Annotated in this window: 47 protein-coding genes, 7 tRNA genes and 1 pseudogene (1 of these 55 running past the window's edge); 14 read left to right on the top strand and 41 right to left on the bottom strand. The window is 43.7% G+C overall.

From position 1 onward, the window contains the following. A protein-coding gene (locus G5A70_RS08575; protein WP_173749246.1) for an HAD family hydrolase crosses the window boundary here: on the bottom strand, positions 1-349 show its 5' portion. Its footprint begins 497 nt before the window's first position; the window shows 349 of its 846 coding nt (coding positions 1-349); it begins with the start codon at positions 347-349; its stop codon lies beyond the left edge, outside the window. Between the two features lie 182 nt (positions 350-531). Here G5A70_RS08575 and G5A70_RS08570 point away from each other — a divergent pair, with 182 nt between their 5' ends. Further along, positions 532-1,713, top strand: a complete 1,182-nt coding sequence (locus G5A70_RS08570; protein ID WP_173749245.1) for a MalY/PatB family protein — start codon at positions 532-534, stop codon at positions 1,711-1,713. Between the two features lie 107 nt (positions 1,714-1,820). Here G5A70_RS08570 and G5A70_RS08565 read toward each other — a convergent pair whose 3' ends face one another. From G5A70_RS08565 to G5A70_RS15880, 7 genes are all read right to left on the bottom strand, one after another. Next, positions 1,821-3,143 carry an alpha-glucosidase/alpha-galactosidase gene (locus G5A70_RS08565; protein WP_173749244.1) on the bottom strand — a complete coding sequence of 441 codons (1,323 nt, stop codon included), beginning with the start codon at positions 3,141-3,143 and terminating at the stop codon, positions 1,821-1,823. A gap of 21 nt (positions 3,144-3,164) precedes the next feature. Continuing rightward, a complete protein-coding gene (locus tag G5A70_RS08560) occupies positions 3,165-4,082 on the bottom strand; it encodes an AraC family transcriptional regulator (protein WP_173749243.1) in 918 nt (305 codons plus the stop codon). A 25-nt stretch (positions 4,083-4,107) separates the two neighbouring features. Next, on the bottom strand, positions 4,108-6,330 hold the full coding sequence (locus G5A70_RS08555; protein WP_173749242.1) for an alpha-galactosidase: 2,223 nt from the start codon (positions 6,328-6,330) through the stop codon (positions 4,108-4,110). A gap of 72 nt (positions 6,331-6,402) precedes the next feature. Then, complete coding sequence (locus G5A70_RS08550) at positions 6,403-7,242, bottom strand: carbohydrate ABC transporter permease (RefSeq protein ID WP_173749241.1); 840 nt, start codon at positions 7,240-7,242, stop codon at positions 6,403-6,405. Positions 7,243-7,254: 12 nt separating this feature from the next. Further along, positions 7,255-8,160, bottom strand: coding sequence for an ABC transporter permease subunit (locus G5A70_RS08545; RefSeq protein ID WP_173749286.1), 906 nt, complete (start codon positions 8,158-8,160; stop codon positions 7,255-7,257). Between the two features lie 84 nt (positions 8,161-8,244). After that, entirely contained in the window at positions 8,245-9,555 is a 1,311-nt protein-coding gene (locus tag G5A70_RS08540; protein ID WP_173749240.1) for an ABC transporter substrate-binding protein, read from the bottom strand. A 176-nt stretch (positions 9,556-9,731) separates the two neighbouring features. Then, a complete protein-coding gene (locus tag G5A70_RS15880) occupies positions 9,732-9,854 on the bottom strand; it encodes a hypothetical protein (protein ID WP_264293467.1) in 123 nt (40 codons plus the stop codon). Positions 9,855-9,993: 139 nt separating this feature from the next. Between G5A70_RS15880 and G5A70_RS08535 the strand changes: the two genes are divergently transcribed. Beyond that, positions 9,994-10,635 (top strand): YesL family protein, encoded by a 642-nt coding sequence (locus G5A70_RS08535; protein ID WP_173749239.1) that lies wholly within the window; start codon positions 9,994-9,996, stop codon positions 10,633-10,635. After that, positions 10,625-11,332, top strand: a complete 708-nt coding sequence (locus G5A70_RS08530) for a FadR/GntR family transcriptional regulator (protein WP_173749238.1) — start codon at positions 10,625-10,627, stop codon at positions 11,330-11,332. Before G5A70_RS08535 ends, G5A70_RS08530 begins: the two co-directional genes overlap by 11 nt. A gap of 72 nt (positions 11,333-11,404) precedes the next feature. On the opposite strand, the gene G5A70_RS08525 is transcribed toward G5A70_RS08530, so the two are convergent. The 5 genes from G5A70_RS08525 to G5A70_RS08505 form a co-directional block, all read right to left on the bottom strand. Then, positions 11,405-11,752, bottom strand: coding sequence for a hydrogenase maturation nickel metallochaperone HypA (locus G5A70_RS08525; RefSeq protein WP_173749237.1), 348 nt, complete (start codon positions 11,750-11,752; stop codon positions 11,405-11,407). 16 nt (positions 11,753-11,768) lie between these two features. After that, positions 11,769-14,522, bottom strand: a complete 2,754-nt coding sequence (locus G5A70_RS08520; RefSeq protein ID WP_173749236.1) for an FAD-dependent oxidoreductase — start codon at positions 14,520-14,522, stop codon at positions 11,769-11,771. Between the two features lie 27 nt (positions 14,523-14,549). Beyond that, on the bottom strand, positions 14,550-15,593 hold the full coding sequence (locus G5A70_RS08515; RefSeq protein ID WP_173749235.1) for a DUF5692 family protein: 1,044 nt from the start codon (positions 15,591-15,593) through the stop codon (positions 14,550-14,552). 48 nt (positions 15,594-15,641) lie between these two features. Continuing rightward, the gene (gene hypB, locus G5A70_RS08510; protein WP_173749234.1) at positions 15,642-16,316 is read right to left on the bottom strand and encodes a hydrogenase nickel incorporation protein HypB; all 675 of its coding nucleotides are present in this window, start codon (positions 16,314-16,316) and stop codon (positions 15,642-15,644) included. A gap of 281 nt (positions 16,317-16,597) precedes the next feature. After that, a complete protein-coding gene (locus G5A70_RS08505; protein ID WP_173749233.1) occupies positions 16,598-18,127 on the bottom strand; it encodes a beta-glucuronidase in 1,530 nt (509 codons plus the stop codon). A gap of 184 nt (positions 18,128-18,311) precedes the next feature. Here G5A70_RS08505 and G5A70_RS08500 point away from each other — a divergent pair, with 184 nt between their 5' ends. Both G5A70_RS08500 and G5A70_RS08495 read left to right on the top strand, forming a co-directional pair. Continuing rightward, positions 18,312-19,574, top strand: coding sequence for an AraC family transcriptional regulator (locus G5A70_RS08500; RefSeq protein ID WP_173749232.1), 1,263 nt, complete (start codon positions 18,312-18,314; stop codon positions 19,572-19,574). Between the two features lie 265 nt (positions 19,575-19,839). Then, positions 19,840-21,387 carry an ASKHA domain-containing protein gene (locus G5A70_RS08495; protein WP_173749231.1) on the top strand — a complete coding sequence of 516 codons (1,548 nt, stop codon included), beginning with the start codon at positions 19,840-19,842 and terminating at the stop codon, positions 21,385-21,387. 80 nt (positions 21,388-21,467) lie between these two features. On the opposite strand, the gene G5A70_RS08490 is transcribed toward G5A70_RS08495, so the two are convergent. The 4 genes from G5A70_RS08490 to G5A70_RS08475 form a co-directional block, all read right to left on the bottom strand. Continuing rightward, positions 21,468-25,532: a family 16 glycosylhydrolase gene (locus G5A70_RS08490; RefSeq protein WP_173749230.1), complete on the bottom strand. Its 4,065-nt coding sequence runs from the start codon at positions 25,530-25,532 to the stop codon at positions 21,468-21,470. Between the two features lie 242 nt (positions 25,533-25,774). Further along, positions 25,775-27,292: a glycoside hydrolase family 31 protein gene (locus G5A70_RS08485; protein ID WP_173749229.1), complete on the bottom strand. Its 1,518-nt coding sequence runs from the start codon at positions 27,290-27,292 to the stop codon at positions 25,775-25,777. 10 nt (positions 27,293-27,302) lie between these two features. After that, entirely contained in the window at positions 27,303-29,486 is a 2,184-nt protein-coding gene (locus G5A70_RS08480) for an alpha-galactosidase (RefSeq protein ID WP_173749228.1), read from the bottom strand. A 14-nt stretch (positions 29,487-29,500) separates the two neighbouring features. Next, a complete protein-coding gene (locus G5A70_RS08475; RefSeq protein ID WP_173749227.1) occupies positions 29,501-30,295 on the bottom strand; it encodes a Cof-type HAD-IIB family hydrolase in 795 nt (264 codons plus the stop codon). Between the two features lie 181 nt (positions 30,296-30,476). Here G5A70_RS08475 and G5A70_RS08470 point away from each other — a divergent pair, with 181 nt between their 5' ends. Further along, the gene (locus G5A70_RS08470) at positions 30,477-31,286 is read left to right on the top strand and encodes an AraC family transcriptional regulator (RefSeq protein ID WP_173749226.1); all 810 of its coding nucleotides are present in this window, start codon (positions 30,477-30,479) and stop codon (positions 31,284-31,286) included. Between the two features lie 72 nt (positions 31,287-31,358). On the opposite strand, the gene trhA is transcribed toward G5A70_RS08470, so the two are convergent. After that, a complete protein-coding gene (gene trhA, locus G5A70_RS08465; RefSeq protein WP_173749225.1) occupies positions 31,359-32,045 on the bottom strand; it encodes a PAQR family membrane homeostasis protein TrhA in 687 nt (228 codons plus the stop codon). A gap of 305 nt (positions 32,046-32,350) precedes the next feature. Here trhA and G5A70_RS08460 point away from each other — a divergent pair, with 305 nt between their 5' ends. Together G5A70_RS08460 and G5A70_RS08455 are read left to right on the top strand one after the other, a co-directional pair. Then, entirely contained in the window at positions 32,351-32,758 is a 408-nt protein-coding gene (locus G5A70_RS08460) for a Fur family transcriptional regulator (RefSeq protein WP_173749224.1), read from the top strand. Between the two features lie 118 nt (positions 32,759-32,876). Next, entirely contained in the window at positions 32,877-33,419 is a 543-nt protein-coding gene (locus G5A70_RS08455) for an NADH peroxidase (protein ID WP_173749223.1), read from the top strand. A gap of 176 nt (positions 33,420-33,595) precedes the next feature. On the opposite strand, the gene G5A70_RS08450 is transcribed toward G5A70_RS08455, so the two are convergent. The 5 genes from G5A70_RS08450 to G5A70_RS08430 are packed head-to-tail and all read right to left on the bottom strand — an operon-like array spanning position 33,596 to position 39,933. Further along, positions 33,596-35,437 carry an alpha-amylase family glycosyl hydrolase gene (locus G5A70_RS08450; protein WP_173749285.1) on the bottom strand — a complete coding sequence of 614 codons (1,842 nt, stop codon included), beginning with the start codon at positions 35,435-35,437 and terminating at the stop codon, positions 33,596-33,598. After that, positions 35,418-36,764 (bottom strand): glycoside hydrolase family 32 protein, encoded by a 1,347-nt coding sequence (locus G5A70_RS08445; RefSeq protein WP_173749222.1) that lies wholly within the window; start codon positions 36,762-36,764, stop codon positions 35,418-35,420. The genes G5A70_RS08450 and G5A70_RS08445 overlap by 20 nt, the downstream gene beginning before the upstream one ends. Positions 36,765-36,800: 36 nt before the next feature. Further along, a complete protein-coding gene (locus G5A70_RS08440; protein ID WP_173749221.1) occupies positions 36,801-37,661 on the bottom strand; it encodes a carbohydrate ABC transporter permease in 861 nt (286 codons plus the stop codon). Beyond that, complete coding sequence (locus G5A70_RS08435; RefSeq protein ID WP_173749220.1) at positions 37,661-38,533, bottom strand: carbohydrate ABC transporter permease; 873 nt, start codon at positions 38,531-38,533, stop codon at positions 37,661-37,663. Before G5A70_RS08435 ends, G5A70_RS08440 begins: the two co-directional genes overlap by 1 nt. 23 nt (positions 38,534-38,556) lie before the next feature. Beyond that, the gene (locus G5A70_RS08430; RefSeq protein ID WP_173749219.1) at positions 38,557-39,933 is read right to left on the bottom strand and encodes an ABC transporter substrate-binding protein; all 1,377 of its coding nucleotides are present in this window, start codon (positions 39,931-39,933) and stop codon (positions 38,557-38,559) included. Positions 39,934-40,239: 306 nt separating this feature from the next. Here G5A70_RS08430 and G5A70_RS08425 point away from each other — a divergent pair, with 306 nt between their 5' ends. Then, on the top strand, positions 40,240-41,277 hold the full coding sequence (locus tag G5A70_RS08425) for a LacI family DNA-binding transcriptional regulator (protein ID WP_173749218.1): 1,038 nt from the start codon (positions 40,240-40,242) through the stop codon (positions 41,275-41,277). Here the strand turns inward: G5A70_RS08425 and G5A70_RS08420 are convergent. Continuing rightward, a complete protein-coding gene (locus G5A70_RS08420; protein ID WP_173749217.1) occupies positions 41,274-42,095 on the bottom strand; it encodes a MurR/RpiR family transcriptional regulator in 822 nt (273 codons plus the stop codon). The two genes, G5A70_RS08425 and G5A70_RS08420, sit on opposite strands and share 4 nt — an antisense overlap. A gap of 35 nt (positions 42,096-42,130) precedes the next feature. Further along, positions 42,131-42,757 (bottom strand): annotated as a pseudogene (locus G5A70_RS08415) (ROK family protein); the annotation flags it as partial. Positions 42,758-43,019: 262 nt separating this feature from the next. Here G5A70_RS08415 and nagA point away from each other — a divergent pair. Then, positions 43,020-44,123 carry an N-acetylglucosamine-6-phosphate deacetylase gene (gene nagA / locus G5A70_RS08410; RefSeq protein WP_173749216.1) on the top strand — a complete coding sequence of 368 codons (1,104 nt, stop codon included), beginning with the start codon at positions 43,020-43,022 and terminating at the stop codon, positions 44,121-44,123. Positions 44,124-44,216: 93 nt separating this feature from the next. Here nagA and G5A70_RS08405 read toward each other — a convergent pair whose 3' ends face one another. From G5A70_RS08405 to G5A70_RS08395, 3 genes are all read right to left on the bottom strand, one after another. After that, entirely contained in the window at positions 44,217-44,942 is a 726-nt protein-coding gene (locus G5A70_RS08405; protein WP_173749215.1) for a hypothetical protein, read from the bottom strand. Positions 44,943-45,216: 274 nt separating this feature from the next. Next, complete coding sequence (locus tag G5A70_RS08400; RefSeq protein WP_180211120.1) at positions 45,217-45,492, bottom strand: GIY-YIG nuclease family protein; 276 nt, start codon at positions 45,490-45,492, stop codon at positions 45,217-45,219. A gap of 268 nt (positions 45,493-45,760) precedes the next feature. After that, positions 45,761-46,519, bottom strand: a complete 759-nt coding sequence (locus G5A70_RS08395; RefSeq protein WP_173749214.1) for a M23 family metallopeptidase — start codon at positions 46,517-46,519, stop codon at positions 45,761-45,763. 165 nt (positions 46,520-46,684) lie between these two features. On the opposite strand from G5A70_RS08395, the gene G5A70_RS08390 reads away from it, so the two are divergent. Continuing rightward, positions 46,685-48,964 carry a sensor domain-containing diguanylate cyclase gene (locus G5A70_RS08390; RefSeq protein WP_173749213.1) on the top strand — a complete coding sequence of 760 codons (2,280 nt, stop codon included), beginning with the start codon at positions 46,685-46,687 and terminating at the stop codon, positions 48,962-48,964. Positions 48,965-48,987: 23 nt separating this feature from the next. Continuing rightward, positions 48,988-49,866 (top strand): hypothetical protein, encoded by an 879-nt coding sequence (locus G5A70_RS08385; RefSeq protein WP_173749212.1) that lies wholly within the window; start codon positions 48,988-48,990, stop codon positions 49,864-49,866. 29 nt (positions 49,867-49,895) lie between these two features. Here the strand turns inward: G5A70_RS08385 and G5A70_RS08380 are convergent, their stop codons facing one another. The 6 genes from G5A70_RS08380 to G5A70_RS08355 are packed head-to-tail and all read right to left on the bottom strand — an operon-like array spanning position 49,896 to position 54,773. Then, a complete protein-coding gene (locus tag G5A70_RS08380) occupies positions 49,896-50,771 on the bottom strand; it encodes a SpoIID/LytB domain-containing protein (protein ID WP_173749211.1) in 876 nt (291 codons plus the stop codon). A 57-nt stretch (positions 50,772-50,828) separates the two neighbouring features. Next, positions 50,829-51,395, bottom strand: coding sequence for a class I SAM-dependent methyltransferase (locus tag G5A70_RS08375; RefSeq protein ID WP_173749210.1), 567 nt, complete (start codon positions 51,393-51,395; stop codon positions 50,829-50,831). Between the two features lie 2 nt (positions 51,396-51,397). Next, the gene (locus G5A70_RS08370; protein ID WP_173749209.1) at positions 51,398-52,687 is read right to left on the bottom strand and encodes an O-acetylhomoserine aminocarboxypropyltransferase/cysteine synthase family protein; all 1,290 of its coding nucleotides are present in this window, start codon (positions 52,685-52,687) and stop codon (positions 51,398-51,400) included. 24 nt (positions 52,688-52,711) lie between these two features. Beyond that, entirely contained in the window at positions 52,712-53,080 is a 369-nt protein-coding gene (gene crcB / locus G5A70_RS08365) for a fluoride efflux transporter CrcB (RefSeq protein WP_173749208.1), read from the bottom strand. A gap of 12 nt (positions 53,081-53,092) precedes the next feature. After that, positions 53,093-53,404: a hypothetical protein gene (locus G5A70_RS08360; protein ID WP_173749207.1), complete on the bottom strand. Its 312-nt coding sequence runs from the start codon at positions 53,402-53,404 to the stop codon at positions 53,093-53,095. Beyond that, the gene (locus G5A70_RS08355) at positions 53,391-54,773 is read right to left on the bottom strand and encodes an MATE family efflux transporter (protein ID WP_173749206.1); all 1,383 of its coding nucleotides are present in this window, start codon (positions 54,771-54,773) and stop codon (positions 53,391-53,393) included. Before G5A70_RS08355 ends, G5A70_RS08360 begins: the two co-directional genes overlap by 14 nt. Positions 54,774-54,938: 165 nt before the next feature. Between G5A70_RS08355 and G5A70_RS08350 the strand changes: the two genes are divergently transcribed. Beyond that, positions 54,939-55,712 (top strand): DUF6062 family protein, encoded by a 774-nt coding sequence (locus tag G5A70_RS08350; protein ID WP_173749205.1) that lies wholly within the window; start codon positions 54,939-54,941, stop codon positions 55,710-55,712. Positions 55,713-56,303: 591 nt separating this feature from the next. Then, a complete protein-coding gene (locus G5A70_RS08345; RefSeq protein WP_173749204.1) occupies positions 56,304-56,645 on the top strand; it encodes a YmaF family protein in 342 nt (113 codons plus the stop codon). Between the two features lie 266 nt (positions 56,646-56,911). On the opposite strand, the gene G5A70_RS08340 is transcribed toward G5A70_RS08345, so the two are convergent. The 7 genes from G5A70_RS08340 to G5A70_RS08310 all read right to left on the bottom strand — a co-directional run bounded on the left by G5A70_RS08340 (position 56,912) and on the right by G5A70_RS08310 (position 57,530). Then, positions 56,912-56,984: transfer RNA gene (locus G5A70_RS08340), tRNA-Lys, on the bottom strand. Between the two features lie 8 nt (positions 56,985-56,992). Continuing rightward, positions 56,993-57,065, bottom strand: a tRNA-Phe gene (locus G5A70_RS08335). Positions 57,066-57,069: 4 nt separating this feature from the next. Beyond that, positions 57,070-57,143 (bottom strand) — tRNA-Met (locus G5A70_RS08330). A 10-nt stretch (positions 57,144-57,153) separates the two neighbouring features. Next, positions 57,154-57,226, bottom strand: a tRNA-Thr gene (locus G5A70_RS08325). Between the two features lie 23 nt (positions 57,227-57,249). Further along, positions 57,250-57,331 (bottom strand) — tRNA-Tyr (locus tag G5A70_RS08320). Positions 57,332-57,352: 21 nt separating this feature from the next. Continuing rightward, positions 57,353-57,425: transfer RNA gene (locus G5A70_RS08315), tRNA-Val, on the bottom strand. A gap of 31 nt (positions 57,426-57,456) precedes the next feature. Further along, positions 57,457-57,530 (bottom strand) — tRNA-Asp (locus tag G5A70_RS08310). Between the last annotated feature and the right edge of the window lie 141 nt (positions 57,531-57,671).

Here is a 57,671-nt window from a genome sequence, read left to right as displayed (position 1 = left end):
TACGCTCAAAAGCCTCTTCCAGACTCTCGTCAGAATGTTCTCTGGTCGTCTGCACCCAGTAAATATATTCCGAAAGCCCTTCCACCCGGACATAGTTTTCATGAATCTCTGCAAGCACCTTGGCCAATCCCCGGAAACGATTCAGCCCCCTTGCCGGGCTAAACAGATTCACCTTTCTCCACAACCGGATAATTTCATCTCTGTACTCCTCCAGATTCCATACATGTACCAGACATGGCCCCAGGCAGCGCATGTGCTTCACGTCCATGGTATCCAGCACACAGCCGTCAGAATCCACACAGATTAAAAAATCTTTTGTTTTTTCAAATTCTTTAATTGCTTCTTTCACTTCTTATCCCCCTGTTGCTCATGGTATTTCTTTGCTTTCTATTATACCCGCTTGCCCGGTCTGCCGCAAGAAAGAATCTTTTAAAATTCCGGGAATTCAGAAAACAGACTATTGGAAATCTGCCTTTCCGTGCTATAATAAGTGTGCTTTTATTTTACTGACAGAAAGGGGTTTTTATACTTATGACAACGTACAATTTTGACACTTGTATTGACCGTACGAATACTACATCAATCAAGCACGCTTTCAAAGAAAAATACCATGTTCCTCAGGATGTTCTGCCTCTTTGGGTAGCAGATATGGATTTCCGCTCTCCCGATGAAGTTTGCCAGGCAGTGGAAAAGGCCGGGGCTTTCGGTATTTTCGGATATTCCAGTCCAAAGGAGGACTACTACCATGCCGTAATAGACTGGATGACGAAAAGGCACCACTGGACGCCAAAAAAAGAATGGCTCGTGTGCACACCCGGAGTTGTCTGCGCTATTTCCATTGCTATCAAAGCTCTGACCAAGCCAGAGGATTCTGTTATGATTATGCAGCCGGTTTACCACCCTTTCAAAAATGCGGTAGTCCGCAACGGACGAAAACTGGTCGAAAATCCGCTGGCACTGGGGGAAGACCACCGTTTTTATATGGATTTTGACAAAATCGAAGAACAGTTTGCAAAAGAACAGGTGAAGCTGTTGATTCTCTGCACTCCACACAATCCAGGCGGACGCGTCTGGACAAAGGACGAACTGGAGCGTCTCATTGCTCTTTGTCTGAAATACAAGGTAAAAGTTGTGGCAGATGAAATTCACCATGATTTTGTATTTCCGGGACACGAACATACAGAATTTGCGCCTTTAAATAAAGAAATGCAGGAAAATTGTATTGTCTGCACAGCTCCCAGCAAGACCTTCAACATTGCCGGACTGGGATTGTCCAATATCTTTATTCCCAATTCAGGCTTGCGGACAGCTTTCCAGGAAGAAATGGACAGCGCCGGACTGGACATCATCAATCTGGTGTCCATGGAAGCCTGCAAGGCAGCCTATGCTTACGGCGCAGACTGGCTGGAGCAGCTTTTAGTTTACATAAAGGAAAACGCGGACTATGTACAGAACTTTCTTGCCGTCAACCTTCCCCAGATTGCCATGATGCCTCTGGACGGCACTTACCTGGCCTGGTTGGATTTCTCCGCGCTTGGCATGACACAGGAAGAACTGAACGATTTCCTTCTGAACAAAGCCAAAATCTGGCTGAACAGCGGCGAAATTTTCGGCATAAACGGCGAGGGGCATATGCGGCTGAATATCGGCTGTCCAAGAAGTGTGCTGAAACAGGCAATGGAACAGTTGAAAGCTGCACTGGATAACCGCTGATATCTTTTTCATGCAGACAGGGATGTGACAGAAAACAAACAGCTTAACTTTTTCTGATATGCTGGTTCCATCACATCCCTGCTTTATTTATTTGTTTCTTTTCATTTCTACTTATACGCCTTCATATATTCCCCATGCGCTTCTATGAGTTCGTCGCACATACGGATAATATCCTGAATATTCAGTTCCGCCCCTGTATGCGGATCCATCATGGCGGCCTGATAGATTTTCTGCCTGTCCTTTGTCACCGCTGCTTCGATGGTCAGAAGCTGTGGACTGATATTGGAGCTGTTCATAGCTGCCAGCTGGGTAGGAAGTTTCCCTACCTTCACCGGGTGCACGCCTGTGCCGTCAATATAGCATGGAACTTCCACACAGGCGTCTGCCGGAAGATTGTCAATATATCCGTTGTTCAGTACATTTCCGCCAATTTTATATGGCTTGTCTGTGACAACTGCCTCCATAATATAAGAAGCATATTCATGGCTTCTCTCATGGGTAATCTTACCGTCTCTTAAAATATCTTCGCGTTCCTTTTCCCAGCCTTCAATCTGATTCACGCAGCGCCTTGGATACTCGTCCAGAGGAATATTAAATTCTTCAATCATTTCCGGATATTTGGACTTAATAAAGAACGGATTGTACTCTGCATTATGCTCGCTGGACTCTGTACAGTAATATCCCAGATGACGGATATATTCATAACGCACCATATCCTCATGCTTTTCACTGCTGTTCTTTTGGGCCGCGCGTTTTTTTATTTCAGGATACAAATCATTTCCGTCTTTGTCCCGGATTTCCAACAGCCATGCCATGTGGTTAATACCTGCAATCAATTCCTGCCGGCCCTCCAGCTTATCCTTCATATCCAGCCCTTCCAACAGCTTTTCTGAGCACACCTGCACACTATGACAGAGCCCTACCGTTCTGATTTTTGTGTATCTCTGCATATAACCTGTAAGCATAGCCATAGGATTGGAATAGTTCAAAAACAGGGTGTCAGGGCAAACCTCCTCCATATCTCTTGCAAATTCTTCCAACACAGGAATGGTGCGGAGAGCCCGCATAATGCCTCCGATTCCCAGTGTATCGGCAATAGTCTGTCTCAAACCGTATTTCTTGGGAATTTCAAAATCCGTAATAGTACAGGGGTCGTATCCGCCCACCTGAATGGCATTTACCACAAAATCCGCATTCCGCAGAGCCTCTTTTCTGTTTTCCGCGCCCAAATACGTCTTAATCACTGCCCGGTCTTCGTTTACATTGTGATTAATGGCGCTCAAAATAATCCGGGAATCCTCCAGCCTCTTTTCATCAATGTCATACAAAGCAATTTCGCTCTCCCGAAGCGCCGGCGTACACATACAATCCCCCAGTACATTTCTTGCAAAAACCGTGCTCCCTGCACCCATAAATGTAATTTTTACCATAATACCCATCTCCTTTTCTCGTTATAACTTTTCTGTGATAGAATAACCTTTGTCTTTCAAAATTACCAGTTCGCTTTTCTCTTCCCGGTACATGCGGGGGCTTTTCCCACAATGTTTTTTGAAAACCTTGGAAAATGCAAGCTGGTCTGTATACCCCACTGCACCGGCTACTGCATTAATGGACAAATCCGTCTTTTTCAGCAAAGATTTGGCCTTATCCATACGCAGGTTTACCAGAAATTCCTGAGGAGAGCAGCCTGTCGTTTTCTTAAAACTGCTGGTGAGATAACTTCTGTTGACCCCGATAAAATCTGCTAAATCTCCGATTTTTACCGACTCATTGTAATGATGCTTGATGTACTCCATAGCGTGCTTGACGTATACAGAACCAGGGTATGGATGATTTGCAGAAATACCCCCTCCCGCGAAATTCTGCCGGTAGTCGTCCATCAGTACGGAAAAGCATAAAAACAGCATGGCATTCCTTTTTAACTCATCTCCGTAAGTAAGCTGATGCGCTTCCAACATCTGGTCAATATACCCACCTACCTCTTTGACACAGTGAACTTTTCTGACAGGACTTCTCTGAGAAAACCCAGCGCCGCTCATGCACTCATCTGCTTTAATCCCTACAAACCCCACCCACATATAACACCAGGGGTCCTCCCGGTCTGCCTCATACCACGCTTCCACCCCCGGCGGAATAAAGAACGCATCTCCAGCCTGCAGTTCATATACCCTCTTATTCATTTCCAGTTTTCCCTTGCCCTTCTTTATAATATGAAGAACATACGCTTCTCTTTTATTTGGCCCAAAACGATAACCCGGGTTACAGTATTCCCATCCGCAGTATGTCACACACAAATCTACAGAATCTTTCTGCAAATCCTCCAGACATTTATACCTGGCATGACTGGTAAATCCCACTGTACGGCTCAAATCCTCCACTCCTTTACCTCAGGCTCTACCGCTCTGCCTCCTGCAGAACAAACAGCAGTGACGCAAAGTCTCCGCCGTTTTTATTCAGACGTTCTCTGTCTATTGGAATTCCCGCATACATCAATTCGTCTCCGTAAGCCTGATATACTTTTTCTTCACATTTTATCTCATATAGCATATCTTTGTCCAATCCCTGAAGCCTGAACCGCAGCCAGGAAGCGTTGACCTTATTTAATCTCTGATAAAATGCGGCAATTGCCTGCTTTTTATCCTGGGAAACCACCATCCATGCCGTTTCATTTCCTTTAAACGGGCTTAACAGCCGATAAAAATCTCCATCCACCTGTATCAGTTTCCGGTACTTCTTCATAAAAGCTACCTGCTCTTTTACCTGCTTCAATTCTTCTTCACTTAGAAGGTTTAAGTCCAATTCATAGCCAAAGGTTCCAAAATATGCCATATTAGCCCTGGTAGACAATGGTGTGCTGCGGAACATCTGGTGATTGGGCACTGCAGATACATGAGAACCCATGCTGACCAGAGGATACACATAAGAAGTTCCATACTGAATTTTGGCCCTTTCCGAAGCGTCTGTGTCATCACTGGTCCAGGTCTGGGGCGCAAAAAACAGCATAGCCGGGTCAAAACGGGCGCCGCCGCTTGCACAGGATTCAAAGAGAATCTCCGGAAATTCCTGTGTCAGTCTGGTGTACAAATCATACACACCCAAAATATACCGATGCATGACTTTTCCCTGCTCATCTGCCGCCGCACCTCTGCTGTACGGTTCGGTCATATAACGGTTCATATCCCATTTTATATAGGAAATCCGAGATTCCCGAATCACTTTTGAAATCATTTCATAAATGTAATCCACTACCTCTTTCCTGGAAAAGTCCAGTACATGCTGGTGTCTTCCATGAGACTCAAACCTGCCCGGCACTCCAATAATCCAATCGGGATGTGCCCGGTATAAATCACTGTCCTTATTCACCATTTCAAGTTCTACCCAAAGACCAAACTTTAATCCCAGAGCCTCCACTTTTCGGGACAATCCTGCAATGCCGTCCGGCAGTTTTTCCAGATTCACCACCCAGTCTCCCAGACCTCTGTAATCATCATTTCTGGTTCCAAACCAGCCATCATCCAGAACAAACAGTTCCACGCCTGCTTCCTTTGCCTTTGCAGCAATATCCAGAATTTTCTCCTCTGTAAAATCAAAATAAGTTGCCTCCCAGTTGTTCAACAAAATGGGACGGGGCTGTTCTTTCCAGTTTCCTCTCATAAGATTTCTTCTGTACAATCTGTGGTATACCTGGCTCATTTTATTCAGACCTTTGTCACTGTATACCAGCACGGCCTCCGGCGTCTGGAAGGTTTCGCCTTTTTCCAGCTTCCAGCTAAAGCCTTCCGGATGGATTCCCAGCATTACCCTGGTCATATCAAAGGTGGAAACCTCGGTCTGAGCCAGGAAGTTGCCGCTGTATACCAGACTGAAGCCATAGACTTCTCCCTGCTGCTCTGTGGCCTCCGGCCTTTTCAGTGCCAGAAACGGATTGTGCTCTGCGCCGCAGCCGGTTCCGTTAATCCCCTGTATCGCCTGGATTCCCATTTCCAGCTTCCGCTCTTTCACATAACGCTCTCTCGCCCACGCTCCGGAAAGCTGCACCATCTCAAAATCCATATCCTGAAATTCCACACTCATACTCATGACTTTTTCCAGAGTAATCGGTTCTTCTCCCTTATGGCAAACTGCTGCATGTCTGGTAATTACCGGATATTCCTCAAAAATTGTATAGGTCAGTACCAAATCTGTATGCATCATCTGGTCATGCAGGTGAAGTTCCAGCGTACATGCTTCCTCATCACTGTTTGTATAAACCGCAGGAAGAGGAGTAATTGCTTTTTTACCATGATACATCTCATGAGATACATAAGTGAAATTTACCACCTTACTGCCGCTTTCCTGTTTCACCGTAAAAGCAGGACTTCTGTAATCCCCTGTGCCGTATACCGGATATTCCTGCTTCGTGCACTGCATGTTCAACACACCCGGTTCCGGAATGCACACCGAAGTCAGTGGACGGGACATTTCTTCATGAAGATGCGTGAAATCCTCCCGGTCCCGGATGGCCTTTCCGTAATACAGATTTTCCAGCTGCCCGTTCTCCATAATACGGATTATATAGCTGACTTCTTTATTATAAAGATGAAATGTTTTTGTTTCCTGGTGAAATAAAATCCCCATATTTGAAATCCTCCTTTTAAAAAGGCCGGCGCTTACTTTTTTGCGCCAGCCCATTCTGTGTTTGCTGTGTTTTTATAATTTACCACCGCTGGTAGCAATACCTTCGATAAATTGTTTCTGGAAAATCACATAAATAATAATCATAGGAACGCAGGCAATCAGAGAAGCTGCCATTAATTCCGGGAACTTGGAAATATACTGTCCCTGCATTTTCGCAAGTGCGGAGGACAATACCAGCATATCCTTATCTGTATTGACAATCATAGGCCACATCAAATCTTTAAACGCAAACACTGCTGTGAAGATTCCCAGCGCCACCATACTGGAACGTGTCAGAGGCGCCATAATGTACAGGAATGTCTGACCGATATTACAGCCGTCCAGTCTGGCCGCTTCCTCCAAATCATTTGGAAGTCCCATATATCCCTGGCGAAGAAGGAACGTACCAAATGCAGTAACCATACCCGGAAATACCAGGGCAAAAATTGTGTTCAGCATACCCATTTTGCTGACCATCAAATACTGAGGAATAATGAAAATCTGTACCGGAACCATCATCTGAATCAATACCAGTGAAAAGCAGAAATTCTTCCCCTTAAAGTTCAGCCGTCCGAAAGCATATCCCGCCATAGTCGCTGTCACAACCGCGCATACTACACGGAAGAAAATCAACAGCAGTGTATTTTTATACAAAAGCAGGAAATTCATGTTATTGACAACCGCCTTAAACGCATCTGTTCTCCACACCTTCGGAAAAATTACAAAGGGGTCTACAGAGGTTGCTTCCGTAACAGACTTAAATGCCGTCAGTATCATCCACAAAAACGGAACCAGCATCGTGATTGACACCAGAATCAGGACAATATGTATGACAGCCGTAACGACTTTCTTTTTTGTTTCCATGCTATCCATTCTGCTCCCCCCTTAATTATAAAATACCCATTTTTTCTGTCCAATCATCTGGAATGCAGTAATAATCATCGTAATTACAAGAAGCACCACAACAATCGTTGCCCCGTATCCCATGTTCTTATTGATAAATGCATATTTATAGAACAGGTATACCAAAGACTGCGTTTTTTCCAGAGCCGGGTTACTCTTATCTATAACCATATAAATCAGGTCAAATACCTGCAGAGAACCAATGACACGGGTCACCAGTACAAAGAAAATGGTGGGGGACAGCAGCGGCACGGTAATGTGGAAAAAGCTCTTAATTCCCGTTGCTCCGTCCAGTTCCGCCGCTTCATAATAGTCATGCGGAATTTCCTGCAGTCCTGACAGGAACAGCACCATATTATAGCCCAGAATAGACCAGACACCGATAACTGCAATAGAATACACTGCTATCTTCGGGTCTGAAACCCATTTTACGTTCAAATGAAAAATGTTGTTTAAAAGTCCGAAATCGGAGTTAAACAGCCATCTCCATACCATAGCAACTGCTGCCGGAGCTGCAACCATGGGAAGAAAGATAATGGTTCTGTATACGGAACGACCCTTCATCTTGCGGTTGAGAAGCACAGCCAGCACCAGTGCAAGAATAATCGAAAACGGTACTTCTATAATTGCATACTTAAAGGTATTCAGCAGAGCCTGCCATATTTCTGCATCTCCAAAAACCTTTGTATAATTTTCAAATCCAATAAAAATATTTCCCTTACCAAAATCTCCCGTCTTGAAAAAGCTCTGGTACACGGTCTGGAAGATAGGGATAATATTCAGAATAATCAATCCAATTATGGTCGGGAGAATAAACAGCCACCCCCACAAAAATTCACTTCTGCGTCTGCCCGTGTGTGCGGATTTTCCTTTTTTTGCCACGCAAATCACTCCTTTTTAACATAGGGCTGCCGCATATGAGTGCGACAGCCCTGGTTTGTCTATCATCTACTTAAAATTTTACGCCGAAGCTTAATTTCCTTCTTCTGCCAGTTTTTCGTTCATCTGGTCAGCCATTTCCTTACAAGCCTCTTCCATGGTCTTTTCACCTGTATAAACGCTCTTTAAGATTTCATTGTCTTCGTTTTCCCAGGTTACTGTTGTCTTGGAATACGGTCTGATTTCCATATCATCCATCATGTTTAAGTATGCCTGAAGATTAAAGTCAGCAGATTTTGCCCATGCATCAGAAGTTCCTTTGTATGCAGACATGGTAACACCAAGCTCTGCCTGTTTTTTCTGTGCCTCTTCAGAACCCAGATATTCCAACAGCTTCCATGCTTCTTCTGTATGCTCACCATTTGCAGCTGCTGCCCATCCAAGTCCGTTGTATACAGAAGCTCTTCTGCCTGTTTCCGCATTTTTCGGAAGTTCTACCAGGTCACAGTTTGCAGCTGTATATTCATTATCTCTGTAAGCGGCAACCATCCAGGAGCCCTGGAGAACCATGGCTGCTTTTCCGGACTGGAAGAGCACATCTTCGCCGTTCTCAGACATTGTTTCAATAGAAGGCATTACACCGTCTTTAATCCAGCCTTCCAGAGTCTTCATAGCTTCCATCGTTTTCGGGTCATCCCAGCCTGATTTTGTCTTATCCTCGTTGATAATATATCCGCCGTTATCATATACCAGATTGTAATATCCGGCCTGGTTGTTATCGTTTCTCACCGCAAGACCGTATTGGCTGCCGTCATCCTTTGTCAGCTTCTTGGCTGCTTCGGATACGTCATCCCATGTCCAGTCAGCTGTCGGATAGGCCAGACCCGCTTCGTCAAACATGGTTTTGTTATACCACAATGCAATAGTATCTACATCCTTAGGCACTGCATAATATTTGTCATCATAGGTATACAGTCCCCAGATATCTTCCGGATAGTTTTCCGGGTCAATTTTATCGCTTTCTGCAATCTTATCAGTCAAATCCAGAAGCATGTCATTAGACATGTATCTTTCACTTTCATTGGAGTGCATCCAGAATACGTCCGGAAGAGAACCGCCCTGTGCACCTGCTTCCAGCATGGTCCAATACTCGTCCCATTTTACAACAGTAAGTTTTGTCTTAATGCCTGTCTCTTCTGTAAAATCTGCCAGAATCTCCTTCAGGCCCGGCTCCTGATTTGTATCCCAGATAGAAACAGATAATTCACCGCCGTCGGATTCACCGCTGTCACCGGAATCTTCTTTCTTTGTCTCCCCGGATGAGCCGCTGTCACCGCCGCAGGCTGCCATGGAGAATACCATTGCACTTGCCAACACCAATGCCATCACTTTCTTAAACTTCATACTTTCTTCCTCCTTTAATGATTTTTCGTCATATTACCAACTTTTTATCTCTTGTTGGCTGATATAGTTATTATAATTGCACATGGAATTATGTTAAATGGATATATGTTCTGCATATATGGAAAAATGTTATTTATTTGTGCATATTGCGTAATTTTTTGTCATCTTTTTCTTTTTCATGCGTCTTTTTCCCAGTATATTTTCTTTTTTCCTTTTTTTAATAACCGTTTTTCTTTATCTCCTTCATCATTTTCCCCTATACTTTTGTATTCATTGCAACTTTTCTTCCATTTTTCCATAAATGCCTTCTCATTTTTCCATATTTTTCTTTCTGCCCGCTCTTCCTTTTACTTTTACAGGAGATTTTCTTTGCATTTCCCACGGATTAATGCTAGAATACCTCATAGAATTTATGGCTTTTGCCGGAAAGGACCGCTTATGAATTTACTGAACGAAGAAAATCCCGTCCATATTTTTCTCAACAAAATCGGAGATATTATCATTGCCAATCTGCTGTTTATCCTGTGTTGTATTCCCGTTATCACCATAGGGCCTGCTCTCACAGCCCTTTACCACTGCATGCTCCGCACAGTAAAAGGAAACAACAACGGGACGGTCAAAACGTTTTTTCGGGCTTTTAAGGAAAACTTTATCCAGTCCCTGGTTGTCTGGCTCTGTCTTCTGGCAGGCGCGCTGATATTGGTTTTAAATATAAACTTTCTGCAAAGCAGCGCCAGCCCGGCAGCAAACGTACTTTTTTATGTTTCACTGGGAATTGCAGGACTTCTCGTTCTCTTTTTCCTGTACATTTTTCCGGTCATCGCCGCCTTTGCCAACACAACTCTGAATCTGGTGAAAAATGCTTTCGTCTTTGCCTTTATGCATTTTCCCTCCACTCTGGCCATTGCGGTGCTTTCCATTTTGCCTATGTATATGACTTATCAGGATTTGAAACTAATGCCCCTGTATGCCTGCTGCTGGTTTTTCTTCGGATTTGGGCTGACTGCTTACATCAATTCCCTTTTGTTTTACCGAATGTTTAAGCCATTTCTGGAAAAGGAGGATTCTCATGGAGTTTGAAAAAATCAGTTCTCCCTCTCTTCGGGAACTTTTTGTACAACAATTAGAACAGATGATTTTATCGGGAAAACTGCCTGTAGGAGAAAAGCTGCCCCCGGAACGGCAGCTGGCCCAGGAAATGCAGGTCAGCCGCGCTGTAGTAAACGGCGGCATTTCTGATTTGGAAAAGAAAGGATTTCTGGTGGTGAAGCCGCGAAGCGGCACTTATGTGGCAGATTACAGGAGAAACGGCACAGTAGAAACCCTGCTGGCTATTATGAACTATAACGGCGGGCGCCTGCGGGAAGAAGAGGTACGCTCAATTCTGGAAGTCCGCATTGCCCTGGACACCCTGGCTGCAACCTTGTGCGCAGAGCGTATCACAGACGAAGAAATTGCCTCTCTGGGGGAAATCGTAGAACGTCTGGGCGCTGCTCAGACCATCGACCAGGCCGTGCGCGCTGCCTATGACTTCCAGCACGAATTTGCCCTGCTCTCCGGAAACACCCTGATTCCCCTGATTTTCTGCTCCTTCAAAGTAGCGGTGACTTCCCTGTGGGAACGCTTCTGTATTCTGTACGGCATACCTGCTCTATACGAAAACACCTATAAACTCTGGACTTTTCTAAAAAACCGGGACCTAAACGGCGCCGTTTCCTGGATAGACAAATCCGTAAGAGAAAGCATTGACGGAAACAGAAAGATTTACTACGAATAACAAAATCGAACTTAACGCAACAGGCTATCACATGCAGAAGCAATGCGATAGCCTGTTGTTTTGTATTTTTTATCAGCACCCGCTGATTTCCTTTATTAAAAATTCATTTCCCTGCTGCAGGTATGTGTGCTCGCTGCCGCAGAAAGGGCAAATCTTGCCGTGCTCTACCGTGGGATACGTTTTTTCACAATCCTCACAGTAAGTCACTGCCGGAATCTGTTCTACCACAAGAGCACTGTCTTTTAATATTTCGCTCCTCTTCTCCACGGCCCATTTCCAGCAGTTCCGGAGATAGGATTCCACCACACCGGAAACCTCTCCAATCTGAAGAGTGACCGCCTCTATTTCTGTAAGCCGGTTCTCTTTCGCCGCTTCCTCCACAGTTTTTATTACATGGAAAACAACTCCAAGTTCATGCATGATTTCTTCCTCTGTCTTATTTCTTTTTGGAGAACTTAATCTTAATAGTCTGCTTTGCCCCGTATGGAAGAATGTATTTCAGCTTGTCTTCACTCTTTCTCATAGTGCTGCACTCCGGATTTTCCCGGTACAGGTGAATAGCGTCAAATTCGCACTTTGTAGTACAGATGCCGCAGCCGATACATTTGTTTTCATCTACTACGGAAGCGCCGCAGCCCAGACATCTGGCCGTCTCTTTTTTCACCTGTTCTTCGGTAAAGCTCTGCCTTGCCTCCCGGAAAGAAGTTTTCCGGTCAATATTCTTATCATATCCCGGAGTCTGACGGCTGGAATTGTCGTACTCTTCCACCAGAACATCCTGCTTATCAAGTTCCACAAACTGTCTGCGGTTTCGTCCGATAGTCAGACTGCTGTGAGGCTGCACAAAGCGGTGAATGGACACGGCGCCTTCCTTTCCTGCTGCAATGGCATCAATGGCAAATTTCGGTCCTGTATACACATCTCCGCCCACAAAAACATCCGGCTGCGCGGTCTGATACGTCACAGCGTCTGCCACTGCACCGTTTCCTCTTCCCAGTTCCACTTTCTCATTTTTTAACAAATCGCCCCAGAGAATACTCTGGCCTACGCTCATAAACACATGGTCACATTCCACGGTCATGGTTTCACTTTCGTCATACCTGGGGTTAAAGCGGCCGTCCGGATCTTTTACGGATACACATTTTTTGAACACAATACCCTTCACTTTGCCGTTCTCTGTGAGAATTTCCTTTGGTCCCCATCCACAGTGAATGGATACCTTTTCTTCCTCTGCTTCCTGAATTTCTTCTTCGGATGCAGGCATCATCTCCCGACTCTCCAGACAGTACATGGAAACGCCGTCTGCACCGCAGCGCATACTGGTTCTTGCCACATCAATGGCTACGTTTCCGCCGCCTACAACTACCGTTTTGCCGGAAACCGCATAGGTATTATCTTCGCCTGCAGCCCGCAGGAAATCCACCGCTGTCATCACTCCGTCTGCGTTCTGTCCCGGTATACCCGGCAGCCTTCCGCCCTGACAGCCAATAGCAATGTAAAATGCCTGATACCCCTGTGCGCGAAGTTCGTCCAGAGTAATATCCCTTCCCACTTCTACACCGGTTCTGATTTCTACGCCCATTTCTTTGATAATATCAATTTCTGCCTGCACCACGTCTTTTTCCAGCTTGAAAGAAGGAATTCCATAGACCAGCATGCCGCCGGCTTTCTGATTCTTCTCAAAAACGGTAGGCTTATAACCTTTTTCAGCCAAATAGAACGCACAGGATAATCCTGCCGGACCGCCTCCGATAATAGCGATTTTTTCCGAAAATTCTCCTTTCAAAGAAGGCACGACTTTCTTCGGTATGTATCTGGTCTCTGCCTTTAAATCCTGTTCCGCAATAAAACGCTTCACTTCATCAATAGCAACAGCCTCGTCAATGGTTCCTCTGGTACATGCGTCTTCACATCTGCGGTTGCAGATACGTCCGCACACTGCCGGGAATGGATTTTCCTTCTTAATCAGTGCCAGCGCGTCTGTATATTTTCCCTGTGCCGCCATTTTCAGATATCCCTGAATGGCAATATGCGCAGGACAGGCGGTTTTGCACGGCGCGGTTCCGGTGTCATAGCAGTTGATACGGTTTTTGTCCCGATAGTCTTCTGTCCACATATGGGGTCCCCAGGGAACCTGGGAAGGAAGTGGCTGCTTTGGATATTCTACTTTACTGCCGTCCTTTTTACACAACTTCTGCCCCAGTTTCACTGCGCCTGCCGGACAGTATTCCACACAACGTCCGCAGGCCACGCAGTTTTCTGTTTTCACATGGGCCACATAAGCGGAACGAGACATATTCGGCGTATTGAAAAGCTGGGAAGTACGCAGAGCATAACACACGTTTACATTACAGTTGCAGATAGCGAAAATCTTATTTTCTCCGTCAATGTTGGTAATCTGGTGTACAAATCCGTTTTCCTCTGCCACTTTCAGAATGTCCATAACTTCCTCTCTGGTAATGTAGCGTCCTCCTTTATTGGTTTCCACCACATAATCTGCCATATCTCCCACAGCAATGCACCAGCCTTCCGGGTCGTCTGCACAGCCCTCGTCAAAGGTTTTGCGGGAACGGCGGCAGGAACAGGGACTTGCCGCATATTTACCCTCGTATTTGTCCAGCCAGTGAGAAATATGTTCCACAGACACAGACTGGTTTTCCATCTGAATTGCTTTTTCCACAGGAATAACGTGCATGCCGATACCCGCTCCGCCGGGAGGCACCATATGGGTGATTTTTTCCAGAGGCACACGGCTCATACGCTCAAAGAACCGTCCCATCTCCGGATGTTCCCGCAAAATATCCTCGTTCATGTTTGCAAATTCTGCACTGCCCGGCACAAACATAGGAAGCACATACTGCTTTTCGTTCCTGGGATTTTCCCAGTTGTATTCAATGACACCGTTAACTGCCAGTTTCTGCAGCATATCTTCCAGATATGTCTTATCTTTTCCGGTGATTTTTACCATATCTTCAAGAGTTCTGGGTTTGCGTTTTCCCATTTTTAAGGCAATTTCTGCCATTTCGTCCGTACACAAAGCGGAAAGCCCGATATATTCCGGGGATTCCTTTGTGATTTTCTCAATACCAAGTACAACAGGGGCTCTGTCTGTAATCATTTTTGCCAGTTTGGCAACAGGCTCCCGAAACGGTTCTTCCGGGTGCGGATTAGGAAACAGGGAATCTGCCATAGTTCAATCTCCTTCTTCATATCGTTTTTATTCTTTCTCTGCTCTTGCCATAGCAAGTTTGAAATCTCTCTGGTCTGTAAAAATTTCGTTTGTGTAAGGGTTCTTTTTCTGCTCTTTGGCCCGTTTGATAACCACAGCAAGACAAATCACATTTGCCGCCAGCGCCAGAATCGCAATGACCCCCTGCATAGTTGGATTCACTGCTGTCGGGCGGACCGCTGCGTCCATAACGCCATCCTTATACAGCACCGGAAGCACCGCAAATTTCCCCTGCTCCTGGAACAATGGGAACACCTGGGCAAACATACACCACAGTGCCAGTGTGTTGGCACGATTCTGAATCCAGCCCCCCTTATTCCACAGCATAGCCGCAAAAGTCGGCGCCAAAAGCAGGGCTACACCGCAATACCAGGTGTGTGTGGGCAGATTGTTATAGGTATAGGCAAAATTCCAGATGTCATAAGCAACAATAAAGCACCAGGTCATATCCGGCCACAGCATATCGTGTTTCTTTTTGGAAACGTAAATTCCCATCCAGCCAGTCATACAGAAAATATTGAGAATTCCCGCAATACCATTGACCCAGTTCCACCAGCCGCCGTAAAGCCATACATTTTCAGAGGAAAGCCACCAGCGGTCCCCCTGAGAAGCCAAAGCCATGGCGCCGCGGACACCAGATTCAAAATCACTGCCTACAGCAATGAGAATATTAATTGCTACAATTGCAAAAGGGAACACCTTAAACCATTCTTTTTTTCCGATTCCCCGGCGATACTTTAACATCATAAAACCAATACAGCCTGCCGTTGCCGCATAGAGTTTGGCATAGTGGAACCAGCCGTTCATATGTACATAAGTGTCATTGTTCAGTGCCCATTCGGCGCCGTTTGCTGCGCCAACCTGAATAGCAATAAAATAAACCGTCAGCGCTGCCGGAAGAATCAGGAAACAGAAAATTCCTCCCACCTTGGAACGGCGCGCGATTTCATTGACTAAAATCAGACATACAAATACCATGAGCCAGCCAAAAAGCTGCCAGCCCGCATTTTCTCCGTAAATTTGAAACAACATTTGTCTTACCCTCTTTCTTTTTCTATTACTTCTTTATCCTTTTGCTTTTTACTGTCCCTTTGTCCAGTCCGCTGTTTCCCGGCGCAGCCAGTCTGTCCATTCGTCAAAGCCTTCCCCGGTCTTTGCCGAAATCGGAATTACCCTTGCCTTTGGATTTCGCTTCTGAATATACGCCCTGCATTTTTCCATATCAAAATCAAAATAGGGCAGCACATCTGTTTTGTTAATCAAAACTACATCACACACGGAAAACATCAGGGGATATTTCAGTGGTTTATCATGTCCCTCCGGCACAGACAGAATCATGGCATTTTTACATGCGCCTGTATCGAATTCTGCCGGACATACCAGGTTGCCCACATTCTCCAGCACCACCAAATCCAAATCTTGTGTACCGAATTCCAGAAGTCCCTGCCGGGTCATATCCGCGTCCAGATGGCACATACCCCCGGTATGAATCTGGATAGCCTTTGCCCCGGTTTCCAAAATGCTCTGCGCATCCACATCTGAATCAATATCTGCCTCCATAACACCGATTTGCATTTCCTCCTTCAGCATGGAAATCGTTCGCTTTAGCGTACTGGTTTTCCCTGCCCCCGGAGACGACATCAGATTCAGCAGAAAAGTTTTCTGCTCTCTGAGCGTTTCCCGAAGTCTGGCCGCGTCTGCAGCATTGTCCTCAAAGATACTTCTCTTGACTTCAATTACCTTAAACTCTTTCATTCTTTCACCTCACCTTCCAATCTGGTTATACCAGAAGATTGTTATTATTTTATCATTATATATTCTGCTTGTGTTTTTGTCAATCTTTCCGCTTATTTTGGGTGATTTAATCGGTATTTAAGCGTATTTATAAAAAATTTGGGATTTCTTTGACATTTGGTATCTGGTATATCCAATTCCAAAACAGAAGATGTACAAAAAACAGCCCCTTCCGGGAAACAAGCATTTCTCCTTCGCCTGTTCACCCGGAAAGGGCCTTTACATGAAGTGTCTTTTCAGTTTTATAAAACGATAAATGCACAGGAACCTGGCGCTACTTCCAGCATTCCCTCTGCCTTTACCGGGTCCATAGCCGGAACTTCATTGTTCTCGCCCAGTACCAGCGGAGTTCCGTTTAAGGTCATAACGGAAGCTCTCATATTGCCGCCTTCCCCGGCCAGCATGTAAACTTCCGCTTCTTTTGGAAGTTCTACCTGTGTTGCTTCTTCCAGACTGTTGTTGATAACCAGATATACCAGCCCTTCTTTTCCGTCCTTGCGGCTGTGTGCATATACATGAGCACCGTAGCGTACCGGTTCTTTTGTATCAAATACGGTCGCTCCCATCAGACGATTCCAAAGGAGTACGGCAAAGTAATTTGGTCTTGGATCAAAAACTTCTCTTGCAAGAAAACCGTAGTCACTGCTTGCCAGTGTATTGTGGAAAATCACACCGTTTGTAATAGTGGAAAATCCAGCCAGTTCGTTCAGAGTTCTCATAACATCCAGGTAAGTAGATGCCCAGGTATCCCCGCCGCCGCCAGCGTCTCCGGATTCTGTTACCCACATCTCAGCGTCCGGTACATACTTGTCACGCAGAGGTACATAAGTGCGGGCAAATTCCATAGCGGTTGCCAGATACTCCTCACTGTTGGCCTCAGATGCGTTCCAGTGTGCGCTTGGCATTACGGATGCAAGGCGCTCAGATACTCCGTTGTAATAATGGTAGCTGAATACGTCCAGTGGTACTTTTGTACCTTCCATTAAATCTGCACAGTCACAGGTTTCTTCTGCAATCTGCTCTACGCCGCCTGCGGTTTTGTCACTGCTGCCTTTTCCGAACTGAATGTTATCTCCGCCAGTGGTGCTTGGTCCCACACAAATACATTCCGGATAATTTTCTTTCAGCCATGCAAAGAATAAATCCTGGTCTCTTCTGTAATCTGCCGGTGTGTATCCCTTCGGGAATCCTGTATCCTCCATCATGTTCGGCTCATTTGCAAACTCTGCCGCGTCAATAGGCACACCATATTCTTTGCTCAGTCCAAACAGTTTCTCTGCTTCCACCGGTGTCCATGGCTCGTCTGCACTGTGCAGTCCCGGACAGTTGGCAACAGACACAATCAGTTTTGCACCGATTTCTTTTACAAAATCCAGAACACCAATCCACTGTTCTTTTGTCAGCACATTTAAGTATCCTTCCGGAACTTTTCCGTTGGTGGTTCCGTCAAAATCATAATATGTTTTTGTTGCCCAGGTGCCGGACACACGCACCCATACCGGTCCCAGTTCCTTTGCCAGTTTGCGCAGTTTTTCGTCATACAGATTGATCGGCGCATATACCTGCATCAAATCCCGGTACATCGCTGCAATTCCCTCTGTGGTAGGTTCTACATAAAACTCCTCTGTACCTGCAATCTGTCCCGGTGTGTAGGCTTTCCAGAAGGTTCCTCCTGTTACCTCTGCAAATTCTACATTATAGCTCATTAACATGGGGTTCATCTGGCGAAGTGCCTGCAGTCCGCCAACTTCCAATTTGATTCTTTCTGCCATTTTACATACTCCTTTCGCAAATTCTCTTCCATATAAAATTTCACATCTATGTTCTTTATTCTAAGTACTTTTCCATTTTTCTGTTAGGATTTTTTTTATTTATTTCCATACAATTTTTATATACTCTTGCATTTTGTTAAAAATCATACCATAATATAAAAAAATTTTCCTATGGAGGAGTCTTATGTTCTACGAAGCAGAATTCACTTTTTTGAAAAATCTTTTGGAAAATCTGTACATACACTTCACCATTCTGGAAGCACCTGCAAATGGTATACCAGACACTCTGCCCATTTTCGACTTAGGGCTTCGCTGTCTGATTTATAACGAGAAGGATTATACCCGTTTTCTCACACCTGCTCTGCAGCGTCTTAATACACCTAACACCATTTTCCGTATCCAGGACGAATATATGTGCAGCTATATCTGTCTGCAGCTGCCGGACATACAGGATGGTCTTCTTTACCTGCTTATCGGGCCTTATGTAAATCGCAGACTAAATCGACAGACCTTGTTGAATTTTGCAGAAGAGTTAAATCTCTCTCCTAAACAATTCACACAAATAAACAAGTACTATTCCGATTTGCCCTTTTTAACGGACGAAGAAACACTGTTTGCGATTACAACTGCCTTTGGCAAAAAAATCTGGGGCAGCACAGAAAATTTTTCTGTAGAGTATATAGAAAACGCTCTGTCTGAACGTGTTGTTCCGGTAACTTTGGATTCAAATTTTCAGGAACCGGAAGAAGCCTTTCTCAGTATGCAGGTTCTGGAAAAACGTTATGCCTCTGAAAACCATCTGATTCATATGGTTTCTCAGGGTCTTATTCACAACGCAGAGACAGCGCTTTCCAGCAACAATTTTCTCCTGTTGGAGCAGCGGCTGGCTGATCCGGTGCGCAATATTAAAAATTACTGTATTATTCTGAACACACTTTTGAGAAAAGGTGCGGAGCAGGGAGACGTTCATCCCCTGCACATTGATAATCTGTCTTCCAAATTTGCCCGGGAAATCGAACAGATTACTTCTCCCCAAGGCGGTCAGGCTCTGCAAAAGGAAATGGTTCACAAATACTGCCTGCTTGTGAAAAATCATTCTATGAAAGGTTTTTCTCTCCTTGTACAAAAAGTTCTTACCCGAATTGATTCTGATTTAACCGCAGATTTGACGCTAAAAACACAGGCCAGATTTCTCAATGTGAATGCCAGCTATCTTTCTACCCTGTTTAAGAAAGAAACGGGTATGACACTTACAGATTATGTCAACAAGAAAAGAATAGAACATGCTGTATTTCTTCTGAATTCTACCTCTATGCAGATTCAAAATATCGCGCAATACTGCGGCATTGCAGATGTGAATTATTTTACCAGAATTTTTAAGAAATATATGAAAAAAACACCGAAAGAATACCGGCAGGAACTGGCGCAGGCCAATCGAAAGCGCTAAGTCTCCATTTCCCTTGACTTCTTCCCGGAAGATATGCAAAATAAAGGTATAAATAATAATCTGCACTAGTACAACGAATACTAAGTTTCTGCTATATTGACGTAGAATAATTGTTCCATATGCAAGGCGGAGGAATGAGGCGTAGCGGTGGCTACGCTGATTGACGACAACGATACAGATGGACAATTAGGCAAGTCAATATGGTGGTTACTTAGTATTCGCTGTACTAGACAAACGACTGAAATAAATAACCGGAGGAAAACCCATGACTGGATTATGCCGAAAAGAATATCTGGAACTGATACCGCCTACAGAAGACGATTCCCGTTCCGCACAAGTACGCATTTTTGATGCACTCGCCAAACTGAAGGAACCTATACAGTTTTCCGTAAAATCTCTGCGTCAGCTTTCTGCAATCTGCCAAACGGCCGACTGGAAAATCACCGTCTCTTTAAGCTGGGACGGCTCCCGATGGCTTATTACAAATCTGGAAGCCGGAGATACCACTTCGGTACTCTATGGACTGGCTGTGGATTTAGGCAGTACCACCGTTGTATTGCAGTTGGTCGATTGCCATACCGGAAAGCTTCTGACTCAGGAAAGCGTACGAAATCACCAGCGGGATAAAGGGCTGGAAATTTTGTCCCGGATATTTTATACCAAAGACCGCCCGGACCACCTGGAAGAACTGCGGCAGCTGACTTTAAAAAGTATTCTGGAGGGCATGGAAACTATTAAAAACCGCACAAATATAGACGTATACCAGTGTGGCTCCATGGTAATTTCCGGAAATAATGCCATGATTCATTTTCTCACAGGCTTAGACCCTCTTCCCATTTTTGCCTCTCCCTATGCAGTATGGGCGGACCAGCTTGGATTCTGCCCTGCTTCCGATTTGGAACTCCCCCTCTCCTGTCCCGTATATCTGGTTCCTGCCAGAGCCAATTATCTGGGCGGCGATATTATCAGCGGTCTTATGGATGTCGATATTCAGGAAAAAGAGGGAATTCAGGCATTCTTTGATGTGGGAACAAACGGAGAGCTGGTGATTGGTAATCGGGACTTTCTCCTCTGCGGTGCAGGAGCCGCCGGACCTGCCCTGGAAGGTGAAGCCGTACGCACAGGTATGCGGGCAGCTAAAGGCGCCGTAACCCAGGTGCGTCTAAATCACGGAGAATTCTCTTTAACTGTCCTGGGCAATGTCCCGCCTGCCGGAATCTGCGGCTCCGGAATTGTAGATTTACTCGCAGAATTATATCTCAATGGCTGGGTAGATAACAGAGGAAAACTGATGCCGGAAATGTCAGATAAAATTGTCTGGCAACCCGACGAAGAGGAATATGCGGTGTGCTATGGACCAAAACTCTGGTTCTATGAAACGGATATTCAAGAGTTTTTGAAAGCAAAAGCCGCTGCCAGCACTATGGTACAAATCCTGCTGCAGCAAATAGGCTTAACTGTAGACGATGTGGAAAATTTCTATATGGCAGGGGCCTTTGGAATTCATATCCATAAAGAATCCGCAGTCGCTATCGGTATGTATCCCGATATTCCCCCGGAACGTATCCATCAGGCAGGAAACACGTCTCTAAACGGTGCCGTCAAACTGCTTCTGAACCGAAGCCTGATAGAAAAAATTCCAGACCTTTTGTCCAGGATGACGTATGTGCAGTTCGGTGCGGTAGAGAACTTTCTGCACGAAATGGTAGCCGCCACAGCTATTCCTCATACCAATTTAGAAGCTTACCCCACAATAGAAGCCGCCCGAAAGCTGCGCATGACTGAGAATGCAGCGGCGAAAACTTCGGACTAACTCTATATACAAAAATTAAAAAGAAGGACTGTCGTCCCCATACCTTTTTTGTATGAAAACAGCAGTCCTTCTTTAAATAATTAATGATGTTTTTTCTTTTTTATCGTCAGCGTAAGAATAACACCCCCTGCTATGGCTACAGCCATAACCCACATTCCCGTTTGCATTTCATCTGCAGTTTTTACTCCTTTGGAAGGTTTATTATTACTTCCCGAAGAATTGGACGGTTTTATAATTGGATTTTTTTCAGTATTTTTCTTAATTTTAACAACAGCTTCTCCGTGCTTATTTTTGTCTGATTTTGCAATTGCCTTTACTCTAATTTCCTGTGCAGTTTCTGTTTTACTGACTGTCAAAACTCCTTCCTGATTTATTTTTGTTTCTCTGCTCTTGTTTCCGGATAACTCCCAAGTAACATCCTTAGTCACTTCTCCTTTACTTACAATTTCAACAGTAAATGCCTTAGTCTCTCCTGCCTTAACCTCTGCTTCACCCGGAACAACTTTTACTTCTAAAATTTCTCCTGGCTGAGGATTCGGATTCTCTTTTGCTTTTACTGTAATCTTTTGTTTTACTGTCTTCGTTACTCCGTTTTCCGTATAGGATATTTCTATTTCTTTGTCGGTTGTTTTCAATGGTTCTTTGCTGTAGATAATGGATTCTGTCACATCTTTTTCTGTTCCGTCACTGTATTTTGCCGTTATCTGCATTCCTTTCGCATCAAAAACTTCCCCTTCCATATACTCTGTCTTTTTCGGAGTCTTTGTGATTTCTATTTCGTCCAGTGTTACTTCGGGCTTCGGATTTTCCTTTACCGTAATCTTTTGTTTTACTGTCTTCGTTACTCCGTTTTCCGTATAGGATATTTCTATTTCTTTGTCGGTTGTTTTCAATGGTTCTTTGCTGTAAACAATGGATTCTGTCACGTCTTTTTCTGTTCCGTCGCTGTATTTTGCCGTTATCTGCATTCCTTTCGCGTCAAAAACTTCCCCTTCCATATACTCTGTCTTTTTCGGAGTCTTTGTGACTTCTATTTCGTCCAGCAATACTTCCGGCTCTGGAATGTCCGCTCCTTTTTCCTGAAGAAATGTTACTTTTGCTAACTGAATATCTGTATTCTGGACTTTCGTAATTTCTCCATTCTCCTGTGTATATTCTGCGCCTTCGTAATCCGGAAACTCAATTTTCACATAATTTGTTCCCTCCGGAAGTCCGTAAGCATCAAAAGTATGCCTTGCATAAGAAGGATTTGGCTCTGGAAAATTATCTACTATCTTAACATTCCCAAATTCGGTCCACTCATTTCCGTCAGCAGAGGTGTAAATCTTAAAGTCCACTTCACTACCCTCCCTTAAAGAGGAACGCATAGATTTTCCTTTAAGGTCGCCAACAGAAGACGGGAATTTCACACCCTTTATTGTCTGATAATAAGCGGTCAGATGTACATCTTTCACCTCCGGTATATGATAAACCAAAAACTGCTCTTTTGCTCCTTGTTTTACAATAACCCGGCTATCTTCATACCTCGGCTGGCCTCCATAGTAAAAGTTATCTTTATTTTCATAAGTTTCTTTACCGTCAGATAACTCCTCTAAGCCGTCTGTATAAAATTCCGGTGCAATATAATAATCTGTATTTTTTCCGTCAACAATACTTTCCAGGTCATCAAAACGTACAACCGGCTGATCTGCTGTCTGATATACTCTTACCCAGTCTACCAGATAATCACTGTCCTGTTTTGTTTCCTGCTTCGTATAATCTACAGATCCAACCCATCCATCTCCTACCTGCGTTTCCAGAATTGCAAACATCGGACGAGTATGCATTCCATCACGCCCGTCACTCTTTGCAGTTGTAGTGCTGTGTACCTGTTTGCCATCTATAAAGAATTTAATAATTTCCGGACTCCACTCTACTTCAAAAACATGAAAATCCTGACACCATGCTTCATAATTCTTTGTCGAAATACCATCTGAGCCTTTATCTTTATCTAAAATGCCAAAGTGATTCGTAGTCCACGCATCCCATGCATCCTGTCCAAGATATTCCAGAACATCGATTTCGTCATGTCCTGTTTCATCCTGGGAAAGCATCCAAATGGCCGGCCAAATACCTTGAGAATCGTTGGGTTTCGCACGAACGGCCATACGCCCAAACTGGAAAGAGAACTTATTTTTTGATTCAATACGTCCGGAAGACCAGGTAACATGATTTTTTAACGTCTGATCTTGATATTGATCCCACCCTACTGCTTTAATTAACTTCTCTGTTGTTTCATGATTTTTAGAATTAATTGCTAAATAACTGTTTTCTCCATCTTTTTTAATACTTACCGCTTTTCTGTTATAGATAGCTCCATGGTTTGCCATTCCGTCAATAATATTCCATTTGGATTCATCCACAACATCTCCATTAAATTCATCGGACCAAACCAGCGTATCATATTGAGATTCCGGTTCTACATATTCCGGTTTAGATTCATCAAAATTTTTTCCTGTTGCCCAGATTTCAATTTCTGAATATTTTGCAGGACTGCTGCTGTCCTTATTTACTGTAAATCGGACATATTTTCCCAGTTTTCCTTCGCCTAAATCTATCACTGTCATATCCGGACTTTGAGTCCAATTTTCTTTATAAAATACCACTTCTCCTTCATTCGTTGGTGATGAAGAAACAGACACTTTTACAGATTGATAACTTCCCTCTTCCAGTTTAAACTTAATTTCTTTCATAAAATAGCTGTTTCTATATTCAAATTGCAGCCACCGGTTTCCAAGGCTATTATGAACTGCATAATTTTTATCTACCTGTCCATCTGTAATAGCTTCGATATTTGTTGGTGTCAGCCCTCGAACATACGGAATTTTTCCAGCTGCAATGTTTTTCGCTTCTTCCTCCGGCGGTGGTGTCGGAAGTTCAGATTTTGGAATAGAAGCAATGACCTCGATTTCATTAAACAAAATACCATTGCTATATCCTTTCCAGGAACTGTTCGTATTTTGAATATAATGACCTTTTCCCCAGATACGAATATATTGTGCCTTTACCGGACTTTCCAGAACGATAGACTGCGGAGCCCCTTTATGAGATGCCATTTCTTCATAATCGTTTTCCTCATAAACAACTACACTATCTGAAAAATCCGCTGTAGAAGCCAACTCTACTTTTACATTTTTAAATGTAGACACTGCTGCCGGATAGGTGTTTCGATATAAATCTATCTTTTTTACATCTCGCTCTTTTCCAAAATCATACTGCAAATACACAGAATCCCATCCTGAATAACCATTATCATTTCCTCCGGCTTCTGTACCCGCAATAATTTTTGTATTATTAGAATCATCATCACTGCCCGCTTTCATACCATCTGTGGCACTGGATGGGTTCTGTATCAGTACCTGCGGTACCGTAGGTCCCCCCACGACAATTTTATGTGTACTGTTTGTAGTTGGCTGTAATCCTAACATAATATTTGCATCTACCAGTTCCTCTCCCGGTTCTGGTTCCGGTTCCGGCTCTGTCATCGGCACAACAGCGCTTACCTCAATCTCATTAAACAACACACCATTACTGTATCCCTTCCAGTCACTGTTCGTGTTCTGTATATAATGGCCTTTTCCCCATACTCGCAGATATCTTCCCTCTGTTCCTGCAGGCAACACCACCGTCTGAGCCTGTCCTTTTGTATCTACACTTTCCTCAACATCTGCTGTTTTATATACGACATAACTGTCTGTAAATTCTTCATTGGATGCAATTTCTACTTTTACTTCTTTAAAAGTTGATATTGCATTATCATAAGTGTTACGATACAGGGAAATTTCTTTAAGTTCATAAATTTCCCCAAAATCGTATTGCAGATATACCGGCTGCCACTGAGAATACCCATTATCTTCAGTATCCGGCCTCTCTTCTCCAGCAACAATTTTCGTATTATTGCCGTCCTCATTGCTTCCCGATTTGTTGCCATCTGTAGCTGCAAGAGGATTTATGATTTCCCCCGCATTTGTTTTGGGCTCAAGCCCTTCCATAACATTTCTTGTTTCTGTTTCTGCTTTTACCGTAACAGGAAACATGTCCCCAAGGCAAAGCACCAATACCAAAAACATAGCAAGTTTTTTGGTTAATTTTGCTTTCTTGCTCATAAAATTGCTCCTCTCTTTTTCTTTTTCGCCGTTAACCACAAACAAACTGTGATTTTCTTCTAGATAGTATACACATTAACATATACCTTTTCTTTCTCACATGTTATTTTGTATTGTTTTTATATCTTTTTGTTATTTCTTTCACCACTTTGCCGTTCTATTACTATAATCGCAGAACTACCCGGATAAAAAATGCGGGATATCCGGCAATCATTTCCGGATATCCCGCGTCTTCTATTCTTTTATTTTTCTATCTTTTCCAGAACTAACAAACCCTTTTCACTATTCAAACTCCATTCTTCCCCATTACTTTCCAGAATTCTGTCCTCCAGTTTCCACATTCCCCGCGGAAGCTGCACCATTCGGGACGTCACTCCTTTTTGCATCACCGGAGCCACCAACAATTTATCCCCTATCATAAACTGATTCATGGTCTTTTCCATGCCCTGTCCCGGAAATACATATTCCATATGACGCACTACAGGCTCTCCTGTTTCATAAGCATACTGAACAGTTTCTAAAAGAACAGGCAGATATTTCTCCCGTACCTTCATGGCTGCCAGTACCTTTTCATAATCTTCTTTCCCCAACAATCTCCACGGTGCCGCAGAAAACTGCATGACCGGCATCAGCGCAGCAATTTCGCAATATCTGACAAACAATTCCGCGTCAAAACATTCCCCGCTGTTTTCCTGAAAACTGAGATATTCGCCGCCGCCAATCATGTCCGGACTGCCAAAAGGATGGCCGGTAAGTCCCTGAAGCAGCATACCAGGCATTAAACCGCCTATACCACGCTCATCCCAGGTATGATGTTTATCACACAGCCGCTGCATAAGAGAATATCCCCCCGTCTTAAAGCAAACCCGAAGTTCATTAAAGGCATACTGCTCTCCGAAAGCCGCCCACAACCTTGAAAGTTCATCTGTATTTGCTTTTTTATAAAGCCGGTCTCCCTCTGTATAGTAATAAGAGTCTCCTGCATCGAACTTAAAACCATCAATTCCCATCTCCTGCAGGACATCCAACTGTCCTTTCAGCCACTCCAGCGCTTTGGGATTGGTTAAATCCAGTGCTGCCGAATAGCCATTCCACCATTCCAGAATTCTTGGCTTGCCTTCCGGTGTCTCTATTAACAAATGCTTATCTCTGGTCTCCCGGTATTCTACGGTATCAGGAGTAATAAAAGGACAAATCCAGACCATGACCTGAAAGCCCATTTTATGAAGCTCTTCTATCATCTTCCTGGCTTCCGGAAAATTATCTTTCCGAAACTGCCACTTTCCGTAATAAGGGGACCAGCCGTCATCAATCATTAAAATTCCCGTCGGCAGCCCATGCTCCAAAATTCCTCTGGCATACTCCAGAATCCTGTTCTGCTCCTGATAAAAAGTCATTTCTATCCAGGTGTTGTAAACAGGAGCTTCAAAGAATCTTTTAGAAAGCCGGATTTCATGAAAAGGAAAATGCTGTTTCATAGCTTCCAGATACGCCCCTCTTAAAGAATCATATCCCTCCTTTAAAAGGATTTCACAGTCCCCTTCTGCTTGAATCATTCCTTTGTGAAACTGAATTTGAAAGCCTTTCTCACTCCATATATATCTTCCCTTTGTGGAAAGAAACAGCGGCATTATCTGATTGGCTGTGGGATTTTCTCTGAAATCCCATTCCACGGAATCTTCCTCTCCAATCGGTTGTTTATAGCTTTCATACACTGCACCGCCATACCAAAATTCATTTTCCAAAAACTTTGCCTGCATACGGACGCTCCTATTCACACACCAACAGATGGATTTGTACAGCCTGATAATCATCGCCCATAACCGGAATCGGATAACCTCCATTCATCAGTGCTGCGCCTGAGAATTTCTCCTGACTTCCCTCAACCTGATACATCATGTCTGCTTCCAAACCTCTTGCATATACCGTATGCAGTATAGGATTTGCCTTTGTTCTAAGCACTACCACATTCAGCAAAGCTTCCTTTTTATCTGCTGAAACGAATTCCCATGCCACAAACGGTGATTTCCTGCCGTCATCTGTAAGACGATAATAATCTCCATTCTGAATCAGGTCATAATATTTTTTAAATGCTTCAATCTGTTCTTTCACTGTCTGTTTATCTTCTTCTGACAGCTTTGTGATATCCAGTTCATAACCAAAGGTTCCTGACATAGCCACCACTCCCCTGGTTTTCATGGACACACTGCGTCCTGTCTGATGGTTCGGGCATACCGACACATGAGCGCCCATGGTGGAAACCGGATACGCAAAAGAAGTACCATACTGTATTTCCAGACGTTCCACTGCATCCGTATCATCACTGCACCAAATCTGCGGATGATAATACATCATACCCGCATCGAATCTTCCGCCTCCGCCACTGCAGCCTTCAAACAGCACATTGGGAAATCTCTGTGTAATTTTTTCCAGAAAATCATACAGACCCAGGATAAAGCGGTGGAACACTTCTCCCTGACGTTCTGCAGGCAAAAGCGCAGACCATACGTCTGTCAAATGTCGGTTTGCATCCCATTTTACATACTCAATATTAGAGCTTTCCAGAATTTCACACATTCTGTCAAAGATATAAGTTCTCACATCTTCCCTTGAAAAATCCAGAACAAGCTGCTGTCTTCCTCTGGTTGGGGCTCTTCCCGGAATCTTCAAAGCCCAGTCCGGATGTGCCCGGTATAAATCACTGTCCTCGGAAATCATTTCCGGCTCAAACCAGATACCGAATTTCAATCCGATTTCATTTACTCCGTCTACCAGGTCTTTCAGCTTTCCTCCCAGTTTCTTTTCATTGACAAACCAGTCCCCCAGTCCGCTGATGTCATCCTCTCTCTTGCCAAACCAGCCGTCATCCATAACCAGCATTTCAATGCCCAGTTTTTTTGCTTCTCTGGCAATATCCAGGAGTTTTTCTGTATTAAAGTTGAAATAAGTAGCTTCCCAGTTGTTAATCAGAATCGGACGGCGTGCTGTCTTATATTTTCCTCTGCATATATGGTAACGAATAGCTTTATGATAATTCCGGGACAGTGTTCCAAGTCCTTCTGAAGAAAAACTAAGCATAACCTCCGGTGCAGTAAAGGATTCCTGAGGCTGAAGTTCAAACTGAAACTGCGCGTCATGGATTCCCATCGTCATACGGGTACAGTCTGCCTGTGTTACCTCTGCCTCTGCCGCAAAGTTTCCGCTGTATACAAAAGAAGCGCCGTAACAGTTTCCATGGTCTTCCCCCGCATCATGCGCACATAATACCACAAAAGGATTGTGCTGATGACTGGAAAATCCCCTTCTGCTGCCCACACTCTGAATGCCATGATGAAGAGGTATCCGCTCCATAATTCTTTCCATAGCGTGTCGTCCATAGAAATGTACAAAATCCATATCTTTGTTGTTAAAATCCAGGCACATAGAGTAAGCTCTCAAAAGATTTACCTTATCCTCGCCTTTATTCACAATTTTGCAGGCTCTTGTAATCACATCCAGGTTTTCAAACACACCGTAATACAAAATCACTTCCAGTTTTTTGTATACGTCCTGCAGCACCACTTCCAACGTCTGCACATTCTCTTCTCCCTGGTACATGGCAGGCAGTCCTTCCAGCTCATACTTCCCTTCTTTTATCTCATGGGAAACATATTTTAAATCCGTCACCTGACTGCCGTCTGCATAAGCCACCCGTAGACAGTCATTTCTGAAATCTCCGGTTCCGTAAGAAGGATATTCCAAAAGCTGCGTATCCAACGAATATCCCTTATCCGTAATTCCATCGGGATTTCCGGAAAATCCCCTGTCAATACATCTGGCCAGGTAAGACATATCCGAATCCCCCACATAAGGTCCATAATATGTATGAATAAGAAAATCTCTGTCTACCTTCATCTGATAAGTAGAATGTTTGGTGTGAAGAGAAAATATCTGATTATTACAACTGATTGCCATTTTTCTGCCTCCTTTTAAATCAGGTCAAAATGTTTCATTGCCCTGTAGATTCCATCTTCCCTGATGGGTGTTGTTACATAAGAACAGATGTCTTTTACTGCCTGTTCGGCGTTTCCCATAGCCACACTGTTTGGCACAGCCTCCAGCATAGCCCTGTCGTTTTCACTGTCTCCGAACACATAACAGTTTTCCTTTTTCCCGCCCAGATAATCACAGATAAACTGAATTCCTGTTGCCTTTGAATAATCTTTCTGCACCACTTCATACATATGATGAAGCCTGTCTATGCAGACAAAATGCCGGGACAAATATTCCAGAAGGGCCTGCCGGGTCTCCTTTTCTTTCAGGATAATCAGCAGCTTATCGTACACCAGACTGTCGCTTGCCAACACTTCCCCAATATCTCTTCCTTCTATCTGGAAAGTGCTTCGCGCCACTTCCTCCCATTTTTCCAGTTCAGGCATTTCCCTGTCCATATAAATGGCATCAGAAGCCTCATAAAAAACCGGCACATGATGGCTTCGCACTTCCTTCGCCACTTCTTTACAAAGCGAATTGGAAAGTCTGGCTGCCAAAAGTTCCTCTCCCCGGAGAAAAATATGGGTTCCGCAGCCACAGATATATCCGTCAAACCCCATATTCAGCAATTCCTTAGGGAGACTCTTTTTTGTCCTTCCTGTGTTGATAAACAGAAGATGACCTCTCTTATGTGCCAGATGCAGTGCTTCTCTTGTACTGTCCGGCATTTTTCCGTCTTCTTCTGTTATAAGTGTCCCGTCTATATCAAAAAACAACATTTTTGTATCCATCTGCTTTTCTCCTTTTCGTGTTTTCTGCTTTCATTATAGTCCTCTTTTAAAAACACCGTCAATGTGCAAACGGAATTCTGTCATTGCTGTTCTCTCCTGTTTATTATATAATTTCATAGAAAATGTTGCTATGTGATTTTGTATCTAAAAATTGTTGATTTGTTGCATAAAGGAGTCAAAAATGGAACAAGATATACCCCCGGAACAGGCTTATCTGTCCGTATATTTTTGTGGAAAAGAAAACTGCGAGCCCGGTCATTCCTTTGGCCCTGCTGTCCGCCCTCACTATCTGCTTCATGTAGTTTTAGACGGCAAAGGTTTTTACCGAAAGAACGGTGTGACTTATTCCCTGCACAAGGGCGACGCTTTTCTGATTCCCCCCATGGAATCCACCTATTACGAAGCGGACCAGGAAGACCCCTGGACCTATGCCTGGGTGGGCTTTGACGGAAAAAACTGTAAACAGACACTGCGCCAGACCGTTTTTTCTCATTCCTTTGTCTTTTTAAACAGTGTCCCGGAAAAAACAACCCAGATTTGTGACGCTATGGCCTTTCTGCTGCAGTCCTTCCAAAATCCCCACGGAAATCAGCTTCAGCTTACAGGAAGTCTGCTTCTTCTGCTTTCTCATATGCGAAATACCGTTGACGGGAAACGGGAGGAATTCACACACCGATACTTTCAAAAAGCCCAGGAATACATTGAAAACAACTATTCGTATGATATCAAAATTTCTGATATTGCCCGCCATGTGGGCATTGACCGCACTTACTTATACAGGATTTTTATGGAAGAAGAACAGCTTTCCCCCAAGCAGTACCTGATGCAGCACCGCATACGAATCGCCACACAAATGCTGTCCTCTGCTTCCTATACCATTACAGAAATTGCATTTTCCTGCGGATTTAAAGATTCTCCCTCTTTTTGTAATCATTTCAAAAAACAGGTGGGAATCTCACCTCGCAAATTTCGCCAGAACTTTTTAAAATAGATAGAAACAGAGCTTCCGAAAATCCACATTTCGTATTTTCAGAAGCCCTGTTATCCACATTTTTATTTTGTTTTACACATGAATTGGCATTACAAAGAAGTACATTACAATAAAATGACAAATGCTGCCGCCCATGACAAATAAATGAAAAATTTCATGAGAACCAAAATTTTTATGTTTAGAATTAAACAAAGGTAATTTCAGCGCATAGATAATTCCGCCCACGGTATAAATAATTCCCCCTGCCAAAAGCCAACCGAATCCCGCCGGGGAAAGGGACTGTACAATGGGAATAAAAGCAAATACACACAGCCATCCCATACCAATATAAATCACAGAAGAAAACCATTTCGGACAGGTAATCCAACAAGCCTTAACAACAATTCCGATGAATGCAACCGTCCACACTGCTGCACAGAGCATAATCCCTGTTTTTCCCTGCAGAACAATCAGACACACCGGCGTGTAACTTCCTGCAATCAAAATAAAAATCATCATGTGGTCCATTTTCCGCAGCCTCCGGTTCACCTTCTCCGTAGAATCTACGGTATGGTAAATGGTGCTGGCCGCATACAAAAGTATCATACTCAATATGAAAATACTCATGGCAATCATATGAATATGATCCGGCTCTCTGGCCGCCTTTATAAGCAGCGGCAGCGCTGCCAGCAAGGCCATAACACAGCCTATAAAATGGGTAATGGCACTTCCCGGTTCTTTAATTTTAAATTTTCTGCTGCGTTCTGTACTGATTTTCATACTCTCCACTCCTTTGCTTCTGAATTGTCAATCTGCTCTCTTATGTTAGTATATTCAAAACTTTGGTTCTTAACACCATTTATAGATATCTATATTTCATCATGTAGTTTTTAAAACCACTTATTGATATTTAGTATACTACACCTTTTTTTAAGAAATTGCAATACAGAATCTTTGAAACACAAAATAATTTATTATTTTTTTCTTTTTTGTACTTGACTTTTTTTATCAAGTATGATAAATTGATTACAGTAACAATTACTATTATTAATCAGTCAGCTTTCACTGGCAGAAAGGAGAACTTTATGGCTGCTTTAAAATACAGCCGGCAGCGGGAATGTATCAGAGCATTTATACAGAGCTGTCAGGACCACCCTACCGCAGACACTGTGTATGCAGGAATCAAAGCCGAATTTCCAAATATCAGCCTTGGTACCGTATACCGGAATCTTTCACTTCTGGTAGAACTCGGTGAAATTGCAAAGATTTCCACAGGCGACGGCCCGGACCGTTTTGACTGTAATACAAAACCCCACAGCCACTTTATCTGCACTCATTGTCATTGTATTCAGGACATAGAGCTTGCTGATATAGACTGTATAAAAGAACAGGCCGCCCGGAATTTTGACGGAACGATTACTGCACACACCACTACTTTCTATGGCATTTGCAGACACTGTGCAGAAACAAAAAAGTTCAAAAAAAGTAGTTGACAATTTTACTCAAGTATGATAAATTAAAATAGTAATCATTACTATTATTAATAAAAAACCTGGCATAAGCCAGATTTAATAACAAACAAAATTTCAATAAGAAAAGGAGATTATCATTATGAAAAAATTTGTATGCAGCGTATGTGGTTATGTTTATGAAGGCGAAACAGCTCCTGAAAAATGTCCAGTTTGCGGCGTAGGCGCTGAAAAATTTGTAGAACAGTCTGCAGAAAGAAGCTGGGCTGCTGAGCACGTTGTAGGTGTTGCACAGGGCGTTAGCGAAGATATCTTAGCTGATTTAAGAGCAAACTTTGAAGGTGAATGTTCTGAAGTTGGTATGTACCTGGCTATGGCAAGAGTTGCTCACAGAGAAGGTTATCCTGAAATCGGTTTATACTGGGAAAAAGCTGCTTATGAAGAAGCAGAACATGCTGCTAAATTCGCTGAATTATTAGGCGAAGTTGTTACAGACAGCACAAAGAAAAACCTGGAAATGCGTGTAGAAGCAGAAAACGGCGCTACAGCTGGTAAATTCGACCTGGCTAAACGTGCAAAAGCTGCGAACCTTGATGCTATCCATGATACTGTTCATGAAATGGCAAGAGACGAAGCTCGTCACGGAAAAGCATTTGAAGGTCTGTTAAAGAGATACTTCGGCTAATCAGACGGCTAACAAAATAAGAAATAGAAACATCTGGAGACTCGGGTATTTATCCGGGTCTTCTTTTATCATTCCCTCATAAAAAAGAACTGTCGCATCAAATAGCAGAAAATCTTTATACATTTTCCATATTATTTAATGCGGCAGCCTCAATCTTAACCGTATTTGTTTTTACACTATCCCCTCTTTGCCCAGACAAATCCATGTCCCGGCACCTGCACATCTTTCATTTCCATCTTCTCCCCTGTCATCAGGTTTCGGTACTCTCCGTCCTCCTGCATCCATGCTGTTCTGTCCTGGCTGCTGAAATTAAAGATTCCGAAGAATTTCTCCCCATCCCTTTCCCTCATGATACAGAGAATGGAATCATCATGCACGTCATAAGTATACACACTGGCTTTTGTATCAAACACAGCTTCCTGTCTGCGAAGTTTTTCCAGCCTGTTCAGTCCCATGAAAATCTTTCCTTCCACAGTATCTGCATGACCTCTCTTTGCTGCCAGATCCCAGTGAAACGCTCCCCTGTGAAGATAACGGGAATCCTCCCGCTTCAACGGATTGCCCTTATAGCTGTAATCATTCACCTGTCCGATTTCATCCCCGCTGTAGAGCATAGGAATTCCGGACTGGGTAAACATATAAGCGTGAAGCATCAAATCAAGCCCCACGGCCTTTTCCATTTTTTCCTCATCCTGCTCAAAGCCTGCGCTTTCCACACCGCACATAGACGCTGTAGTGCCGCAGAATCTGGCATCCTGAGTTACCGGATCATCATTGTAAAGCTCGCCCCGGCTGACACTGCCTTCATATTTTCCGGTGAAGAAATCATTCAAGTATCTCTTATGAGAAACCTCTTCCATCCCCCACCATTTCAGGGTATCAAAGTCCAGTCCCCATCCAATATCGTCATGGCACCGCAGGTAATTCAAAAATGTATATTCCTTTGGCAGCGTATTCACCACATCCATCTGTTGTTTCAGCAGCCGGATATCCTGGGTGGCCAGGCTGTGCCAAGTCGTCGCCATGGTCGTCACATTGTAAAGCATATGACACTCCGGCTTCTCCACCGTTCCAAAATAAGGCACCACCTTTTCCGGCTCCATTACCACTTCGCCCAGCAGAATCACGCTTGGGCACACAATTTCGCCAATCATCCGCATCATTCTTACAATGGTATGTACTCTCGGAAGATTCCTGCAGGAAGTTCCCAGTTCTTTCCAGATATAAGGCACTGCGTCAATACGGATAATATCAATTCCCTGATTGGCAAGATAGAGAAAATTATACATCATTTCATTAAATACCCTGGGATTTTTGTAATTCAAATCCCACTGATAAGGATAAAAGGTGGTCAGTACATAATGCTGCAGTTCCGGCAGGTAAGTAAAATTACCCGGAGCAGTGGTTGGAAATACCTGAGGCACCGTCTCCTCGTATTTCCCGGGTATATCATAGCTGTCATAGAAGAAATAACGGCTCATATACTCTCCGTCGCCCTGTCTCGCCTTCTTGGCCCATTCATGGTCCTCGGAAGTGTGATTCATGACAAAGTCCATGCACACATTCATATCCTTCCGGTGGCACTTGTCTGTCAGTGCCGCCAAATCCTCCATGGTACCAAGCTCCGGTTTCACCTTTCTGAAATCCGCCACCGCATAACCGCCGTCCGAGCGGCCTTCCGGAGAATCCAGAAAGGGCATGAGATGTATGCAGTTTACATTACAAGACTTCAGATAATCCAGTTTTTTCTGTACGCCCTTCAAATTTCCTGCAAAATTATCAAGATAGAGCATCATGCCCAACATATCGTTTTTCTTAAACCAGTCCGGATTTTCCTCTCTCTTTTTATCCCGGTTTTTCAGACTTGCCTTTCTCGCCTGATAATATTCATACATTTGAGAAGTCAGCTCTCCGAACATTTCCTCATTTCCGTATAATTCCATGTAAAGCCATCTCAGTTCATCCTGATGCTTTGCCATTCTTTCCTGAAAAACACTGTCACTTTTTTTCATTCTCATCATCCCACCCTGCTAAAATCTTCTCTATCGGTCCTGTCAGTTCCCTCTGAAGATTGTATACCACATTGCTGATGACATATTCGCCGTTATTTACGAAAATCTCTATGAGATTTTTATCCACAACAATATCCAGCCCATAGCTGCCTTTTAACTGCGGAGTGCTGCTTACCATCCGGTAATTTTTCCTGTTTCCAAACACTCTGCTTCTGTCCGCCTTTACACAATCCTCTTCCACATAAATCCTGTATCCGCCTATATCCAGCACATCTCCTTCTTTCAGAGTTGTCTGCACCCGGAAAGGCCGGTCATAATCTACATCTTTTCTGTTCTGTACTTCTTTCGACAGATACTTGTCTGCCTCCGTATGCATACGGAAATAAATATGTCCGTTCTGTACCTCCATCATTCTGGGCGTACACATCATACCGTTCCAGGTACCTCTCTCGCTGTCCTCTTTTACCGCCTCCGGCATACGCAGCCATGCCACCATAACCCGTCTTCCGTCTTTGTCCACATTGGTCTGTGGAGCATACAAGTCCAGTCCGTAATCCACAAACTGATATTCCTTTGGCAGTGACAATCCACATTCCCCTTCCCGGAAATCCACAAGTGTGCATATAGAATGATGTACATATTCCAAACCGTCTTCCAGAATATTCATGGGAGACCCCTGGAAAACATACTGTCCCTGGATTTCAAAAAGATCCGGACATTCCAGAATCGTTCCAAAATTCTCATGGCTGTACTGACTGACATATTCCCAGTTTACACCGTCCGCGCTCTTATAAAACAACACACGTCCTTTTTTCCCGGATATTGTGCTTCCCAGAATCATATAATACATATCCCCGTATTTCCATACCTTTGGGTCTCTGGTATGCGTGGCGTCTGCAATGCTTTCATCCCTGACAACCGGGATTATCTGCTTCTTCGCCCCCATGTTGTCAAAAGTAAATCCATCCTCTGAAACCAACATAGCCTGACTAGTCTCAAAAGCATCCCCTTTTGCGTGATGAATATCCTCATCCTCCGTTTCCAGATATTTTACCGCAGAATAATACAGGTACATTTTCCCATCCTTTTCCAGCGCGCTCCCTGAAAAAATTCCGTTTCTGTCATAATCCTTTGTGGGATACAGCGCCACACCCAGGTGATTCCAGTGCAGCAAATCCTCGCTTACTGCATGGCCCCAGTGCATGGTGCCCCACTCCGGCGCATAGGGGAAATACTGGTAAAACAAATGATATTTTCCTTTGTAGTAAATAAATCCATTTGGGTCATTGATCCAGTTTCCCGGTGCTCTTAAATGTAACGTGTCTTTTATCATAACCAGATACTCCCTTTCCTTAAATCCGTTCCAATCTTATTTTACCGCTCCAGCTACCACACCGCTGATAATCTGTTTCTGCAGTACCACATACAGAATCAGAATCGGGATAACACAAAGCAGCAGTCCTGCCATAATCGTTCCGTAATCTGCAGAATAAGTGCCGTAGAAACTGTAGGTGGACAGCGGCAGTGTCAAAAGCTTCTTGTCTGTCAATACCAGAGACGGCAGAAGGAAATCGTTCCAGAATGCCAGAGAGTTCAGGATTGCCATCGTAGAAATAATAGGTTTCAGCAATGGAAATACAATCTTAAAGAAAGTCTGCGCGCGGGTACAGCCGTCAATATAAGCCGCTTCTTCCAAAGCAACCGGCATGCTGCCCTTGATAAATCCATGGAACATAAAGACCGACATAGCCATGGAAAATCCGGTATGCATAAAAATCAGGGTGATTCTGTGGTTTAAGATATTCAAAGTACCGCCGTAAATACTTACCAGAGGAATCATGATGGCCTGAAAAGGAATAATCATGGACGCTACCATTAAGGAAAACGTCAGCTTTGATATCTTATTGTTATGGCGAACAATGTAGTAAGCCAGCATGGAAGCAAATAAAGTAACCAGTAAAGTTGCACTGACCGTTACAATCAGGGAATTTCCGAAAGCACGTGGGAAATCCATCTGGGTAAAGGCTTTTACAAAGTTGTCAAAAGACAGACCTTTGATGGTAAACAGCCAGGAAAACGGGCTTTTGATAATATCTCTCTTCTGCTTCAGGGAGTTGATAACTACCATTACAAATGGAAACATATAAGCCACAAATAATATAAGCAGCACTGCCATGGAAAGAATATTTGTTATTTTTTTCTTGGTTCCGCCAATCTTTGTCTCATTCATTATGCTTCAACCTCCCTCTTCTTTGTGAAGTATACCTGCAGGCCACTGATGCAGGCTACAATAACAAACAGGATAAATGCCTCTGCCTGTCCTACGCCGAACTGTCTGGAAGTAAACGCCTTTTCATACACATGCATAGCTGCCATTTCGGTTGTTCCGTAAGGCGCACCTGCGGTCAGAGAAAGGTTTACATCGTATACCATAAATGCTCTTGACAAGGTCAGGAACAGACAGATGGTAATGGAAGACATCATCAGCGGCATGATAATGTTTTTCAGCTTCACCCAGCCGGAAGCCCCGTCAATGCTGGCTGCTTCCATAACATCCTCGCTCAGTCCCATAAATCCTGCCACATAAATCAGAATCATGTAACCGGAAAGCTGCCATACCGATACTACCACCAAGGCCAGAAAGGCTTTGTTTGGTTCAGACAGCCAGGAAACTTCAAAGAAAGACCAGCCTGTGCTCTCTCCGATATTTACAAAAACTCTGGAAAATACAAACTGCCAGATATATCCCAGGACAATACCGCCGATTAAGTTCGGGGTAAAAAATCCTGCACGGAAGAAATTCTGTCCCTTAATGCCTCTGGTTAAGAGATATGCAATGGCAAAAGCCAGTACATTTACCAGAACCACAACGGCAATCACATACTTAAAGGTCAGTACCAGGGAACTCCAGAACTGTGCGTCCTTCATAACCCCTGCAAAATTTTCCAGTCCTATGAAATTCTTTACCTTAGACACACCGTTCCAGTCTGTCAGAGTCAGATATACACCATATAAAAAAGGTACAATCACTACTGCAAAGAAGCAAAACATGCCGGGTAGTGCAAACATGCAGAAGTCTTTTTTCTTATTATTTGATTTCATTCGCTCCGCCTTCTTTCTATCCTCTATTTCTGGTCAGCCCAGTATTTGTCTATAGATTTGATTAATTCCTCTCTGTCACTTCTGCCCGCCAGATATTTCTGCATGGCTGCTCCCAGTACAGACCAGTGATCGTTTGGCACAATCGCAGATGAATTAAAGGTTTTGCCGTCATGTGCCTTCTGGTAAATATCTCTGCTCAACGGATCCGCCGGCTCGTACGGATTGTTCTGGAATGGTGGAATCAGGCTGCTGGTTTTTACAATCATCTGCTGTCCGATTTCACTGTATACAATCCAGTTCAGGAATTCTTTTGCCGCCGCCTGTTCCTTCTCACTGGCAATCTGTCCGTCTATCATCACCTGCTTGGAAGGAGATGCCTGAATCTTGGAATTTACAAAGTCATTTTTGTCGTTATTCATGAAATATGGAAGAAATCCGTATTCGTCCGTTTCCTCTGCTCCCGCTTCTTCCAGATTCGGCCATGCCCAGTTTCCGTTGAACCAGAAAGCAGTCTTTCCATCTGCCAAATCTATGGCCATTTCGTCATAATCCGCCCCCAGAGGGTCAGCTTTTGCCACATTGTACTCCTTCAGCACATCAAACATATCTAAAAACTGGCTCATACGGTTATATTTTGTAAGGTCCAGGCTGCCATCCTTAATCTCTTCAATCACCTTCTGTGCTCCCGCTGAGGTTCCGTCCTCTGTCTCATAAATATACTGAAGCTGATGAGCGCCCAAAGACCAGTCCTCCTTCGCCATGGAAACCGGACGTTCCATCCCTGCGTCCGCCAGTTCTTTCAGCAATGCTTTAAAGTCATCTAAGGTCGTAATGGAATCCGGGTCAAATTCTCTTCCCAGTGTTTTCTCAATCACTGATTTGTTGTAAATAATACCTCTTCCTTCAATACAGAGAGGAAAGCTGTATACCTTTCCATTGACTTTTGTCACATAATCCTCCGCTTCGGAAATCCACTTTTCAGATGACAAATCCAGAGCTTTTTCCTCTGCCAGGGCAATGACATCCGTGGTATCCAGAATTGCCATTGTAGGCGGTGTTCCGGAGTTATACATACTTACCACCTTGGTATAAGGGGAATCTCCGTCTGTCACAGGCATAACCTCAATATGTACCCCGGCCTTTTCTTCAAACTGCGCCGCCATCTTTTCCAGCGCTGTCTGAATTTCCGCTTTGGAGTTCAGAAGAGTAATCTTGGTTCCATCCAATGAAGAATCATACTGGAAGGTGTCTGTAGAAGTATCAATAGGCACCTCCTTCTGTGTTTCGTTGGGGTCGTCCGGGTCACTGGCAAAACCAAAGGTACATCCTGTCAGTGTCGCTGCCCCCAGCACTGCGGCAAGTGCTGATGCCATCACTCTTGTCACGACTTTTTTCTTCATGATTTATTCCTCCTGTATCTTATGTAGTCGGGATTCTCCCGCTTTTTCATGCCTTTTTCAGCCGTCATATAACCGGTAAAGTAACCGGTTACTTTTGTAATTTCATACTAGCATAGAAACCTCTCTCCGTCAACGTCTTTGTGCAGTTTTTCCCCTTTTTGAAAAAACTTTGTAAAAACTGTACGATTTGCCCAAGGATTATTTGGAGACATTTTACAAAACCGGTTACTTAACCGATTCTTCCTTGTTCTTCTCCCGGACTTCTGCTATACTGTTTTTCAACGACAAATGAGTAAAGAGGCGCTTATGAAACAGAAAAAAAACGTAACTTTTGATGATATTGCAAAATATACCAACTTTTCCAAGACAACCATTTCCCGGTATTTCAACAATCCGGATTCTCTTACTTTGGAAAATCAGGAAATCATTTCAAAAGCACTGGTAGATTTAGATTATAAAGAAAACAAAGTAGCACGGATTCTCGCCAACGGACAGACCGAATTTATCGGTATTATTGTCCCCAATCTGCATAATCACTACTATTCGGAAATGCTGAATCAGATTCTGCAGACCTACGAACGTTTCGGCTATAAATTCCTTGTATTTATCGGAAATGAACATGCAGACACTGAACGGCGGTATATTCAGGAACTGATGTCCTATAAAATCGAGGGTCTGATAATCTTAAGCTTTACCATCCCCTCAAAAGAACTGGCTGATCTTCACGTTCCCATTGTCACCATTGAACGGGAAGACAAGTATGTGTGCAGTGTCAATACGGACAATTACATGGGCGGTGTGCAGGCCACCAGCCTTCTGGCCGAGCACGGCTGTGATGTGCTCATACACATCAATACACCCACTCCACCGGAAATTCCGGCCTACGGACGTATTAAAGGCTTTCAGGATATCTGCCGGGAAAAGAATCTGAAACATAAAATTATTTATAAAGATTTGGGGAATACCTATGAATCCATGCGGAAAACTTTAAGCGAAGTGTTAGACCAGTTGGAACGAGACTATCCCCATCAGAAAAAGGGCCTGTTTATTTCCAGTGATACCCACGCCAATGTATTTTTAAATCTTCTGATTCAGAGATATGGCACCATGCCCAAAGACTATTACCTTGTAGGCTTTGACGACTCTCCCATCTCTACAGAAGCTGTCCTTCCCATTAGCACCGTTGGACAGCACATTGATAAAATTGCTTTTGAAGCTGTCCGTCTTCTGGTGGAACAGATGGATGAACGGAAGAAAAGAAATCCGGTTCTTTTGGAGGAACCTATTCATAAGGTCATTACTCCTTATTTAATCCGGCGTGAAACAACAGAAAGGGATTCCTAAGAATCCCTTTCCAGTACTTCCAATGTATATTCGTGCAGCGTTTCCCTCCGAAAGTCATCCATTCGCAGCATACGGGAATAGATAATATCCACCATAACCAGTATGGGAAACTGGGGAGAAATGGCTTTGCCCTTTTCCAGATTGGCCTTTACGGCAAAAAGCATAATTTCATCACAAAAGTTCTGAAACTTTTTCTCAATATGGGAAGTCATAAGAATCACTGCCGCCCCGCACTTCTTTGCCGACTGCAAAGAATGTATCACAGCTTCTGTCCTGCCGCTGACACTGATTCCGATAGCCGCACATTCCCCATCCAAAAGCACCGAGTTCATTTTCATAATATCCACATCTGTAATGGCCTCAATGGTGACGCCGATACGCATAAAACGCAGCTTCATCTCCAGGGCAGCCAGCCCGGAACTTCCCTTTCCATACACATAAATCCGCTTTTTCTCAGAAATAATGTCCACAATCCGCCCAATCTGGTTCTCATCCATCAGCGAATAACTCTTGTTTAAAAGCTCCTGATAATCGTTGAGTACCATCTTAATCTGGTCGCTTGCAGGCTTGCGGCTCACAACTGTCCCTCCCTGCTCATAGCAGAAAATAAACTCCCGATACCCCTTATATCCGCATTTCTTTGCAAACCGTGACAGAGATGCTTCTGAAACAAACAGCCTTTTGGATACATTTTTTGACGACAAATCTAGTTTCTCTTCATTGTGAATAAAGAAATCCGCTATCGTCTTTTCCAGCGGTGTAAAATTTTCATAAATGGCCTCAATGTGAGGAACGATATTTTTTTCGTATTCTTCCATACTGCCTCCCTGTTTTCTTCTGCAAAGATTTTTGACTAATGCCTTTCTTTAAAATGGCAGAACGCTCCCAGCATACCTGCCTGATTCTGGTTCCTGGCAAATTCCAGACGGGTGTTCTGTGCCACAGAAGGTATCAGATACTTGTCCAGGCTCTTTCGGAGTCTATCCTTCAAATACTCTTTTTGAGCCATAATACCGCCGCCTAATACCACAACTTCAGGATTTACCACATAGCAGATATTGAAAATTCCCATTCCCAGTACCTCACACATTTCCTCAATGGCACGAATACAGTCCGTATCCCCCTTTTTTGCATGTTCAAACACATATTTTCCATCAATGCTTTCCGGGGCTATGCGCTTGTACTCTGCCGTTTTCTTCACCAGAATACTGCTGGCGCCCATATCCTGAAACGCTCCTCCCGGCAGGTGCATATAGCCCACCTCGCAGCCGCTTCCGGAAAAACCATGGAACACCTTGCCGTCTATGAGAATGGCCCCTCCGATGCCGGTCCCCACAGTCAGGCAGACACTGATTTTACTGCCCTTTGAGGCGCCGCTAAAATGCTCCGCCAGTCCTGCACAGTTTACGTCATTTTCCACCTCACAAGGCAGATGAAACCGCTCCTCCAATGTCTTTTTAATTTCTGTTCCATAATGCTCTCCTTTCTGCTTGCGCTTTTCTGGAACTTAGTATAACACCTCTGAAACGTTTTTCAATATTTTATAAAATTTTGAAACACTTTTCATACCATTTGTCATTTTATCCAATTTAACACTTTTTTTAAGCTGTATTTTTTAATAATCTGCACAGCACTTGAAAGTTCTTTCACTTTTTTAAGTATTCATTGAATTAATTTCTTTCAGGAATTATAATGGAAACAAACGAATTTTACATTTAAACCAAATAGAAGGAGAAGGTATCATGATTATTAAAAACGGCCTGGTCTTCCAGGAGGACGGAACTTTCCGTCAACAAGATTTATATGTAGAAAACGGCAAAATTGCCGCATCCGAAGCAGAAATAACAGATAAAACAGAAGTAGACGCTTCCGGTTTGAAAGTCATTCCCGGTCTGGTAGATGTACACAGCCACGGCGCTTTTGGCCATGATTTTTGCGACGCAGACCCCGAAGGCTTAAAAGTAATATTGCAGTATGAAAAGGAACACGGCGTTACCTCTTACTGTCCCACCTCTATGACTCTTGCAAAAGAAAAACTGCTTGATATTTTTGCAACTGCTGCTAAAATAGACGAAAGCCCGGAACTGTCCCGCATTATCGGCGTCAATATGGAAGGACCGCTGATTGATATTAAAAAGAAAGGCGCTCAGGCCGGTGATTATATCCGTGTTCCGGATGCTTCCTTTTTCCGTAAGTGCAACGAAGCGTCCGGAAATCAGATAAAACTTGTCACTCTTGCCCCAAATGTGGATAATGCCTTTGAATTTATTGAGGAAGTGAAAGACGAAGTTATGGTTTCCATTGGACATACCACAGCTAACTACGATTGTGCGAAAAAAGCTATGGACTTGGGTGCAAAACATGTCACTCATCTGTACAATGCCATGCCTCCTTTCGCCCACAGAGACCCGGGGGTTGTAGGGGCTGCCTGTGATACGCCGGACTGTATGGTAGAACTTATCTGTGATGGATTCCACATTCATCCGTCAACTATCCGCACGACTTTTAAAATGTTCGGTGAAGAAAGAGTTGTCCTTATCAGTGATTCCATGATGGCCACTGGCATGCCAAACGGCAAATATGAACTGGGAGGACAGGAAGTCACTATGAAAGACCATTTTGCCGCACTGGCTGACGGTACCTTGGCAGGCTCGGCTACCAATCTTTTCGACTGTATGAAAAATGCTATGAAGTTTGGTATTTCCGAGGCTGCTGCAATCTTTGCCGCAACCAGAAATCCTGCAAAAAGCATTGGAGTATACGATAAAGTCGGTTCTCTTACACCGGGAAAATTTGCGGATATGGTGCTGGTTGATGAAAATTATGAGATTAAACAGGTGATTTAAAAGAATACACGGATTATACTCCCCTTTATAACGAATAGAGCAAAAGAAGAAGTTGCGTTATGTTCCACACACAAACTTCTTCTTTTGTTTTTTTTACTCAGATAAAGAATCGTCTAAATCTTGTAAAATCTCCTCAATAACCTCTTCCGGCAATCCCAATCCTTCTGCGATTTCTGCCCTACTTTTTCCTCTTTGTACATGATTCTGTATCAATTCACAGAGCATATTTCTTCTCCCCTTTGCAAGTCCTTCCCTATTCCCTTCTTCCCAGGCCTCTTCCCTCTCCTGCCTCATATGCTTTTCCTGGTCATACTCAAATATACTCATGTTCTTTGCCTCCGCTCGATTCTTCTCCAGAAATTCTTTCAGTATCCCTTCCCTTATACACTCTTCTTTTATGGTATACAAATCAGACAGTCTTAAGATTTTCCTGTCAGGCTGTTCCTCCAGACCATTGTAAAACACTATAAAACGCGGTGACGGCAGTTCTATAGGCTTCGTTCCATATAAATTGGCGTCCTTTGTCATAGACGAAAACAGATTCGCAATATACAGCAGAAACCGGAAGGGCAGATTCGGGCTGTAGGTGGACTGGTGCTCATACAAAGACAACCGGGCGTCTATGATAAAAGAAAGGTCGTTTTTCATTGCCATGTAAATGGCGTTCTCCAGTGTATTAATCTCCAGCATTTCCGGGTCTGTGTAATGTTTCCCGCTGACTGCATTATAAAGTTCCAGTAAATGCTCTTTGTCCTGAAACAGCATGGCGAATACCGTAGCCTTATACGTTCTGCTCGGAATCGTTTCTCTTGTTTTCATAAGATAAATACCTCCTCTTTCCTTCGCAGGAGGTGTCCCATACAGACACTGTAAGCCATGCTAATCCTCCGCCCCCGCACATCTTTGTTCCACCTCTCTGCATTTGTTCCTGTTTTCTGTGAATAAAAGCATTGAGATTTTCCTTTGATATGCTGTCAGATTTTCAGACACGGCAGAACGCCGCAATAGACCTATTAGAATATTGGAAATATATAATGCTTTGAGGATATTGTAGCACAGCTTCTTCATGATTGCTACCATTTTTCCACGATTTTTATAAACTCTGTTTTTCACTTTTTTCCCACATTTGAAATTGTTCTATCAGCGCTGTCTTCTTACTTCTGCTCAATTTTTTGATACCTGCTTCCCTGCTCATGGCCTCTTGCTTCGTAGGAAATTCTTCATAATACACCAGTTCCACCGGAAGCCGCACTTTCGTATATTTTGCCCCTTTTCCTGCATTATGGCAGGCAATTCTTTTTTCCAGACAGTTTGTCCATCCCGTATAAAATGTTCCATCACTACATTTTACAATATATGTATAATTCAACTTGCCTCTTCCCTTCTGCTTTTCTGTAAAACTATGTAGCGGACGCCTCATCTGCTCCGCAAAGCCAAACAGGACGCCCTCTATATAAAGCTGCCGATTAAGAAGTATTTCAACCATACTTGAGGCTGTGCCTCTCAAAATAAAGACTGTAGGAATATAAATCGGCTGCGAATTATCTTTCGCATACTTTATTATACTCTCCCGGGTGGTATTTGTGAATGATTTCTGCCCCAAAAGACAGCCAATCTCCCAATTGGCTGTCTTCCATTCACGGCAAATATTCCATTGGATCCAAAGGTACTCCGTCCTTGCTGAGTGCAAAGTAAAGATTTGCGCCTTCTTTCGTATAATATTTCGTAGGCTCATTAATATATCCGAGAGCTGCTCCCGCTGTCACATATTCTTCTGCCTGAAACGGCACATCCTTCAACTGTCCATATACAGCCTGATAGCCATTTCCCATATCTACTGTCACCGTTGTGCCCGTTTCCTCATTTTCCGTCACAGATACAATTTTTCCGTTGGCCACTGCTGCCACCGGAGAACCTACCTCAGCTGAAATTGCTACAGCCGGATTCAGTTTATACACATTTAAAGTAGGAAAATACACCGTATTGTCCATATTATAATCCAACACAACCTGTCCGTTTACCGGCCACTCCATAAGGGAGCTTTCCGTAAAGTTCACATCCGGCGCTGCTGCCACTCCGGCCTGGTTCTGTGCCTCTGCTGCCGCATCCTCTGCTGCCTGTACTTCTGTATCAGCAATTTCCTCTTCCGGTGTTTTCTCTTCTTCCACTGCTTTTGTTCCTTCTACATCAGAAGTATTTGCATCTTCCGTTTCCTCTTCTTCCCTCTCTTCTGTCTTTATTGCCTCGTCAACAGAATCCTTCTCGTCCTCTTTAACAAATTCTTTCTCATTCGGCGTGCTCTTACTCCCGGACTGATACACAGCCACACAGGTAACTACCAGTGTCAGTGCCAATAACCCTCCCAGGGCTGCACGAATTTTCCCTTTTTTACTCATATTCTTCACCTCTGCCTATAATTGGAACACTTCTGCCCCTTTTCTTGATTTCAATTATAGGATTGCCGGAATATGAAAACTTATACATACAAAACCATAGCTTTCCCCACGCTTTCATGATAAAATATTTTTATCACTATTTGTTCATATCCAAAGGAGATTTCTATGAAACCGTTAATCAGCTTTGCGAAAAAGCGTTTTGGGCGGAAACACCACCTGAAAAAATTCTTCATGGGATACAGTTTCATGATTGTTTTTTTATTCCTTTTCGCCATTTTCCTTTTATGGAAATTCAACGCCGCTTACACTTCACTGATTACAGAAGATAAAAAAGAACTGCTTGTGAACAAAGCACAGGAAAGTGCCTTTTACATCAAAAACTTTTACCTGACACGGGTAAACGGTCTGCAGAACCTGGCAGATTCTTTCCCGGATTCTTTTTCAACCACAGATTCTGCCTCTTTAGAAAAACTGTATACGGCTAACTCCATGGATTTGTTTGACCATATGGGCATAGCCGATGTGAACGGAAACGCCATAGACAGCGAAGACCGCCATTTGAATATTTCTGAACGGGACTATTTTATACAGGCACTCTCCGGTCAGATTGCAGTTTCAGAAGTCATAGATTCTATGGCAGAACCCGGCATTCAGGTACAGATAATGGCAGCTCCCGTTCGCACGAAAGACAACACGATTGCCGGTATTGTATACGGCATAACCGATAAAGACTCCATTTCTGCAATTTTAAATACCGCAGATAACATGGACGCTTACCTGCAGATTGTAGATTCCAACGGTAACTACATCACCAGCCACAAAAATTCCAACGCTGTGATGAATAACAAAAATGTGTGGAAAGAAATGGAAAACTATACCTTTCTCAAAAGCAGTCGCCAGGAAATTATGGAAAATATACAGAATAACAAAAGTGGTTATTTTGAATTTTCCGTTGACGGAGACATCCGGTTGTCCTACTATGTTCCTCTGGACATCAATAACTGGCATTTATACTCAACCATACGACAGACACCGATTCTTACAGAAAGCCGCAAGGTACAAAATATGGTAAACCAGATGTTTTTCTGGATTTCCGCCCTTCTGGCCCTCATATTGGTACTGGTTCTCTGCATGCAGGAAAGAATAAGAGCCAGAATCCTGTTTGAACACGACGAAGCTATAAAAAATGAACACATGCTGCGAATTGCCATTGAATATTCCAAAACCATGGTGTTTGAATACAAGGCCAGAGAAGACATTCTGAATATGCATGGTTCTCTTCCCGATTCCAACCTGCATCCCTGCCGGATAGAAAATGCACTGGAAACACTGGGGACCTCAGGAATTATGAAGGACTCCTCCCTAAAAGACTTCCACCAACTGATTCAGGAAGTAAAAGACCAGGGATTCAGCAGAAAAATCATGAAATTTCATCTGAAAAACGGAGATTTCTGGTTTCGGGTAATTGCCAAACAAACAGATTCTGCCTATGACACGGAGCAGCGAACCGTAGGACTTCTGGAGGATGTGACGGAAAACATGATACAGAAACAGGAAATTCAGCTGCAGAACCAGCTGCAAAAGGCTTTGTTTGAAAAAGCCAGGAGCAGCGCCAAATTCCAGTTGAAAAAGAATCAGATTCTGGAAATCAACCAGGAAAAACTTTCGGAATTCCTGTCCTTTGAAAGCTACAAAGAAAAATATATCTTTCCATTTGTGTCCGAAGACTATCTGGAAATCATGCGTCATTTTCTGCACCGGGAATACCTGGCAGAAGAACTAAACACCGCAAACAGAAAAATTCGGACAGAATTTCTGTTCATACAGGACACACAGCTTCTTTGGACTTCCTGCGAAGTCTATAAACTGGAATTAAACAAGGCCCAGGACACCTATCTTCTGTTATTAAATGACATTGATACAGAAAAACGGCAGGAACTGGAGCTCAGGGAAAGGGCAGAGCGTGACGGCCTCACCGGACTTTACAATGCCAGAACAGCCAAAATGAAAATCAATCAGCTGCTGGCGGACAAAACCGCTCCCGAAAACGGGCTCTTTCTCATTCTGGATTTGGATAATTTCAAGCAGATTAACGATACCTTCGGACATCTTTACGGTGACCGGATTTTAAACGATACCGCACAGATTCTTCAGAAACATTTTCGCAAAACTGATATCATTGCCCGGCTTGGCGGTGATGAGTTTACCGCATATCTGCCAGGCGCGCACAATTTCGAGCATATGGCTCCTATTTTCGATCATTTAGTTATGCAGCTTTACCGAACCTGTGAAGAAAACGGCAAAAAGGTAACGATTTCCGCTTCCATTGGCATTGCCTCTGTACCGGAACACGGAACCTGCTTCGAACAGCTTTATTTCCAGGCAGACCATGCTCTGTATCAGGTAAAAGAAACGCAGAAAAACGGTTGGAAAGCACAACCATAATATACATACGGAGGTTCTCACATATGAAAAAATACTTTTTCTTTCTTTTTATGGCAGTCCTGCTGCTTTTTGACGGATTTGTCCTGATTCACTTTTATCAGACCACAGCCGCTCCCTGCTCCTACTACATCTGTTTCTGGGCAGCCCTGGCCATCACCCTGCTCTTTGTACTGTACTGGATTTTCCTGCGAAACAGACTGAAAAGTGCTGTAAAGCATTACATTCCATTTGTATGCAGTCTGGCTGTCCTGCTGCTCAGCGGGCTTTCCCTTTACAGCGGAATCCGAGATTTTGCAGCAAAATCCAACCCACGGCAGACAACCCTCACGCAAATACAGTTTTTCAAAAATAAGCACACCCTGTTTGGTATTTCTCTGGGATATACTTATTCCATGGAAGGTATTGATTTAAATGAGAAGACTGTGCAGGTCGCTGTTACAGAAAAAGAATTTGACACATATTCCTACTTTCAGCCAGAGGGAAGTCTGGACACGGACAGCAGAGAAATCAGTTATAAATACTCCGAAGACTCCAAATTCATTGTCCAATATCTGCCTGTATCCAAAAAAGCTGTATCTGTGCTGGAAACCACGCCCTCTCCGCTGGCCTACCAAAGTAATGATTCCGATGAACTTCATGCAGAAATCACCTCTATTTTAGATAGCTGCACCATAGAAGCCAAAGTCACCAGTAACGGCAGCTACGACGGTTTCCATATGAAAAAAGGAGACACGGTCACCATCAAAAGTGACATGACAATTTTGTATCCCTACAATGTACAGGAATTTTACGAATTTAAAGAAGGAGACTCCATTTACTGCAATGTCGAAAGCATGGAAGACGGCGATACGCCTGTTGTACACACCTCTGTTCTGAACCTGGAGACAGATAATAAAAAGTAAATCTGCATTCAAAAAACCGGTAACGCACCTCAAAACGCCTTACCGGTTTTTTTATACCATGAAATCTCCAGTTCCGGAAAAAAATACAGCAGAATTTCTCTGTAACTCTTCCCCTCCAGTGCCATTTGCTGCGCCGTATACTGGCTCATTCCCAATCCGTGTCCCGCACCTTTGCACAGAAACCGTACTTCTTCCTCTGTTTTCTGTATGGTAAAACAGGAAGACGGCAGTTGAAGCAATTCTCTCACCTTTTCCCCCTGGAAGACCTGATTTCCAATCTGCACTTCCATGGCATATCCTGCCCCGTCCGCAGACTTCACTTCCACGGTTCCCTCCCCCATCTGAAATCCCGGATACACACTCTTTAACTGTTTCTCCAGTTCCTTCTGTGAAAAGTAACAGCCCTCTACATACAGAGGACTGTCTATATCTTTGGCGGTTTCCACAGATGGTATGTAAGAAAATGCTTCTCCCAGAACTTCCTTTCCCTCTCTGGTTTTTCCCCCACTTAACGCATGATACGGCAGTTCCCGGACCTCCCCGTCTTTTTCCAGTATCTGACCTTCTGTCTCCCGGGCTACCTTTTGAAAAATCTCATATTTTTTCAGCATTTTACTGTCCATTTGTTGCTTTTTTATATACCTGGCAGCTTCCTGTATCATTTCTTCCTGCTTGTCTGGATTGGCATACAGGTTTGTTCTGGCCAGAACGACCTGAGCTCGAATTGCTTCTTGTTCATATGCCCAGGAAATTTGGGATGCCGCCACAGATGCCGTATAAGCCTCTATATCCGGCTTTTTGCTTAAAGGGCATGCCGTCCGCCCCAGAAGTACCACAGTAAGCATCCAGGGCAGTACAGGAAACAGCACTGCCATTAAAATACACGAGTCCTTTTCTCTGCTCATACTATGACAAACTCCTGTATTTTCCTCACTGTTATCCTATGCCTGCCCTGTCATGTCCTATCCCTTTTTTACTACAAATGCCGGTATGGGAGGGTTATTTTCCCGGTTATAATAATGGTTTACAATTACAATATACTTCCGACTGTCCAACTTTCTCAGAAAGTCCAGTATCTGGTTCTTTTCCTCAAATCCCGTATCCCCTCCGCTGTAAATACAAAGCGCCATAACACCGCCCGGTTTCAGCAGACGCAGTCCTGTTTCCACTGCCTGTACACTGGTGTCTGCCTTTGTGGCCAGTTCATGGTCCCCTCCCGGAAGATATCCGAAATTAAAATAAATGCCGTCCACAGAATCCGGCTTCACATACTGTTCCATCTGGGTATGGCTGTCCAAAATCAATTCTGCCTTTGCCAAAAGCCCATGCTTTTCCAGCCGCTCTTTTGTAGCTTTTAAAGCCTGCTCCTGAATATCAAAAGCCCATACTTTGCCAGTCTCTCCTGCCATTTCACACAAAAACTGTGTATCATAGCCATTTCCCATGGTAGCGTCAATATAAACACCGCCCGGTGTGACCTGAAGCTTAAATAATTCATGACTCCATGCTGTAATTTGATATGATTTCATGTCTATTGCTCACTTGCTTCCAGTGCCTGTTCCAGGTCTGCCAAAATGTCATCAATATGCTCAATTCCTACAGACAGGCGAATCATTCCCGGAGACACGCCTGCTGCCACAAGCTGTTCGTCATTTAACTGTCTGTGCGTATGGCTGGCCGGATGCAGTACACTGGTTTTGGCATCTGCCACATGAGTGACAATAGACGCCAGCTTCAGGCTGTCCATAAATTTTACCGCTGCCTCTCTGCCTGCTTTTAATTCAAAGGAAATGACACCGCAGGTCCCCTTTGGCATGTATTTCTGTGCCAGTTCATAATATTTGTCTCCCGGAAGTCCCGGATAATTCACCTTGCCAACCAGCGGATGTGCTTCCAGATATTCTGCTGTTTTCTGAGCATTGTAGCAATGTCTTTCCACTCTTAATACCAGAGATTCCAGTCCCAGATTCAAAATAAAACAGTTCATTGGAGAAGGAATAGAACCCAAATCTCTCATAAGCTGGGCATTAATTTTTGTAATATACGCCGCTTTTCCAAACTGTTTTGTATATACAACGCCATGGTAAGATTCATCCGGCTGTGTCAGTCCGGGGAATTTTTCTGCATGGGCTTCCCAGTCAAAGTTTCCGCTGTCTACAATAGCGCCGCCTACCTGCGCTGCATGACCATCCATATATTTTGTGGTAGAGTGTGTCACAATATCCGCTCCCCATTGAAACGGATGACAGTTCACCGGTGTTGCAAACGTATTATCCACAATCAGAGGAACGCCGTGGCTGTGTGCCAGATTTGCCATTTTTTCAATATCCAGTACCACCAGAGACGGATTGGCAATCGTTTCGGCAACCACAGCTTTGGTGTTTGGACGAAAGGCCTTGTCTAACTCTTCTGCCGGTGCATCCACATCTACAAAAGTACATTCGATTCCCATCTTCTTTGCTGTAACACCCAACACATTCAAAGTCCCGCCATAAATCGCAGACGCGCAGATAACATGGTCTCCGGCTTCGCAGATGTTAAATACAGCATAGAAGTTCGCTGCCTGTCCGGAAGACGTCAGAACAGCCGCTACGCCGCCTTCCAAATCTGCAATCTTTGCCGCAACCAAATCATTGGTCGGATTCTGACAACGGGTATAAAAATATCCGTTATCTTTTAAATCAAACAATCTGCCCATTTCCTCTGTGGTATCGTACTTAAACGTAGTACTCTGGTAAATAGGCATCATTCTGGGCTCACCCTTTTTCGGTTTCCAGCCAGACTGGATACATTTTGTCTCAATATGATATTCTCTGTTCATTTTTCCTCTCCTGCTCTTAAAATTTTATTTTACTATGAGTTTCTGCCCCAGCATCACCATAGCCAGACAAATTCCCACACTAAGCACCATATAAACTGCTGCAGTTCCTGTTTTCCCCTGTTTCATCAGAGAAGAGCTCTCCAAAGCAAAGGTAGAAAACGTTGTAAAACCTCCGCAAACTCCGGTTTTTAAAAACAATACCAGATGACTGTCTCCCCATCCATTCTTTGCTGCTGCCGCCGTCACAAGGCCTATGACAAAAGCCCCTATAGCATTGATGCACAAAGTTATCCAGGGAAATCCCGACTTATCCTGCAAAGGAATCATCCCCATCAGATATCTGCAAATCGCTCCTGCAAACCCGCCGATTCCTACAAATAAACAATTCAGCATGTTTTTCGCCTCTTATCTTCTGTAATATTTCTGTCCTATCAGGATAATTCCCACAAAGAGCGCAATCCCAACTCCCAGAATCACCAGCGTTACCTCCTGGCTTATCTGAAATTTCACAGACATTCCCACCAGTGCCAGCATATCCAGTCCGATAACACAGACAGCCCCGCCGATAGTTGCCATAAATTTTCTTTCATTCTCCGGTGATACCCCGCTTCCAAATCTCTCCCTAATCATGGAAGACTTTCCTTTCAAGGCCAGAAAAATCCCTCCTGCCAGAATCAGAATACCCAGAGCCACCATAATTTTTTCACTTGAATTCATATTGCTCTCCCTTTGTCTCTTTATAATTTTTATAGAATTTTCTAAATACAATCGCAAACCATATAGGAAGCACCGTTCCCTTCAATACGCAGGAAATACTCAATGCCCACCATACTCCGTTGAGTCCCAGGGCGGTTGCGGAAAGCAGTATAGCTGTAGGAATTCGCAGGGTGTTAAATACAATTCCCGTCACAGAAGGCGGAACCGTCCTTCCCATACCTTGAAATGCCCCGGTTGCAGCGCCCTCCAGGCACATAAAAATTTCACTAATTCCTATAATTCTAAGATAATCTACTCCCATAGGAATAACCTCTTCTTCCGTAATGAATATACGAAAGAAAAATTCGGGAAATACCAGCAACAAAAAGCTGGTAATTGCACCCCAGACCGCCATAATTATCATGGACGTATGATAGCCTTTCCGAATTCTCTCTACTTTGCCTGCCCCATAGTTCTGGGCAATAAATGCGTTGACTGCCGTAGAAAAGCCACCTGCCATCATCCAGGAAATGGATTCTATCTGACTTCCTACCTTCTGCACGGCAACAGCCGCATCTCCCCAGCCTGCAATCAGACGGGCAATTACCATGGAAATTGCAGAAAACAGGGAATCCTGAATGGCCGGAGGAAATCCGATTTTTACCATTTCTCTAATGTATTCCTTTTTTGTTCTCACAAATAAATGCAGATTCGCAAAAATAACCGGCTCCTGCCATACCGCCCGCAAGTACAGGATAAACACAATGACCTGGGCCAGTACCGTGGCAATAGCCGCCCCAGCTACTTCCATACGCGGAATCGGTCCCACTCCAAATATCAATACCGGATCCAGTACCAGGTTAATCAAAAGCCCTATGGTCGTGACCCGAAATGTCGTAACTGTATTTCCCATAGCTGCCAGAATTCCTCCCAATACCTGGTCCAGGAAGGAAAATACTACCAGACCGCATACAATCATCAAATACACTCTGGCGTCCCACACAACTTTCGGACTGTTCAACTGAAAAAAGGCAATCAACTGTCTGTTCAAAAGCACACTGATAATGCCGTACAAAATTCCCAGAAACGCCCCCATCCGCAGCGCACCTCTGGCATATTCAGCCGCTGTTTCCCTGTCTCCTGCTCCCAGTTTATGCCCTACCGCCACCTGACCGCCGATTCTGGGTACCGTAGTCACACCATTCGCCAGCCACATAAACATGCCTGCCGCGCCCACTGCTGCTACCGCACCGCTGCCCAGCCGGCCAATCCATATCATGTCCACCAGATTATACCCCATCTGTATGAAAGAAGTCCCCATAATAGGAAACGCCAGTCTGGCTAAGGTTCCTGCTATGGGGCCATTTAACAAATCTATTTTCTTTTTCATAATTGCTCCATTTTCCCTAAAAACTACACTATTAAAACCTCTTTTTATATAGTTTATCAGACTGTCAACACTTGTGTAAACACTTATTTTCAAATCCTCTTCTTTTCTTTGTTTCCCACCTGTGGTAATCTTATCTTAAAGTATTTTTTGAAGGAGTTTAACGCTATGAAAGAAAAAATTTATACTATCCCTCTCATGGACGCATTTCGCGCACAGGACGAATGTCCTTTCTGTTTTATTGAACGAAATCTGGAACAGCATGCCATGGATTTTGTCCTTGGTTCCGGCGCTTCCTACATGGAGGACGATGTCCGTGCAGAGACAGACAAAATAGGCTTTTGCCGAACCCATTATAAAAAAATGTTCGACTACGGCAACCGTCTGGGAACAGGCCTGATTCTCACCACACATTTCAAAAAGAAAAACGAAGAACTGAAACAACAGATGAAAATGTTTTCTCCTGCCAAAGCCTCTATCCTGGGACATTTTAAGAAAACAAAGGTAGATGCGGAAAATCCCCGTACAAACATCGGCGCCTGGGTAAAGGAGCAAACCGCATCCTGTTACATCTGTGACTATTATAAAAATACCTACAACCGCTACCTGGATACGTTCTTTGAGCTCTACCGGAAAAGCCCGGAATTTCAGGAACTCTTAAAAAACAGCAAAGGCTTTTGTATCCCTCACTTTGCAGATTTGGTGGAAACCGGAGACACACTGCTGTCTGACAAAGAAAAGCAATCCTTTTATGGATACCTCTTCCCCCTTATGGAACATAATCTCCAACGCGTAACCGAAGACCTGGAATGGTTCTGTGACAAATTCGATTATAAAAACAAAGACGCAGACTGGAAAAACTCCAGAGACGCCATTCAGCGCGGTATGCAGAAGGCTGCCGGCGGTTATCCTGCCGATCCGGTCTATAAAGCAGAAAAATAAGAAAATCAAAAGCATTTATAAAAAAAGAATAAATCAGAAATTGTCTTTTTCATTTTTCTTTTAGTTTTTTGTCATAAATTGTCCTTATTTACATAGTATAGTATTACTTGTAAAAGCCAATAAGACTTTTTTCAAAATCTTTTTCTTTTCATATTACTGGCAATGAGTTGCCAGTAACTCCTTCTTTTTTATGAAATAAAACAGGAGCAGGAATCTATCCCCCTCGGATTCCTGCTCCTGTTCTTTTTGTGCTATTTTTTCTTATAAACACATCCCCATTTTTTTCTTTTATTAACATTTCTTTTAGGATTTCATCACAGTTTTATCACATTTACCCTGTATAGTATTACTTGTAAAAGCCGATAAGACTTTTTCAAAAATCTTTTTCTTTTTCATATGCCGGTATGAAAACCGGCTCTCCTTCTTTTTAATATTTATAATATTAAAAAAGAGACCAGAATCAACCTTCCCCCCTCATTGATTCTGGTTTCTTTTTTATTTCTTTTCCTTTCCGTATTTATACCCTCTTTTCTGATTCGTGCATAGTATAGAATTGTAACCATTCATATTCCAAAAAGAAAGGAATCCATTATGGAAAACAAAGAAAGCAAGACCTGTTATCCCAAACAGCACAATCACGAAATTACGGGAAGTACCCGCATCTCTGGATGTTGTGAGTATGCCCACAATCATAGATTTGCAACCGTCTCAGGCGACGCCATTCCCTGTGATGGAAGTCACGTTCACGGAGTAAAATTTACTACTGATTCCTGTAACGGACATCACCACGAATTTTGCGGTACAACGGGCAAGGCCATTGACGTGGGATGTGGAAAGCATGTCCACCTCTTAAAAGGCTGTACCACCTACGACGCCAACCACAAACACGAATTTATTGTCTCCACAGACATTGAAAATCCTGTTTGTGAATAACACAAGGCCTGGGGCTGCCCAAAACGAATGTTTTGTACGGCAGCCCTAAAGGGCTGAATATCGACCATGCGATGGATTCCCTTGCTAATATCCTCACAATACAGTTCTCTTTCTGTTTTTTTGTGGATAACTCCACATATTTTAACATCTTATGTGGAAACTCCTAGACATTTCTATAAGGATTCTCTCAGTTTTCTGTTCCATTCTATTCAGCAAAAAAAGAAGCCCAAACCCTCATAATAAGGATTTGAGCTGTTTTCATTTAGTGAAGCATCGGGGATTCGAACCCCGGACAACTTGATTAAAAGTCAAGTGCTCTACCGACTGAGCTAATGCTCCATGGAAAATGCCCAGAGCCGGAATCGAACCAGCGACACGAGGATTTTCAGTCCTCTGCTCTACCAACTGAGCTATCTGGGCATAGTAGCGGGGACAGGATTTGAACCTGTGACCTTCGGGTTATGAGCCCGACGAGCTTCCAGACTGCTCCACCCCGCGATAATATCTAAGCCGATGATCGGACTCGAACCGATAACCTGCTGATTACAAATCAGCTGCTCTGCCAATTGAGCCACATCGGCGTGATGTGGTATTCAATTTTAAATGGGCGATGGTGGATTCGAACCACCGAAGGCGTTGCCAGCAGATTTACAGTCTGTCCCCTTTGGCCACTCGGGAAATCGCCCTTATTTTATTTTAAGAATAAATGGGACCTATAGGGCTCGAACCTATGACCCTCTGCTTGTAAGGCAGATGCTCTCCCAGCTGAGCTAAGATCCCATAAATCTTGTCGCTTTCTTTCGAAAGCAAACGACCCAGAAGAGACTCGAACTCTCGACCTCCGCCGTGACAGGGCGGCGCTCTAACCAACTGAGCCACTGGGCCATTCTTGAAGATATGTATCTTCAAAACCGCATACACAAAACCAAACCAATTCCAACTTACCGTTTCGCTTAGTTCCCTAAGCTTTCAGGTCAAGCCCTCGACCGATTAGTAGCAGTCAGCTCCATACATTGCTGCACTTCC

The sequence above is a fragment of the Blautia hansenii genome (assembly GCF_013304445.1).
In the GTDB taxonomy this organism is placed as follows: domain Bacteria; phylum Bacillota; class Clostridia; order Lachnospirales; family Lachnospiraceae; genus Blautia.
Note: the sequence above shows the minus strand (reverse complement) of the source record. Positions and strands in the feature narration are given on the sequence as shown.

What these genes read in the sequence shown, in the direction of transcription:
- nagA (WP_173749216.1), top strand. Translation starts at nt 43,020, where the DNA reads ATGATTATTAAAAACGGCCTGGTCTTCCAGGAGGACGGAACTTTCCGT.
- G5A70_RS08525 (WP_173749237.1), bottom strand. Translation starts at nt 11,752, where the DNA reads ATGCATGAACTTGGAGTTGTTTTCCATGTAATAAAAACTGTGGAGGAA.
- G5A70_RS08435 (WP_173749220.1), bottom strand. Translation starts at nt 38,533, where the DNA reads ATGAAATCAAATAATAAGAAAAAAGACTTCTGCATGTTTGCACTACCC.
- G5A70_RS08520 (WP_173749236.1), bottom strand. Translation starts at nt 14,522, where the DNA reads ATGGCAGATTCCCTGTTTCCTAATCCGCACCCGGAAGAACCGTTTCGG.
- G5A70_RS08565 (WP_173749244.1), bottom strand. Translation starts at nt 3,143, where the DNA reads ATGGTAAAAATTACATTTATGGGTGCAGGGAGCACGGTTTTTGCAAGA.
- G5A70_RS08440 (WP_173749221.1), bottom strand. Translation starts at nt 37,661, where the DNA reads ATGAATGAGACAAAGATTGGCGGAACCAAGAAAAAAATAACAAATATT.
- trhA (WP_173749225.1), bottom strand. Translation starts at nt 32,045, where the DNA reads ATGAAAATCAGTACAGAACGCAGCAGAAAATTTAAAATTAAAGAACCG.
- G5A70_RS15880 (WP_264293467.1), bottom strand. Translation starts at nt 9,854, where the DNA reads ATGGAAAAATGGAAGAAAAGTTGCAATGAATACAAAAGTATAGGGGAA.
- G5A70_RS08535 (WP_173749239.1), top strand. Translation starts at nt 9,994, where the DNA reads ATGAATTTACTGAACGAAGAAAATCCCGTCCATATTTTTCTCAACAAA.
- G5A70_RS08495 (WP_173749231.1), top strand. Translation starts at nt 19,840, where the DNA reads ATGACTGGATTATGCCGAAAAGAATATCTGGAACTGATACCGCCTACA.
- G5A70_RS08425 (WP_173749218.1), top strand. Translation starts at nt 40,240, where the DNA reads ATGAAACAGAAAAAAAACGTAACTTTTGATGATATTGCAAAATATACC.
- hypB (WP_173749234.1), bottom strand. Translation starts at nt 16,316, where the DNA reads ATGAAAGAGTTTAAGGTAATTGAAGTCAAGAGAAGTATCTTTGAGGAC.
- G5A70_RS08395 (WP_173749214.1), bottom strand. Translation starts at nt 46,519, where the DNA reads ATGAGTAAAAAAGGGAAAATTCGTGCAGCCCTGGGAGGGTTATTGGCA.
- crcB (WP_173749208.1), bottom strand. Translation starts at nt 53,080, where the DNA reads ATGCTGAATTGTTTATTTGTAGGAATCGGCGGGTTTGCAGGAGCGATT.
- G5A70_RS08490 (WP_173749230.1), bottom strand. Translation starts at nt 25,532, where the DNA reads ATGAGCAAGAAAGCAAAATTAACCAAAAAACTTGCTATGTTTTTGGTA.
- G5A70_RS08540 (WP_173749240.1), bottom strand. Translation starts at nt 9,555, where the DNA reads ATGAAGTTTAAGAAAGTGATGGCATTGGTGTTGGCAAGTGCAATGGTA.
- G5A70_RS08505 (WP_173749233.1), bottom strand. Translation starts at nt 18,127, where the DNA reads ATGGCAGAAAGAATCAAATTGGAAGTTGGCGGACTGCAGGCACTTCGC.
- G5A70_RS08515 (WP_173749235.1), bottom strand. Translation starts at nt 15,593, where the DNA reads ATGTTGTTTCAAATTTACGGAGAAAATGCGGGCTGGCAGCTTTTTGGC.
- G5A70_RS08360 (WP_173749207.1), bottom strand. Translation starts at nt 53,404, where the DNA reads ATGAATTCAAGTGAAAAAATTATGGTGGCTCTGGGTATTCTGATTCTG.
- G5A70_RS08480 (WP_173749228.1), bottom strand. Translation starts at nt 29,486, where the DNA reads ATGGCAATCAGTTGTAATAATCAGATATTTTCTCTTCACACCAAACAT.
- G5A70_RS08570 (WP_173749245.1), top strand. Translation starts at nt 532, where the DNA reads ATGACAACGTACAATTTTGACACTTGTATTGACCGTACGAATACTACA.
- G5A70_RS08380 (WP_173749211.1), bottom strand. Translation starts at nt 50,771, where the DNA reads ATGAGCAGAGAAAAGGACTCGTGTATTTTAATGGCAGTGCTGTTTCCT.
- G5A70_RS08450 (WP_173749285.1), bottom strand. Translation starts at nt 35,437, where the DNA reads ATGAGAATGAAAAAAAGTGACAGTGTTTTTCAGGAAAGAATGGCAAAG.
- G5A70_RS08420 (WP_173749217.1), bottom strand. Translation starts at nt 42,095, where the DNA reads ATGGAAGAATACGAAAAAAATATCGTTCCTCACATTGAGGCCATTTAT.
- G5A70_RS08355 (WP_173749206.1), bottom strand. Translation starts at nt 54,773, where the DNA reads ATGAAAAAGAAAATAGATTTGTTAAATGGCCCCATAGCAGGAACCTTA.
- G5A70_RS08550 (WP_173749241.1), bottom strand. Translation starts at nt 7,242, where the DNA reads ATGGATAGCATGGAAACAAAAAAGAAAGTCGTTACGGCTGTCATACAT.
- G5A70_RS08475 (WP_173749227.1), bottom strand. Translation starts at nt 30,295, where the DNA reads ATGGATACAAAAATGTTGTTTTTTGATATAGACGGGACACTTATAACA.
- G5A70_RS08390 (WP_173749213.1), top strand. Translation starts at nt 46,685, where the DNA reads ATGAAACCGTTAATCAGCTTTGCGAAAAAGCGTTTTGGGCGGAAACAC.
- G5A70_RS08460 (WP_173749224.1), top strand. Translation starts at nt 32,351, where the DNA reads ATGGCTGCTTTAAAATACAGCCGGCAGCGGGAATGTATCAGAGCATTT.
- G5A70_RS08445 (WP_173749222.1), bottom strand. Translation starts at nt 36,764, where the DNA reads ATGATAAAAGACACGTTACATTTAAGAGCACCGGGAAACTGGATCAAT.
- G5A70_RS08345 (WP_173749204.1), top strand. Translation starts at nt 56,304, where the DNA reads ATGGAAAACAAAGAAAGCAAGACCTGTTATCCCAAACAGCACAATCAC.
- G5A70_RS08350 (WP_173749205.1), top strand. Translation starts at nt 54,939, where the DNA reads ATGAAAGAAAAAATTTATACTATCCCTCTCATGGACGCATTTCGCGCA.
- G5A70_RS08370 (WP_173749209.1), bottom strand. Translation starts at nt 52,687, where the DNA reads ATGAACAGAGAATATCATATTGAGACAAAATGTATCCAGTCTGGCTGG.
- G5A70_RS08470 (WP_173749226.1), top strand. Translation starts at nt 30,477, where the DNA reads ATGGAACAAGATATACCCCCGGAACAGGCTTATCTGTCCGTATATTTT.
- G5A70_RS08430 (WP_173749219.1), bottom strand. Translation starts at nt 39,933, where the DNA reads ATGAAGAAAAAAGTCGTGACAAGAGTGATGGCATCAGCACTTGCCGCA.
- G5A70_RS08405 (WP_173749215.1), bottom strand. Translation starts at nt 44,942, where the DNA reads ATGAAAACAAGAGAAACGATTCCGAGCAGAACGTATAAGGCTACGGTA.
- G5A70_RS08375 (WP_173749210.1), bottom strand. Translation starts at nt 51,395, where the DNA reads ATGAAATCATATCAAATTACAGCATGGAGTCATGAATTATTTAAGCTT.
- G5A70_RS08385 (WP_173749212.1), top strand. Translation starts at nt 48,988, where the DNA reads ATGAAAAAATACTTTTTCTTTCTTTTTATGGCAGTCCTGCTGCTTTTT.
- G5A70_RS08555 (WP_173749242.1), bottom strand. Translation starts at nt 6,330, where the DNA reads ATGGGGATTTTATTTCACCAGGAAACAAAAACATTTCATCTTTATAAT.
- G5A70_RS08530 (WP_173749238.1), top strand. Translation starts at nt 10,625, where the DNA reads ATGGAGTTTGAAAAAATCAGTTCTCCCTCTCTTCGGGAACTTTTTGTA.
- G5A70_RS08485 (WP_173749229.1), bottom strand. Translation starts at nt 27,292, where the DNA reads ATGCAGGCAAAGTTTTTGGAAAATGAATTTTGGTATGGCGGTGCAGTG.
- G5A70_RS08455 (WP_173749223.1), top strand. Translation starts at nt 32,877, where the DNA reads ATGAAAAAATTTGTATGCAGCGTATGTGGTTATGTTTATGAAGGCGAA.
- G5A70_RS08500 (WP_173749232.1), top strand. Translation starts at nt 18,312, where the DNA reads ATGTTCTACGAAGCAGAATTCACTTTTTTGAAAAATCTTTTGGAAAAT.